Annotated in this window: 55 protein-coding genes, 1 pseudogene and 1 riboswitch (1 of these 57 running past the window's edge); of the genes and pseudogenes, 20 read left to right on the top strand and 36 right to left on the bottom strand. The window is 74.0% G+C overall.

Annotated elements, in window-relative coordinates; translation table 11 throughout:
• Positions 1-976: the 3' portion of a serine hydrolase gene (locus ACWEFJ_RS21010; protein WP_449714752.1), read on the top strand. It extends 65 nt beyond the left edge of the window; the window shows 976 of its 1,041 coding nt (coding positions 66-1,041); the start codon falls outside the window, past its left edge; its stop codon occupies positions 974-976.
• A 52-nt stretch (positions 977-1,028) separates the two neighbouring features.
• Here the strand turns inward: ACWEFJ_RS21010 and ACWEFJ_RS21005 are convergent, their stop codons facing one another.
• The 4 genes from ACWEFJ_RS21005 to ACWEFJ_RS20990 are packed head-to-tail and all read right to left on the bottom strand — an operon-like array spanning position 1,029 to position 2,476.
• Complete coding sequence (locus ACWEFJ_RS21005) at positions 1,029-1,211, bottom strand: DUF397 domain-containing protein (protein ID WP_449714751.1); 183 nt, start codon at positions 1,209-1,211, stop codon at positions 1,029-1,031.
• A 14-nt stretch (positions 1,212-1,225) separates the two neighbouring features.
• The gene (locus ACWEFJ_RS21000; RefSeq protein ID WP_449714750.1) at positions 1,226-1,408 is read right to left on the bottom strand and encodes a DUF397 domain-containing protein; all 183 of its coding nucleotides are present in this window, start codon (positions 1,406-1,408) and stop codon (positions 1,226-1,228) included.
• 14 nt (positions 1,409-1,422) lie between these two features.
• On the bottom strand, positions 1,423-1,605 hold the full coding sequence (locus tag ACWEFJ_RS20995) for a DUF397 domain-containing protein (RefSeq protein WP_378095863.1): 183 nt from the start codon (positions 1,603-1,605) through the stop codon (positions 1,423-1,425).
• Between the two features lie 16 nt (positions 1,606-1,621).
• On the bottom strand, positions 1,622-2,476 hold the full coding sequence (locus tag ACWEFJ_RS20990; RefSeq protein ID WP_378095865.1) for a helix-turn-helix domain-containing protein: 855 nt from the start codon (positions 2,474-2,476) through the stop codon (positions 1,622-1,624).
• A 159-nt stretch (positions 2,477-2,635) separates the two neighbouring features.
• Here ACWEFJ_RS20990 and ACWEFJ_RS20985 point away from each other — a divergent pair, with 159 nt between their 5' ends.
• Positions 2,636-2,902: a hypothetical protein gene (locus ACWEFJ_RS20985; protein WP_449714749.1), complete on the top strand. Its 267-nt coding sequence runs from the start codon at positions 2,636-2,638 to the stop codon at positions 2,900-2,902.
• A 33-nt stretch (positions 2,903-2,935) separates the two neighbouring features.
• On the opposite strand, the gene ACWEFJ_RS20980 is transcribed toward ACWEFJ_RS20985, so the two are convergent.
• Positions 2,936-3,775, bottom strand: coding sequence for a PP2C family protein-serine/threonine phosphatase (locus tag ACWEFJ_RS20980; protein ID WP_449714748.1), 840 nt, complete (start codon positions 3,773-3,775; stop codon positions 2,936-2,938).
• Positions 3,776-3,898: 123 nt separating this feature from the next.
• On the opposite strand from ACWEFJ_RS20980, the gene ACWEFJ_RS20975 reads away from it, so the two are divergent.
• Complete coding sequence (locus ACWEFJ_RS20975; RefSeq protein WP_449714747.1) at positions 3,899-5,218, top strand: Dyp-type peroxidase; 1,320 nt, start codon at positions 3,899-3,901, stop codon at positions 5,216-5,218.
• Positions 5,219-5,227: 9 nt separating this feature from the next.
• Here the strand turns inward: ACWEFJ_RS20975 and ACWEFJ_RS20970 are convergent, their stop codons facing one another.
• From ACWEFJ_RS20970 to ACWEFJ_RS20960, 3 genes are read right to left on the bottom strand one after another with little or no spacing between them, the layout of a single operon-like run.
• Positions 5,228-6,061, bottom strand: coding sequence for a sugar phosphate isomerase/epimerase family protein (locus ACWEFJ_RS20970; RefSeq protein ID WP_449714746.1), 834 nt, complete (start codon positions 6,059-6,061; stop codon positions 5,228-5,230).
• Positions 6,058-7,176, bottom strand: a complete 1,119-nt coding sequence (locus ACWEFJ_RS20965; RefSeq protein WP_449714745.1) for a dihydrodipicolinate synthase family protein — start codon at positions 7,174-7,176, stop codon at positions 6,058-6,060. Before ACWEFJ_RS20965 ends, ACWEFJ_RS20970 begins: the two co-directional genes overlap by 4 nt.
• A complete protein-coding gene (locus ACWEFJ_RS20960) occupies positions 7,173-8,312 on the bottom strand; it encodes a Gfo/Idh/MocA family protein (protein ID WP_378095879.1) in 1,140 nt (379 codons plus the stop codon). The genes ACWEFJ_RS20965 and ACWEFJ_RS20960 overlap by 4 nt, the downstream gene beginning before the upstream one ends.
• A 122-nt stretch (positions 8,313-8,434) precedes the next feature.
• Here ACWEFJ_RS20960 and ACWEFJ_RS20955 point away from each other — a divergent pair, with 122 nt between their 5' ends.
• The 3 genes from ACWEFJ_RS20955 (at position 8,435) to ACWEFJ_RS20945 (ending at position 12,001) form a co-directional block, all read left to right on the top strand.
• On the top strand, positions 8,435-9,475 hold the full coding sequence (locus ACWEFJ_RS20955) for a LacI family DNA-binding transcriptional regulator (RefSeq protein WP_449714744.1): 1,041 nt from the start codon (positions 8,435-8,437) through the stop codon (positions 9,473-9,475).
• 151 nt (positions 9,476-9,626) lie between these two features.
• On the top strand, positions 9,627-10,970 hold the full coding sequence (locus tag ACWEFJ_RS20950; protein ID WP_378095887.1) for a hemolysin family protein: 1,344 nt from the start codon (positions 9,627-9,629) through the stop codon (positions 10,968-10,970).
• Positions 10,967-12,001, top strand: coding sequence for a hemolysin family protein (locus ACWEFJ_RS20945; RefSeq protein WP_378095889.1), 1,035 nt, complete (start codon positions 10,967-10,969; stop codon positions 11,999-12,001). The genes ACWEFJ_RS20950 and ACWEFJ_RS20945 overlap by 4 nt, the downstream gene beginning before the upstream one ends.
• Positions 12,002-12,040: 39 nt before the next feature.
• Here the strand turns inward: ACWEFJ_RS20945 and ACWEFJ_RS20940 are convergent, their stop codons facing one another.
• The gene (locus tag ACWEFJ_RS20940; RefSeq protein ID WP_378094398.1) at positions 12,041-12,712 is read right to left on the bottom strand and encodes an LmbU family transcriptional regulator; all 672 of its coding nucleotides are present in this window, start codon (positions 12,710-12,712) and stop codon (positions 12,041-12,043) included.
• Positions 12,713-12,857: 145 nt separating this feature from the next.
• Here ACWEFJ_RS20940 and ACWEFJ_RS20935 point away from each other — a divergent pair, with 145 nt between their 5' ends.
• The 3 genes from ACWEFJ_RS20935 to ACWEFJ_RS20925 are packed head-to-tail and all read left to right on the top strand — an operon-like array spanning position 12,858 to position 14,694.
• Complete coding sequence (locus ACWEFJ_RS20935) at positions 12,858-13,430, top strand: RNA polymerase sigma factor (protein WP_449714743.1); 573 nt, start codon at positions 12,858-12,860, stop codon at positions 13,428-13,430.
• The gene (locus ACWEFJ_RS20930; RefSeq protein ID WP_449714742.1) at positions 13,423-14,364 is read left to right on the top strand and encodes a CU044_5270 family protein; all 942 of its coding nucleotides are present in this window, start codon (positions 13,423-13,425) and stop codon (positions 14,362-14,364) included. The genes ACWEFJ_RS20935 and ACWEFJ_RS20930 overlap by 8 nt, the downstream gene beginning before the upstream one ends.
• Positions 14,365-14,424: 60 nt before the next feature.
• Complete coding sequence (locus ACWEFJ_RS20925; protein ID WP_378094392.1) at positions 14,425-14,694, top strand: hypothetical protein; 270 nt, start codon at positions 14,425-14,427, stop codon at positions 14,692-14,694.
• Positions 14,695-14,887: 193 nt separating this feature from the next.
• On the opposite strand, the gene ACWEFJ_RS20920 is transcribed toward ACWEFJ_RS20925, so the two are convergent.
• A complete protein-coding gene (locus ACWEFJ_RS20920) occupies positions 14,888-16,093 on the bottom strand; it encodes an MFS transporter (protein ID WP_449714741.1) in 1,206 nt (401 codons plus the stop codon).
• Positions 16,094-16,198: 105 nt separating this feature from the next.
• Between ACWEFJ_RS20920 and ACWEFJ_RS20915 the strand changes: the two genes are divergently transcribed.
• From ACWEFJ_RS20915 to ACWEFJ_RS20905, 3 genes are all read left to right on the top strand, one after another.
• Positions 16,199-17,083, top strand: coding sequence for a 3-methyladenine DNA glycosylase (locus tag ACWEFJ_RS20915; protein WP_378094388.1), 885 nt, complete (start codon positions 16,199-16,201; stop codon positions 17,081-17,083).
• Positions 17,084-17,180: 97 nt separating this feature from the next.
• Complete coding sequence (locus ACWEFJ_RS20910) at positions 17,181-18,962, top strand: substrate-binding domain-containing protein (RefSeq protein ID WP_449714740.1); 1,782 nt, start codon at positions 17,181-17,183, stop codon at positions 18,960-18,962.
• A 468-nt stretch (positions 18,963-19,430) separates the two neighbouring features.
• Positions 19,431-19,967 (top strand): hypothetical protein, encoded by a 537-nt coding sequence (locus ACWEFJ_RS20905; RefSeq protein WP_378094384.1) that lies wholly within the window; start codon positions 19,431-19,433, stop codon positions 19,965-19,967.
• 56 nt (positions 19,968-20,023) lie between these two features.
• Here ACWEFJ_RS20905 and ACWEFJ_RS20900 read toward each other — a convergent pair whose 3' ends face one another.
• Entirely contained in the window at positions 20,024-21,019 is a 996-nt protein-coding gene (locus ACWEFJ_RS20900; protein WP_449714739.1) for a helix-turn-helix transcriptional regulator, read from the bottom strand.
• A gap of 49 nt (positions 21,020-21,068) precedes the next feature.
• Between ACWEFJ_RS20900 and ACWEFJ_RS20895 the strand changes: the two genes are divergently transcribed.
• A complete protein-coding gene (locus ACWEFJ_RS20895; RefSeq protein WP_378094380.1) occupies positions 21,069-21,470 on the top strand; it encodes a DUF3224 domain-containing protein in 402 nt (133 codons plus the stop codon).
• 63 nt (positions 21,471-21,533) lie between these two features.
• Here the strand turns inward: ACWEFJ_RS20895 and gcvP are convergent, their stop codons facing one another.
• The 8 genes from gcvP to ACWEFJ_RS20855 all read right to left on the bottom strand — a co-directional run bounded on the left by gcvP (position 21,534) and on the right by ACWEFJ_RS20855 (position 29,567).
• Positions 21,534-24,422, bottom strand: coding sequence for an aminomethyl-transferring glycine dehydrogenase (gene gcvP, locus ACWEFJ_RS20890; RefSeq protein ID WP_449714738.1), 2,889 nt, complete (start codon positions 24,420-24,422; stop codon positions 21,534-21,536).
• A gap of 152 nt (positions 24,423-24,574) precedes the next feature.
• Positions 24,575-24,665, bottom strand: a riboswitch (glycine riboswitch).
• 88 nt (positions 24,666-24,753) lie between these two features.
• Positions 24,754-25,320: a MerR family transcriptional regulator gene (locus ACWEFJ_RS20885; protein WP_053720859.1), complete on the bottom strand. Its 567-nt coding sequence runs from the start codon at positions 25,318-25,320 to the stop codon at positions 24,754-24,756.
• Positions 25,321-26,255: 935 nt separating this feature from the next.
• Positions 26,256-26,729 (bottom strand): bifunctional nuclease family protein, encoded by a 474-nt coding sequence (locus ACWEFJ_RS20880; RefSeq protein ID WP_053720858.1) that lies wholly within the window; start codon positions 26,727-26,729, stop codon positions 26,256-26,258.
• A 143-nt stretch (positions 26,730-26,872) separates the two neighbouring features.
• Positions 26,873-27,550 carry a transcriptional regulator FtsR gene (ftsR, locus tag ACWEFJ_RS20875; protein WP_449714737.1) on the bottom strand — a complete coding sequence of 226 codons (678 nt, stop codon included), beginning with the start codon at positions 27,548-27,550 and terminating at the stop codon, positions 26,873-26,875.
• A gap of 14 nt (positions 27,551-27,564) precedes the next feature.
• A complete protein-coding gene (gene garA, locus ACWEFJ_RS20870) occupies positions 27,565-28,026 on the bottom strand; it encodes a glycogen accumulation regulator GarA (RefSeq protein WP_033427969.1) in 462 nt (153 codons plus the stop codon).
• Positions 28,027-28,139: 113 nt separating this feature from the next.
• The gene (gene gcvH, locus ACWEFJ_RS20865) at positions 28,140-28,523 is read right to left on the bottom strand and encodes a glycine cleavage system protein GcvH (protein WP_378094372.1); all 384 of its coding nucleotides are present in this window, start codon (positions 28,521-28,523) and stop codon (positions 28,140-28,142) included.
• Positions 28,524-28,582: 59 nt separating this feature from the next.
• A complete protein-coding gene (locus ACWEFJ_RS20860; RefSeq protein WP_378094370.1) occupies positions 28,583-29,170 on the bottom strand; it encodes a CDP-alcohol phosphatidyltransferase family protein in 588 nt (195 codons plus the stop codon).
• A 154-nt stretch (positions 29,171-29,324) separates the two neighbouring features.
• Positions 29,325-29,567 (bottom strand): hypothetical protein, encoded by a 243-nt coding sequence (locus ACWEFJ_RS20855; RefSeq protein ID WP_378094368.1) that lies wholly within the window; start codon positions 29,565-29,567, stop codon positions 29,325-29,327.
• A gap of 438 nt (positions 29,568-30,005) precedes the next feature.
• On the opposite strand from ACWEFJ_RS20855, the gene ACWEFJ_RS20850 reads away from it, so the two are divergent.
• Positions 30,006-30,422 (top strand): anti-sigma factor antagonist, encoded by a 417-nt coding sequence (locus tag ACWEFJ_RS20850; protein ID WP_378094366.1) that lies wholly within the window; start codon positions 30,006-30,008, stop codon positions 30,420-30,422.
• Positions 30,423-30,437: 15 nt separating this feature from the next.
• Here ACWEFJ_RS20850 and ACWEFJ_RS20845 read toward each other — a convergent pair whose 3' ends face one another.
• The gene (locus ACWEFJ_RS20845; protein WP_449714736.1) at positions 30,438-31,193 is read right to left on the bottom strand and encodes an ATP-binding protein; all 756 of its coding nucleotides are present in this window, start codon (positions 31,191-31,193) and stop codon (positions 30,438-30,440) included.
• Between the two features lie 124 nt (positions 31,194-31,317).
• On the opposite strand from ACWEFJ_RS20845, the gene ACWEFJ_RS20840 reads away from it, so the two are divergent.
• Positions 31,318-31,749, top strand: a complete 432-nt coding sequence (locus ACWEFJ_RS20840) for an ATP-binding protein (RefSeq protein WP_378094362.1) — start codon at positions 31,318-31,320, stop codon at positions 31,747-31,749.
• Complete coding sequence (locus tag ACWEFJ_RS20835; protein WP_378094360.1) at positions 31,746-32,537, top strand: SigB/SigF/SigG family RNA polymerase sigma factor; 792 nt, start codon at positions 31,746-31,748, stop codon at positions 32,535-32,537. Before ACWEFJ_RS20840 ends, ACWEFJ_RS20835 begins: the two co-directional genes overlap by 4 nt.
• Before the next feature lie 184 nt (positions 32,538-32,721).
• Here the strand turns inward: ACWEFJ_RS20835 and ACWEFJ_RS20830 are convergent, their stop codons facing one another.
• The 4 genes from ACWEFJ_RS20830 to ACWEFJ_RS20815 all read right to left on the bottom strand — a co-directional run bounded on the left by ACWEFJ_RS20830 (position 32,722) and on the right by ACWEFJ_RS20815 (position 35,188).
• On the bottom strand, positions 32,722-33,012 hold the full coding sequence (locus tag ACWEFJ_RS20830) for a WhiB family transcriptional regulator (protein ID WP_378097927.1): 291 nt from the start codon (positions 33,010-33,012) through the stop codon (positions 32,722-32,724).
• 120 nt (positions 33,013-33,132) lie between these two features.
• On the bottom strand, positions 33,133-33,327 hold the full coding sequence (locus ACWEFJ_RS20825) for a hypothetical protein (protein ID WP_378097924.1): 195 nt from the start codon (positions 33,325-33,327) through the stop codon (positions 33,133-33,135).
• A complete protein-coding gene (locus tag ACWEFJ_RS20820; protein ID WP_449714735.1) occupies positions 33,324-34,307 on the bottom strand; it encodes a TIGR03557 family F420-dependent LLM class oxidoreductase in 984 nt (327 codons plus the stop codon). The genes ACWEFJ_RS20825 and ACWEFJ_RS20820 overlap by 4 nt, the downstream gene beginning before the upstream one ends.
• 224 nt (positions 34,308-34,531) lie before the next feature.
• Positions 34,532-35,188, bottom strand: coding sequence for a M50 family metallopeptidase (locus ACWEFJ_RS20815; protein WP_378097919.1), 657 nt, complete (start codon positions 35,186-35,188; stop codon positions 34,532-34,534).
• A gap of 60 nt (positions 35,189-35,248) precedes the next feature.
• On the opposite strand from ACWEFJ_RS20815, the gene ACWEFJ_RS20810 reads away from it, so the two are divergent.
• Positions 35,249-36,193: an aldo/keto reductase gene (locus tag ACWEFJ_RS20810; RefSeq protein WP_449714734.1), complete on the top strand. Its 945-nt coding sequence runs from the start codon at positions 35,249-35,251 to the stop codon at positions 36,191-36,193.
• A gap of 179 nt (positions 36,194-36,372) precedes the next feature.
• Here the strand turns inward: ACWEFJ_RS20810 and ACWEFJ_RS20805 are convergent, their stop codons facing one another.
• Positions 36,373-37,095 carry a DUF4383 domain-containing protein gene (locus ACWEFJ_RS20805; protein ID WP_378097913.1) on the bottom strand — a complete coding sequence of 241 codons (723 nt, stop codon included), beginning with the start codon at positions 37,093-37,095 and terminating at the stop codon, positions 36,373-36,375.
• Positions 37,096-37,773: 678 nt separating this feature from the next.
• On the opposite strand from ACWEFJ_RS20805, the gene ACWEFJ_RS20800 reads away from it, so the two are divergent.
• Positions 37,774-38,730 (top strand): zinc-binding dehydrogenase, encoded by a 957-nt coding sequence (locus ACWEFJ_RS20800; protein ID WP_449714733.1) that lies wholly within the window; start codon positions 37,774-37,776, stop codon positions 38,728-38,730.
• 91 nt (positions 38,731-38,821) lie between these two features.
• On the opposite strand, the gene ACWEFJ_RS20795 is transcribed toward ACWEFJ_RS20800, so the two are convergent.
• The 6 genes from ACWEFJ_RS20795 to ACWEFJ_RS20770 all read right to left on the bottom strand — a co-directional run bounded on the left by ACWEFJ_RS20795 (position 38,822) and on the right by ACWEFJ_RS20770 (position 43,579).
• Positions 38,822-39,520, bottom strand: a complete 699-nt coding sequence (locus ACWEFJ_RS20795) for an anti-sigma factor family protein (protein ID WP_449714732.1) — start codon at positions 39,518-39,520, stop codon at positions 38,822-38,824.
• Entirely contained in the window at positions 39,517-40,068 is a 552-nt protein-coding gene (locus tag ACWEFJ_RS20790) for a sigma-70 family RNA polymerase sigma factor (RefSeq protein ID WP_449714731.1), read from the bottom strand. Before ACWEFJ_RS20790 ends, ACWEFJ_RS20795 begins: the two co-directional genes overlap by 4 nt.
• A gap of 81 nt (positions 40,069-40,149) precedes the next feature.
• On the bottom strand, positions 40,150-41,058 hold the full coding sequence (locus ACWEFJ_RS20785; protein WP_449714730.1) for a DUF1996 domain-containing protein: 909 nt from the start codon (positions 41,056-41,058) through the stop codon (positions 40,150-40,152).
• A gap of 93 nt (positions 41,059-41,151) precedes the next feature.
• Complete coding sequence (locus ACWEFJ_RS20780; RefSeq protein ID WP_449714729.1) at positions 41,152-41,616, bottom strand: hypothetical protein; 465 nt, start codon at positions 41,614-41,616, stop codon at positions 41,152-41,154.
• A gap of 211 nt (positions 41,617-41,827) precedes the next feature.
• Positions 41,828-42,988: a PQQ-dependent sugar dehydrogenase gene (locus tag ACWEFJ_RS20775; RefSeq protein ID WP_378091627.1), complete on the bottom strand. Its 1,161-nt coding sequence runs from the start codon at positions 42,986-42,988 to the stop codon at positions 41,828-41,830.
• A 204-nt stretch (positions 42,989-43,192) separates the two neighbouring features.
• Positions 43,193-43,579: a DoxX family protein gene (locus tag ACWEFJ_RS20770; protein ID WP_449714728.1), complete on the bottom strand. Its 387-nt coding sequence runs from the start codon at positions 43,577-43,579 to the stop codon at positions 43,193-43,195.
• A 120-nt stretch (positions 43,580-43,699) separates the two neighbouring features.
• Here ACWEFJ_RS20770 and ACWEFJ_RS20765 point away from each other — a divergent pair.
• Positions 43,700-44,588: pseudogene (locus tag ACWEFJ_RS20765) on the top strand (RNA polymerase sigma-70 factor).
• Positions 44,589-44,591: 3 nt separating this feature from the next.
• Here ACWEFJ_RS20765 and ACWEFJ_RS20760 read toward each other — a convergent pair.
• From ACWEFJ_RS20760 to ACWEFJ_RS20740, 5 genes are all read right to left on the bottom strand, one after another.
• A complete protein-coding gene (locus tag ACWEFJ_RS20760) occupies positions 44,592-46,010 on the bottom strand; it encodes an alpha/beta hydrolase family protein (protein WP_449714727.1) in 1,419 nt (472 codons plus the stop codon).
• A 184-nt stretch (positions 46,011-46,194) separates the two neighbouring features.
• The gene (locus tag ACWEFJ_RS20755) at positions 46,195-46,764 is read right to left on the bottom strand and encodes an ArsR/SmtB family transcription factor (protein WP_378091618.1); all 570 of its coding nucleotides are present in this window, start codon (positions 46,762-46,764) and stop codon (positions 46,195-46,197) included.
• Positions 46,765-46,936: 172 nt separating this feature from the next.
• Positions 46,937-48,682: an AMP-dependent synthetase/ligase gene (locus ACWEFJ_RS20750; RefSeq protein WP_449714726.1), complete on the bottom strand. Its 1,746-nt coding sequence runs from the start codon at positions 48,680-48,682 to the stop codon at positions 46,937-46,939.
• Between the two features lie 11 nt (positions 48,683-48,693).
• Entirely contained in the window at positions 48,694-50,808 is a 2,115-nt protein-coding gene (locus ACWEFJ_RS20745; RefSeq protein WP_449714725.1) for a molybdopterin oxidoreductase family protein, read from the bottom strand.
• 104 nt (positions 50,809-50,912) lie between these two features.
• Positions 50,913-53,657: an ATP-binding protein gene (locus tag ACWEFJ_RS20740; RefSeq protein WP_378097318.1), complete on the bottom strand. Its 2,745-nt coding sequence runs from the start codon at positions 53,655-53,657 to the stop codon at positions 50,913-50,915.
• Positions 53,658-53,770: 113 nt separating this feature from the next.
• On the opposite strand from ACWEFJ_RS20740, the gene ACWEFJ_RS20735 reads away from it, so the two are divergent.
• Positions 53,771-54,970 carry a serine hydrolase domain-containing protein gene (locus ACWEFJ_RS20735; protein ID WP_449714724.1) on the top strand — a complete coding sequence of 400 codons (1,200 nt, stop codon included), beginning with the start codon at positions 53,771-53,773 and terminating at the stop codon, positions 54,968-54,970.
• Positions 54,971-55,184: the final 214 nt, after the last annotated feature.

Raw genomic sequence — 55,184 nt, 5'->3', positions numbered from 1 at the left:
CACGACCGCCGGGACCGCGCAGGCGCAGACGACCGAGGCGGAGTGGGACGCGGTGATCCCGACGACGGCCGACCTGGCCCGGCGCAAGATCGCGGCGAAGTACGCGGCGGCGGTGTCGCGGGCCGGTGGCACGTGGTCGAGCTACATCGGCGTGGCGGACCCGGACGGCGTGGTGAAGCCCGCCGTGGAGGTCGAGGCCGACCGCGTGGTCGAGGCGTACAGCGTGAACAAGATCGCGGTCGCGGTGGCCGTGCTGGACAAGGTCGACCGCGGCCTGGTCACGCTCGACCAGCGGGTCGAGGTCACCTCGGACATCGTCATCCGCGACACCGACGGCATCTTCCACCTCGACGGCGGCTACCCCAGCTCGGTCACCGTGGGGCACGCGTTGGCGAACCTGCTCACGGTGTCGGACAACACCGCGGTGCGCCTGTGCGGGCTGGTCGTGCCGGCGCTGGAGCTGAACGAGATCCTGCGCGCCAAGGGGTTCGTGCACACGCAGGTCGTGCCGGTGGCCAACCCGAACCGGTTCTACCTGGGCACCACCACGGCGCGCGAGACGTTCACCATGCTGCGCCGGCTCGCGGCGGGCGAGCTGCTGTCGGCGGCGTCGACCGAGCACCTGTTCACCGTGCTGCGGTCGTTGACGTCGTTCACCGACGGGATCCGGCTCAACCTGACGTCGGCGGAGCGGCTGAACGTGGCCACGAAGGCGGGCTGGGAGGCGGACGGCCGCAACGAGGCGGGCATCGTGTTCGACCCGAACGGCAAGCCGATCGTGACGTACGCGTTGTTCGCGTCGGGCCGGTTCAGCGGCGACCAGGCGGTGAACGCGGACAACTACGGCGCGACCCACCCGGCGCTGCGCGCGCGTGCCGCGCTGGGCCGGGCGCTGTACGACTCGGTCCTGCGGATCACCGCGAACACCCCGCGCACCTACCGCACCCCGCGCTACCAGCCGCGCAACGGCGGCTGATCACGACGCCCGCCCGCCCCCGGGGTGCTCTCGGGGACGGGCGGGGTCGCGGTCACGCTTCCAGGCCGGCCAGGAACTTCCGCCACTGCCGGGCCGGGAACCACAACGTCGGCCCGGACGGGTTCTTCGAGTCCCGCGCGGCCACGCCTTCGTCCACCGGCGCGACCTCGACGCAGGACGCCCCTTCACCGCTGAAACTGCTCTTGCGCCACGCCGCGCCCGACAAATCCCTCATAGCTGCCCTCCTGTTCACGCCTCCAAGTCGGCCAAGAACCTCCGCCACTGCCCGGCCGTGAACCACAACGCCGGCCCCGACGGGTTCTTCGAGTCCCGGGTCGCGATCCCGGGGTCCACCGGCGCGACCTCGACGCAGGACTGACCCTCCCCGCTGAAACTGCTCTTGCGCCACGCCGCGCCCGACAAGTCCTTCACGGCCACCCTCCTGTTCACGCCTCCAAGTCGGCCAAGAACCTCCGCCACTGCCCGGCCGTGAACCACAACGCCGGCCCGGACGGGTTCTTGGAGTCCCGCGTGGCCACGCCTTCGTCCACCGGCGCGACTTCGACGCAGGACGGACCTTCACCGCTGAAGCTGCTCTTGCGCCACGCCGCACTCGACAGATCCCTCATAGCTGCCCTCCTGTGCTCAGCGGTTGGCGATCCCGGAGATCAGTTTTACCGAGTCGTCGGGGCTCTTGGCCACCGCCACGAGGTGGTCGAAGTCGGCGCGGAAGCGCTTGATGTCGGTATCCGCCTCCAAGAAGATCTCACCGGCCTGGCTGTCCACGTGGACCAGATCGTGGTCCAGCGGATCCTCGAACTCCATGACGATGAACTCGCCCGGCATGCCGGGATGAGCGCCCGAGCCGAACGGGACGACCTGGATCGTCACGTGCGGTTCCCGGGCCAGGTCGAGCAGGTGGGCCAACTGCGCCCGCATGACCACCGCGCCGCCGACCTCCCGCCGCAACGCCGCCTCGTCGAGGATCGCCCACAGCGGAAGCCGCTTCTCGCGCACGAGATTCGCCTTTCGTTCCATTCGAACCCGCACCCGGTCCTCGACTCGCGCGGGATCGGCCGCGTACAGGATTCCGCCGACCAGGGCACGCGCGTAGTCCTCGGTCTGGAGCAGGCCGGGGACGAACATCCCCGAGTAATGTCGCAGGCTTTGCGCTTCGCGTTCGAAGCTGATGTAGGTGGTGTACTCGGCGCGCAGGTCCTCGTGCCACGGCTGGATCCAGCCCTCGCCCTCCGACTGCCGGTAGAGCGCCTTGAGCCGCGAGTGCTCCTCCGACCCGACGCCGTACAGCCGGAGCAGCAGGTCGAGCGTCCGGTACTGGGGCCGTGACCGGGCCGTCTCGATGCGGTACAGCGTGGTGGAGTTGAGGCCGGTGCGCTCCTCAACGTCCTCCCGGCGCAGGTCGTTCGCCTCGCGGAGCCGTCTGAGCTGACCGGCCAACCTGCGCAGTCGGATGGTCGGCGTGCTCTTCTTCACGGCCACGGTGTGCGGTCCTCCCTCAACGCTGCACGGCGAACGCAAAGCAGTTCTTTTGCGTTTTTTGCATTCCACGTCGGATGTGGGCAGCCTTTGCGGGCAGTCACGGTAGCGACGACGCGCCGGAATGACCACCGCCGGTACCGGTGGGGCGAAAGGGGAAACGTGACCGAGCAGGAATTCGCCACCCTGGTGCGGGAAGTGGCACGCGAAGAAGCGCCGCGCCTGTTCGCCGTCGTGGAGGAGTACGGCGAACGGGAGGGCGTGCGCGTGGCGGGCTACGGCGTCGCGTTCGAGGACCGGGCCGAGGTCAGCTCCGTGGAACGCGGCTTCCACGTCAGCTCCCGCAGCGCCGAGAGCGCGCGCAACCTGTTCGAACTCAGCTCGCGCTCCGCCGGCACGCGACGGGCGCACGTGGTGTGGCTGGACTGAAGGCCGGGCGGCGCGAGCGCGCCGCCCGGCCCGTCAGGCGACTACTTCGACGGCACCTTGGGAAAAGTCTGCGTCGGGCTCTCGTCCGGCGGCGGGTTCTGCGGGTCCGGCGGGTTCTTCGGGTCGGCGTTCGACATGGTCGTTCCTCTCGTCGGTGAGATGGGCGGTCGCAGGGCGGTCGGGGTGGGGGATGACCAGGACCGTGACGTCGTCACGGCTGCCGTGGGCGCGGGCGGCGGCGAGCAGTTCCTCGGCGCACCGCTGCGGGTCGTGGCCGTGGTCCAGGAGCAGGCCCCGGAACACCTCGTGCGGCACCTTGAGGCCGTCGGACGCGAGGACCAGCAGCCGGGCCACGGCCTCGAAGCCCTCGACGCCGTAGAGCGGGACGCGGCCGACGTTGTGGCGCAGCTTGTGGTCGTGGGCGGCGGCCTCGGCGTCCGGGACGCCCTGCTGCCGCAGCTCCTCGCCGAGCGTGTGCGGTGTCGTGAAGCGGTGCAGGGTGCCGTCGTCCTTGAGCCCGTAGGCGGAGCTGTCGCCGGCGTGGGCGATGCGCCAGTACCCGCCCGCCCGCACCGACGCCACGACGATCGCGCCGTTGGGCTGGAGGTGGTCGGCCTCGAAGTCGGCGTACGGGATCGAGGCCACGACGACGCCGAGCACGGGTGTCTGCCGGGCGGCCGTCCGGGCGGCGACGTCCGCGGCGACGCGCGCGAAGTCGGCGACCTCCGGTGTCGAGCCGGTCCCGTCCACCACCGCCGCCGCGAACGTGCCGCGGAACGTGTGCTGGGCGTGGGCGTCGGCGTTGCGCGGGCGGCTGGGGCCGCGGGAGGTCGCCGCTCCCAGGAGGACGCGGGTCTCGGCCGGATCGGTCATGGTCGGATCCTCCCGCAGGGTCGATCACCTCCGGGGGGCAAACCCGACACCGGTCGGGTGATTCCACCTCAGCGCGACGTATCCGTAGCGGACCGTGACGCTCCTTCCAGTAGGGGTGATCGCATGACCGACCTGCTGCACCACGCCGCGCCGCGGACCGGGGCTCGTCCGCCCCTGCGCGGGTCGCACGAGATCCAGGGCAACGTGCTCGCCGCGTTCAACAAGGACCACCAGGTCTTCCGCTTCGTCCGCTTCACCCACGAAGGGCTCGCCCGGACCTGGCTGGCCGCCATGCTGGGCCACGTCGCCACCACCGCCCAGGTCGAGGACTTCAACGAGGTCTTCTCCCTCGGCCGCGCGCTGTCCGGCCGCGACCCCGCCGGCCTGCGGGCCACCTGGGCGAACGTGTCGCTCACCCCGGAGGCCCTGGTCGAGCTGAGCGTCAACCCGGACGCCACCCGCGACGACCTGCGCGCCCACTTCCCGCACACCGCCGAGCAGGCCGCCCGCGCCAACGGCGACACGGGCGTCTCCGCGCCGTCCCGCTGGGTGTTCGGGCGCGACGACCACCACGTCCACGCCGTCGTCACGGTCGCGTCCGACGACCCGGCCCGCCTGGCCGACCGCGTGCGGGACCTCGACGTGCTCGACACCCTCCTCGGCGTCGCGCTCGTCCACGAGGAGCACGCCGCCACGCTGCCGGGCGAGCGGCGCGGCCACGAGCACTTCGGGTACAAGGACGGCATCTCGCAGCCCGGCGTCCGCGGCTTCCACGCCGAGGACCCCGACCGCCCCGGGCACCGCGCGGGCCGGCCGGGGTCGCTGCTGGTGAACCCGGGCGAGTTCGTCTTCGGCCACCCCGCCGAGTCCGACCGCCCGGACGCCGCCGCGTGGCTCACCGACGGCTCGATCCAGGTGATCCGCCGCCTCGCCCAGGACGTGGACGGCTGGCACCGGGCCGTGGAGGCGCGCGGGCTCGGGCCGGCCGCCGTCGGCAGGCGCCCGGACGGCCGGCCGCTGGCCGCCGCCCGGGGCAACGACTTCGACTACGCCGACGACCCGGCGGGCGTGACGACGCCGTGCCCGGCGCACATCCGCAAGGCCAACCCGAGGGCGTTCACCCACCGGACGCCCCGGCAGCACCGCCTGCTGCGCCGGGGCATCCCGTTCGGCCCGCCCCGCGACGGGTCGGCCGACGACGTCGAGCGCGGCCTGCTGTTCGTGGCCCACTGCACGTCGCTGGAGGACCAGTTCGAGCACGTCCAGCAGGCGTGGGCCCGCAACCCCGACCACGTGCCGGGCGAGCGCGGCGCGCCCTCCGGGGTCGACGCCGTGCTGGGCAGCCGCTTCGTGCGGACGACCGGGGCGCTGTACGCGCTGGTGCCGTCGATCAGCACGCTGCGGCTGCTCGCGGCGGGGCGGGAACTGCCCCGCCGGCCCTGAACGACCCCGCTAAGGGGTGACGGGCAGCCGGTCGTGGCCGCCGTCCACGACCGGCTCCCACCCGTTCGCGTGCCGCCGCACGAGGTCCGCGGCGACCGCGTCGAACGGCCTGGCCCACACCTCCTCGTTGAACACCTCGACCTCGACGTACCCGGCGTACCCGGCGCCGGCGACGAGCGAGGTCAGCCCGACCAGGTCGATGTGCCCGTCGCCGGGCAGCCCTCGGCCCAGCAGCACGTCGGCGGGCAGCGGGGTCACCCAGTCGCACACCTGGTAGGAGTGGATCCGCGGGCCCGCCCGGCGGACGTCGGCGGCCAGCGCCGGGTCCCACCACACGTGCAGCGCGTCCACCACGACCCCGACCACCGAGGCGGGGTACGGCGCGGCCAGCTCCAACGCCTGCGCCAACGTGGACACCACGCCCCGGTCGGCGCAGAACATCGGGTGCATCGGCTCCAGCGCCAACCGCACGCCCGCCTCCGCGGCGTACGGCGCGAGCACCTCCAAGGCCGACGCCACCCGGCGCCGGGCCGCGACGAGGTCCCGGTCCGGCACGCCGCCGGGCACCAGCACCAGGCACTGCGCGCCCAGCGCGGCGGTCTCGTCGATCGCCCGCCGGTTGTCGTCCAGCCGCTGGTCCACGCCGGTGAAGAAGCCGCCGCGGCACAGCGACGACACCTCCAGCCCGGCCGAGGCGACCAGCGCGGCGGTCCGCGCCAGCCCGTGCCCGGCCACCGGGTCCCGCCACAGCCCGACCGCCGGGATGCCGTGCCGCACGCACAGGTCCACCACCTCGGGCACGGACGCGTGCTTCACCGTGGCCTGGTTCAACGACAGCCTCACGTCAGCACCCCCACCAGCCGACGCCACCGGTCCGCCGCCAGGTCCGGGTCGGGCAGCAGCCCGGCCAGGTCCGCCAACCTCAACGCCTCGCCGAGGTGCACCAGGTCGCGGGCCGACTGGAGCCCGCCGACCATGACGAACGCGTCCTGGTGCCCGGCCAGCCAGGCCAGGAACACCACGCCGGTCTTGTAGTAGTAGGTGGGCGCGCCGAACAGGTGCCGCGACAGCGCGACCGTGGGCTCCAGCACCTCGTGGTAGGTGGCGAGGTCGCCCGCGTCCAACGCCCGCAGCGCAGCGGCCGCGGCGGGCGCGATGGCGTCGAAGATGCCCAGCAGCGCGTCGCTGTGCCCGACGGCGTCCCCGGCGATCAGCTCCGGGTAGTGGAAGTCGTCGCCGGTGTAGCAGCGCACGCCCGCCGGCAGCTCCCGCCGCAGGCCCACCTCGTGCGAGGCGTCCAGCAGCGACACCTTCACCCCGTCCACCTTGTCCGGGTAGGCCCTGACCAGGTCGAGGAAGTGGCCGGTGGCGGTCGGGATGTCGGAGGAGCCCCAGTAGCCCTCCAGCGCCGGGTCGAACGCCGTGCCGAGCCAGTGCAGGACGACCGGTCGGTCCACCTCCTCCAGCAGCGCCGCGTACACCTTCTGGTAGTCCTCGGGCCCGCGCGCGGCGGCGGCGAGCTTGCGGCTGCACATCAGGATCGGCTGCGCGCCCGCCTCCACCACGGCCGCCAACTGCTCCCGGTACGCCGTCAGCGGGTCGGCCGTGTCGTGGTCGGTGCCCACGCCGGCCGCCAACCGGCCCGTGGCGACGGCCGCGCTGCGCCGGATCAGCTCCAGCGCGGCGTCCCAGTCCAGGCCCATGCCGCGCTGCGCGGTGTCCATGGCCTCGGCGACCCCGAAACCGTGCTCCCACAACCGGATCCGGTGCGCCAGCGTGGCGTCCCAGTCGAGCGCGGCGGGCGCGCCGGGGACGTTGCCGCCCAACGGGTCCGCGACCACATGCGCCGCCGCGAACGCGACCCGCGAGGAGAACGACCCGGTCCGCCACGCGCGGGGCGGGGACAGCTCGTGCTCGCGGAACGCGCCGTCCCGGCCGGGCAGCGACACGACCGTCATGCCGGCACCTCGATCCGCCGGCCCGTGCGCGAGGACTCCAGGCCCAGGGCGGCCAGCCGCACGCCGCGCACGCCGGAATGGAAGTCGTGCGCGAACGGCGCGCCGACGGCGACGTGCCGCAGGAACTCCTCCCACTGCACCAGGAACCCGTTGTCGAACACCTCGTTGTCCGGCACGTCCTGCCACTGCGCGCGGAAGTCGATGGCGGACGGCACGTCCGGGTCCCACACCGGCTTGGGCGTGATCGCCCTCGGCTGCACCACGCAGTTGCGCAGCCCGGCCACCGCGCTGCCCAGCGTGCCGTCCACTTGGAACTCGACCAGCTCGTCGCGGCGCACCCGCACCGCCCAGGACGAGTTGACCTGCGCCACCACGCCGCCCGCCATCTCGAAGATCGCGTAGGCCGCGTCGTCCGCGGTCGCCTCGTACGGCTCGCCGTTCTCGTCCCACCTCGTCGGGATGTGCGTGACGGCGCGCGCGGTGACCGCCTCCACCGGTCCGAGCAGCCCTTCCAGCAGGTAGCTCCAGTGGCAGAACATGTCCACGACGATCCCGCCGCCGTCCTCGGCGCGGTAGTTCCACGACGGCCGTTGCGCGGCCTGCCAGTCCCCCTCGAACACCCAGTAGCCGAACTCGCCGCGCACCGAGAGCACGCGGCCGAAGAAGCCGCCGTCCAGCAGCCGCTTCAGCTTGCGGATGCCGGGCAGGTACAGCTTGTCGGCCACCACGCCGTGCCGCACGCCCGCCGCGTCGGCGCGCCGGGCCAGCTCCAGCACCTCCTCCGGGGTGGCCGCGACCGGCTTCTCGCTGTAGACGTGCTTGCCCGCGTCGATGGCCGCGGTGAGCGCCGCCACGTGCGCCGACGTCACCTGCGCGTCGAAGTAGACCTGCACGTCCGGGTCGCCGAGCGCCGCGTCGAGGTCGGTGGTCCAGCGGGGCAGGTCGTGCCGCTCGGCGACGTCCTTCAGCTTGGCGGCGTTGCGGCCGACCAGCAACGGCTCGGGGACCAGCACGTCGTCACCGACCCTGACCCCGCCGCGGTCCCGGATGGCCAGGATCGACCGGACGAGGTGCTGCCGGTACCCCATCCGCCCCGTGACCCCGTTCAACGCGACGCCGATCGTGCGCACCGCCATGCGAACACCCCGCTCAAGTGATGTGGAAAGCGCTTTCCAACACGCTACGGTCGGCTCCTCTCGGACGTCAACCTCCCGGACGGCTAGTCTCGGCCGACCAGGAACGCGCGAAGGAGGCGGCGTTGACGTCGCGGCAGGTCACGCTGGCGGAAGTCGCGAAGCACGCGGGCGTGTCGCTCGCGACCGCGTCGCGCGTGCTCAACGGCAGCACCCGACAGGTCAGCGAGGAGCTGCGGGCCCGGGTGATCGGCACCGCGCGGGGGCTCGGCTACCTGCCCAACGCCTCGGCCCAGGCGCTCGCGCGCAACTCGAGCCTGCTGGTCGGCCTGGTGGTGCACGACATCGCCGACCCCTACTTCTCCAGCATCGCCGCCGGTGTGACCAGGATCGCCGAGGACGCCGGGCTGGTCGTGGTGCTCGGCACCACCGGCCGCGACCCGCGCCGCGAGGTGGACCTGGTCAACACGCTGCGCGCGCACCGGGCCCGGGCCGTGGTGATCGCGGGCAGCCGCACCACCGACCGGGCGGCGTCGCGTCGGCTCGCCGACGAGATCACCGCGTTCACCGCGCAGGGCGGCCGGGTGGCGTGCGTCTCCCAGGCCAAGCTCGGCACGGACACCGTGGTGCCCGCGAACCGGTCCGGCGCGCGGGCGCTGGCCCGCCGGCTCGCCGCGCTCGGCCACCGCCGGTTCGCCGTCCTGGCGGGTCCGCCGGACCTTTTGGTGGCGCGCGACCGGCTGGCCGGGTTCAGGGCGGGCCTGGCCGACGAGGGCCTGGCGCTGCCCGACGCGCACGTCATCGCCAGCGACTTCACCCGGGACGGCGGCTACGCGGCGGTGGCCGACCTGGTCGCCGCCCGCACCGGCGCGACCTGCGTGTTCGCCGTGAACGACGTGATGGCGATGGGCGCGATGGCGGCGCTGCGGGAACGCGGCCTGCGGGTGCCGGAGGACGTCTCGGTGGCCGGGTTCGACGACATCCCGACCCTGCGCGACCTGGTGCCGGCGCTGAGCACGGTGCGGCTGCCGCTGGAGGACATGGGCGAGCGCGCGGCCCGGCTGGTGCTGGACGACGTGGACGCCGGACCGCGCACGGTCCGGGTGGCGGGGGAGGTCGTGCTGCGGGCGAGCACTTCCTCGCCCAGCGGTACCGGACTGCGCTGACCGGCGGTTACGCTCTACTCTGGACACCGTTCGACCACCCCTCGCGAGGAGTGATCACTTCCGTGCGCGACGCGCAGTCCCCGGGCGGCAGTACCGAGCCGGGTCCGATACCCGGCTGCCAGCCCCGCCAGTCCCACCCCGGGTGGGCCCCATGACCATCCTGCTCAGCGTCCTCGGCCTCGCCGCCGTGGTGGTGCTCACCATCGGCACGTTCATCGCGGTCGCCGCCGAGTTCTCCCTCACCGCGCTGGAGCGCAGCACCATCGAGTCCCACGTCGCCCAGGTGGGTGACGCGAAGGCCCGGACGGTGGAGAAGGCGCACCGGTCGCTGTCGTTCCAGCTCTCCGGCTCCCAGCTCGCGATCACGATCACCACGCTGATCACCGGCTACATCGCCGAGCCCGCCATCGCCGAGCTGATCTCCCCCGCGCTGACCGGCGTGGGCGTGCCCGCCTCGGCGGCCGGGCCGATCGCGCTGACGTTCGCGTTGGCGCTGGCCACGGCGCTGTCGATGGTGTTCGGCGAGCTGGTGCCGAAGAACCTGGCGATCGCCAGGCCGCTGGAGACCGCCCGCGCGGTCGCGGGCGTGCAGGCCGGGTTCTCCGCCGTGTTCCGGTGGCTGATCACCGCCCTGAACGGCACCGCGAACTGGCTGGTGCGCAGGCTGGGCGTGGAGCCCGCCGAGGAGCTGGCGTCGGCCCGCTCGCCGCAGGAGCTGGGCGCGTTGATCCGCTCCAGCGCCGAGCAGGGCACCATCGACCCCGGCACCGCGACCCTGCTGGACCGCTCGCTGCGGTTCGGCGACCGCACGGCGGAGGAGCTGATGACCCCGCGCGTGCGGGTCGAGTCGCTGCGCGCCGACGCGACCGTGCTGGACCTGGTGGCCAAGGCCCGCGAGACGGGGTTCTCCCGGTTCCCGGTCTACCACGGCGACCTGGACGAGGTGCGCGGCATCGTGCACGTCAAGCAGGCGTTCGGGGTGCCGAGGTCGCAGCGGGCGACCACGCCGCTGTCGGCGCTGACCCGCCCGGTGCAGACGGTGCCCGCGACGTTGGAGGGCGACGCGCTGCTGGACCGGCTGCGCGCCTCCGGCCTGCAGACGGCGCTGGTCGTGGACGAGTACGGCGGCACGGCGGGCCTGGTGACGCTGGAGGACGTGGTCGAGGAGATCGTCGGCGACGTGCGCGACGAGCACGACCGGCGGGAGACCGCGCCGGTGCGCCGGCTCGGTGGCGAGGCGTGGCTCGTGTCCGGGCTGCTGCGCGACGACGAGATCGCCGAGGCGACCGGGTTCCGGATGCCCGAGGGCGACTACGAGACCGTGGCGGGCCTGGTGCTCGCCCGGCTGGGCCGCATCCCCGACGCCGGCGACGAGATCCGGGTGGACGACTGGCGGATCACCGTGGTGCAGATGGACCGGCACCGGGTGGCGGAGCTGCGGGTGGCCCGCGTCGAGGACCCGGCGACGCCCGACCGATTGGGGTCGTCGCGATGAGCGTGCTCGCGATCCTGCTGCTGCTGGCGGGCAACGCGTTCTTCGTCGGCGCGGAGTTCGCGATCATCACCGCCCGCCGGGACCGGCTGGAGGCGTTGGCCGAGCAGGGCAGCAGCCGGGCCCGCACGGTGATCAAGGCGGGCCGGGAGCTGCCGCTGCTGATCGCGGGCGCGCAGCTCGGCATCACGCTGTGCTCGCTGGGCCTGGGCGCGCTGGGCGAGCCCGCGGTGGCGGCGATGCTGGAGGCCCCGTTCCTCGGCGTCGGCATCCCGGACGCGGTGCGGCACGGCGTGGCGTTCGCGCTGGCGCTGATCATCGTCGTGGCGCTGCACACCGTGCTGGGCGAGATGGTGCCGAAGAACCTGGCCATCGCCGGCCCCGAGCGGACCGCGCTGCTGCTGGTGCCCGCGCACCTGTGGTTCTGCCGGCTGGTCGCGCCGCTGCTGCGCGGCTTCACCGTGGTGTCCACGGCGGTGCTGAGGCTGGTGGGCGTGACGCCGAGGGAGGAGCTGGAGTCCGCGTACACGCGGGACGAACTGGCCTTGCTGATCGGGCAGTCGCGGCAGGAGGGGCTGCTGGAGGACTCCGAGCACCGGCGGCTCACGCAGACCCTGTCCTCGGCGGAGCGGACCGTGGCCGACGTGCTCGTGCCGCTGGACCGGATCACGTCGGTGTCGGCGCGGCCCACCATGGAGGAGGTCGAGGCGGCGGTGTCGACCACCGGCTTCTCCCGCTTCCCGGTCCGCGAGGGCGACCGGCTGATCGGGTACCTGCACGTCAAGGACGTGCTGGACCTCGCCGACGCGGACCCGTCCACGCGAGTGCCGCCGGGTCGGGTGCGCGGCCTGCCGCGGGTGCCGGCCGAGGCGAGCCTGGACGACGCGGTGGCGACGCTGCGGCGGTCGCAGAGCCACCTGGCACAGGCCGTGTCGGCCGACGGCGTGGTGCGGGGCGTGGTGGCGTTGGAGGATCTGGTCGAGGAGTACGTCGGCACCGTCCGCGACGGCACGCACGTGCGCCGCGAGCTGTGACGGGCGGTGGTGCGGACGTCCGCACCACCGCCCGACCGGTCAGGACGCGGGCCGCACCGCGGGCAGCTCCAGGACCTCCCGCGCCGCCGGCGGCTCCTCCAGCGGGGGCACGCTGACCAGCTCCAGGTCGCGGTCCGCGGCGCGGTCGAGGGCGGCCACGACCCACGCCTCGAAGTCGGTGTCGGCGGCCATCGCGGCCCGCCGCCACCGGTCCACCGCCTCGCCGGCCGCGCTGACCCGCGGCATCACCGCGCGCAGCGGCTTCGAGCCGGGGTGGCGGCTGTCCCGCAGGGCCCGCCGCAGCACAGTGCGGGACCAGCCCTCGCGCTCGGCCCGGTCGAGCCACCGGTCCTGCTCGGCCGGCGGCAGCGCGGCGACCTCGGCGTGGTGCTGGAACGGCAGGCCGCGGCGGCGGCGGGAGGGGTCGAACTTGCGCGCGATCCACGCGTAGTTGCGCAGCGTCTGGTAGTCGAGCCCCACCGCCTCGACCGCCCGACGGTAGCGGTCGGTGTACTTGTCCTGGCCGAAGACCAGCCAGTCGCCGAGGTACCACGCCGACGAGCTGGCGATGCGCGCGATCCGCTGCCCCGCCTGCTCCCAGGTCTCGAACGTGACGTCCCGCGGGAACGCCAGCCCCACCGGCGTGGTGAGGATCCGGCTCTCGACCGCGCCGACGGGACGCCGGCGCGGCACCGCGTTCACCTTGTCCACTTGTTCCCCCTGATGCTGTGTGGATCTCCTTGCTATCGGGGGCCTCTCACACACCGGTCAACTTCCGCTCACACCGTGAACCCGATCCGGCCCGGCGGCGGAGAACAGGTGACCGCCCGCCACGGGACCAGCCCGAAAGGCCACCATGACACCACCCACCGACGCCGAGATCATCGAACGGTCGCGCCGCCGGCCGGACGAGTTCGCGGCGCTCTTCGACCGGCACGCGCCGCACATCCGGCGCTACCTCGCGCGCAGGCTCGGCGACCAGGTCGCGGACGACCTCGTCGCCGAGACGTTCCTCACCGCGTTCGACAAGCGGGAGCGCTACGACCGGACCCGGCCGGGGGCGCGGCCGTGGCTGTACGGCATCGCGACCAACCTCGTCGGGCAGCACCGCAGGCAGGAGGCCCGCCGCTACCGCGCGACCGGCGGCGACCCGGTCGAGCAGGACCACGCGGACCGCGTCGCCGCCGAGGTGACCGCGGGCGCGCTGCGGTCGTCGCTGACCGGCGCGCTGGGCGCGCTGTCCGCCGGGGACCGCGACGTGCTGCTGCTGGTCGCGTGGGAGGACCTGAGCTACGAGGAGGTCGCCGCCGCGTTGGCGATCCCGGTCGGCACGGTGCGGTCCCGGCTGCACCGGGCCCGTCGCCAGGTCAGGCAGGCGCTGGGCGGGCAGAACCCCACCGAGGTCGAGGAGTTGCTGAACCATGGATGAGCTGCGGTTGGTGCGCGAACTGGGTGACGGGACGCCGTTGCCGGACGAGGCGGCGCTGGCCCCCGCGCGGGCGGCGTTCCTCGCCGGGGTCGCGGCGCGGGGCGCGGGGCGACCGCGCCGGGGCCGGTCCCGGCACGTGCCGGCCGGCGCGGCGGCGATCGGCCTGGCGGCGGCCGTGGCCGCGGCGGTCACGCTGTTCCCGTCCGGTGAAACGACACCGGGCGGCCAGGCCGCGGCCACGTCCGCCGGCCCGTCGGAGGACAACGTCCGGCCGGTGACGGACTCGGTGCGGCTGCTGGCCTTCGCCGCCGAGGCGGCCCGCGCGGACCCGGCCGCCGCGCCCCGGCCCGACCAGTTCGTCTACACCCGCAGCACCGGGGACGGCACGGCGGAGCGGGAGATCTGGCTGTCGGTCGACGGCACCCGGGACGGGCTGCTGAACCACGGCGACGGCACGACCACGCCGATGCCCGGCTGCCGGGACGGGCGGATGGCCGTCCACAAGGGCCCCGACCCGCTGCCCGGCGTCACCGAGCCGTGCGAGCCGAGGCCCGCCTACCGCTCCGACCTCCCCACCGACGTGGACGGCATGCTGGCCTACCTCGACGCGAACGCCGGCGGCGAGCCGGGCAGCGTCAACGCGCGCGGCAAGGACGTGCTGGCGCTGATCAACGAGGACCTCCTGCCGCCGGCGTCGAGGGCCGCGCTGTACGAGGCGGCGGCCCGGGTGCCCGGGTTGTCCGTGGTGCCGGACGCGCGGGACGCGGCGGGCCGGGCCGGGGTGGGCATCACGTGGCCGGTGCCGGCGGGGTCGTCGCCCGAGGCGAAGCCGGTGGTGATCGTGTTCGACGCGGAGACCTACGAGCTGCTCGGCACGAACTTCCACGCGATCGTCGAGCAGGCCGTGGTGGACCAGGCGGGGCAGCAGCCCTGAGGCGGGGGGTGGGACCGGCCGGCGACGCGCCGCCGGTCCCACCCGACTACGGTTGGTCACGTGGAGCCGCGCGAGGATGACGACGAGGACGACTTCGACCCGGACGAGGACGAGGACGGCTTCGACGACGATGACGAAGAGGACGAGGACGACCTGTTCGGCGTGACCTCCGAGCCGCGCACCATCTGCCACCTGTGCGGCGGCGCGGGGTTCATCGCCAACCCGACCTCGGCCGTGATCGGCGGCACGCCGCGCACCGTCGACAACGGCCGCGAGTGCCCGCACTGCGCGGGCGCCCGCAAGTTCCCCGGCCTGATCCCCCCGCTCTGAGGGCGTCCGGCGGGCCGGCCCCGGTTCGGCACGAACCGGACCGGTCACCGGCTCGGGCCGGCACCCGTCGGCGGCTCGACAGCCCGCGGCCCGAACCGCACGCCCGTCAGCGGCCCGCCGGCCCGGGTCCGGCACGAACCGGTGTCCGCCCGCCCCACCCGTGCGCCCGCCGAGCACCCACCCTCGCCCCTCGTCAGCGGCCCGCCGCGACCAGTTCCGCCTCGCGGAACGCGCGCGGCGAGAGGTAGCGCCACGACGTGACCAGCGCCCCGACCTGCACGAGCGCGCCCATCACCCACACCGCCCGCAGCCCGAACCCGGCGGCCACGAAGCCGCCGGCCAGCGCGCCCAGCGGCGTCAGGCCCCAGGCCAGCGCCCGGTGGCTCGTCAGCACCCGGCCGAGCAGCGCGGGCGGGGTGAAGCGCTGGCGGCTCGACTGCGAGCACACGTTCCACACCATCACGATCGCGGACTCGGCGAACATCACCACCCCGATCGCCCACGCCCACGGCGGCAGCACGGCGATCAGCGCGAGCCCGACCACCATCCCGACCTGCGCCAGCCGCATCGACCACGCGTAGCCGAGCCGGTCCACCACCCGCCCGACGAACAGCGACGACACCACCCACCCGGCCGCCATCACCGCGAGCATCACGCCGTACCCGACCGAGCCCAGCCCCAGCAGCTCCTTCGCGTACAGCACGAACATCGCCATCGTGGCGCTCGCCGCGAACGACCCGAGCGCCACCGAGACCGTGATCGCCAGCAGCAGCCGCGTCCCGACCAGGAACCGCAGCCCTTCGCCGATGTCGCGCAGCGGGTGCTTGGCCGACGGCGTCGCCGGAGCCGACCGCAGCCCCCGCACCAGCACGAGCGCCACCACCGCGGCCCCGAACGCCACCCACGCGGGCGTGCCGAGGCCGAACGCGACCAGGAACCCGGCCGCCGGCGGCACCGCGAACTGCACCACCCCGCGGTCGATCACCATCAGCCGCGTGTTCGCCGTCGCCAACCGGGCCGGCTCCACCACCTCCGGCACGAGCGCGCCGCTCGCCCCGTCCCCGAGCACCTGCGCCGACGTCACGACGAACGCCACCACCAGCAGCAACGGCAGGCTCAGCGCGTCCGCCACGCCCGCCACGGCGAGCGCCAGCGCCGCGCACGCCTGCACCGCGTAGGCCGACGCGAGCACCGCGCTGCGCCGCACCCGGTCGATCAGCACGCCCGCGAACAGCGAGAACAACAGCCACGGCGCCTGGCCCACCACGTTGACCAGCGACAGCTGCCTCGGGTCCGAGGTGATCGCCGCCGCGATCCACGGCAACACCGCCAACATCAGCCCCTCGGCCACCGAACCCGACACCGCGACGGCCTGCAGCCGCACCCACCCCCTGGACATGACCGCCACCCTGCCAAGAAGACCCGGCACGGCCACACGATTTAGCGAGGGCTCAACCCGCGGACCTCGCGCGGGTCGCCGGCCGGCCCGAAGTACCCTGGTGACGTGGGGGTCGTGCTGTCCGAAGCGGAGTGGACCGCGCGCCGGGACGCGCACGCCGAGCGGGTGCGGCGGTGGACCGGCCCGCACCACGAGCGCAAGGCCGCGGGCCGCAAGCACCCGGTGATGGACTTCCTGTTCTCGTACTACTCGCACCGCCCGTCGCGGCTGGAGCGCTGGCACCCCGGTCCGGGCGTGGTCCTGGAGGGCGACGCGGCGGACGCCTACCTGCGGTGGCCGCTGTACCGGCGCACCCCGGACGGCGTGACGCTGGACGTCGAGGCGTTCGCCCGGGAACGCGCCAACACGATCGCGTTCGCGGGCCGGCTGCTCACCGCGACCGCCGGCCGGGCTCCCCGCCTGGGCTGCTTCGGCCTGCACGAGTGGGCGATGGTCTACCGGCAGCGGCCGGACCAGGTGCGGCACAACGCGTGGCCGCTGCGGCTGGGCAGCGAGGGCACCGACCGGGTGGTGGAGTCGCAGCGGGTGCAGTGCGGGCACTTCGACGCGTTCCGCTTCTTCACCCCCGACGCCCGGCCGCGCAACGCGCTCCAGCCGACCCGGGAGACGCAGGTCGAGCTGGAGCAGCCCGGCTGCCTGCACGCGAACATGGACCTGTTCAAGTGGGCCTACAAGCTCGACCCGGCCACGCCGTCGGAGCTGGTCGCGGACTGCTTCGAGCTGACCGTGCGCATCCGCGAGCTGGACATGCGGGCCAGCCCGTACGACCTGGCCGGGCTCGGCTACGGGCCGGTGCCGATCGAGACCCCCGAAGGCCGGGCCGAGTACGTGCGGCAGCAGAGCGCGTTCGCCGAGGCCGCCGCGCCGCTGAGGGCGCGGCTGATCGACCTGCTCCGCGTGCTCTCGGCGGTTCCCGTCACCACTCGATGACCTGGCGTGACTTCACCCCCGCACCAGGTGTCACCTGTTAGTTTGACGCCGGTCGGGATTCGCCAGCCGTGTTCGGTCGGACGCTGAGAGGAAGACGATGTCTCGACACCGCGCGCTGCGGACGAAGGTGCGGCGCGGCATCGCCAAATGGCCGGTGGCCATCGTCGGCCTGGTGGTCCTCGTGGCGCTCGGGTGGGTCGGCTGGACCTGGGTCGGCGGGATCGTGGAACGCCGCGCGGCCGCCCAGGCGGGCGACTGCAACGAGGGCGACGCGCTGCTGCGGATCGCGTCGACGCCCAGTGTCGCCGAGGCGGTCAAGCAGGTCGCCGAGGCGTGGAGCGAGCAGCGGCCCGTGGTCTACGACCACTGCATCCAGGTCGAGGTCCAGTCCATCGACTCCGAGGTCGTGCTGCAGGGCCTGACCCAGGGCTGGGACGCCGGGAAGCTCGGCGAGCGCCCGCACGCGTGGGTCACCGACTCGATGCTGTGGGCCAACCGGCTGACCGCGCAGAACGCCACCCTGCTCGGGGCCGCGCCGGAGTCGATCGCGGCGAGCCCCGTGCTGCTCGCGCTGCCCCGGGAGCCGGCGCAGGCGGTGCAGTCCGGCTCCGGGTTCCGGTGGACCGACCTGCCCGAACTGACCGGCGCGGCGGACGGCTGGGGCCGGTTCGGGCACCCCGAGTGGGGCCGGTTCACCGTCGCCATGCCGGACCCGGCGACGAACACGGCCACCGCGATGGCCGTGCAGTCCGCGCTGGCGGGCGCGAGCCCCGAGGGCAAGGGCCCGGTCACGACCGAGATGCTGGCGCTCGACCCGGTCAAGAGCACGATGAGCGCGCTGGCGGCGTCCCGGCCCGAGCAGACCCCCGCGAGCACGTGGGAGGCGATGAAGCTGCTCGGCGACGACACCGCGGTGAACGCGGCCGGGTTCAGCGCGGTGCCGGTGTTCGAGGTGGACCTGTACCGGCACAACACCGGCAAGGACACCGGCACGCCGCCGTCGCAGCCGCTGTACGGGGTGGCGGCGGGCGGGCCGACGCCGATCGCCGACTTCCCGTTCGTGCCGCTGGCGGGCGACTGGGTCGGCGAGGCGCAGGTGCGCGCGGCGCAGGCGTTCCGGGAGTTCCTGCGCGAGCCCGACCAGCAGAAGATCCTGGCCGCCGCGGGCCTGCGCGTCGAGGCCACGACCGAGCGTCCGAAGCCGTCGCCGGGCATCCGCTGGGCCGCCGTCACCGACACCCTCACGCCCGCCGACGCCAACACCGCCCAGCAGATCTCCGCCGCGTGGGCCACCGCGGACGGCGGCCAGGTCGTCACCGTGCTGGTGGACACGTCCAAGTCGATGGAGGAAGCCGGCGGCGACGGCCGCAGCCGGATGGACTGGGTCAAGCAGGCGCTGTCCGGGCAGGTCAACCGGTCGGTGTCCGGGTCGCTGGGGCTGTGGGAGTTCTCCCGGCAGCTCGACGGGGACAAGCCGTACCGGCAGCTCGTGGCCACCGGCCCGGTCGCGACCCAGCGGCAGGCGCTGCTGGACGGCGTGGCGCGGTTGGAACCGCGCAGCGCGACCCAGCTCTACACCAGCGTGCTCGCGCTGTACGAGCGGATGCTGGCCGACTACCAGGAGGGCAAGCGCAACCGGATCGTGGTGCTGACCGACGGCGTGAACGACGGCGGCCTCACGTTCGGGGAGCTGACCGCGGCGCTGGCCTCGGCCAGGCAGCCGGGCAAGGACATCGCGATCAGCGTGATCGCGCTCGGCCCGGACCCGGAACGCGAGCCGCTGTCCGAACTGGCCCGCTCGACCGGCGGCACGCTGTCGGTGGTCGCGGACGGTCGCGGCGTGGACGCCGCCCTCGGCCAACTCCTGTCGGCCGACTAGCCGCTCCGCCCCGGCCGCCGCCGTCGGCGCGCCGACCGCACCGCTCGGCCGGATCCCGGTGTCCCGCCGGCCGCCGCTCGCCCGCCCCGACCGGCGCACCGGCCGGATCCGAGGTTCCCTCGGCTGCCCACCGCGACCGGTCCGCCCCGACCCGGCACCCGAACGGCGGCAGGCCGCCCGGCGGCGGCCCGCGCCCCGGTCGTGACGGCTGCGGCGCGTGGCGGCGGCGCGCCGAAACGCGCCGAACGAAGGACACCACCGCGTCCATTCGACCTGTTAAATTCACACCCGATTTATTTCCGATCTTCCGGGAGTCCGGTTTTTCCTGGCCTCTGCCGCAACACTGATCGTTCCGCGCCGGTCAATTGCCTTTCGAACCGGTTGATCGGGGTCCGACGGGCTCGTAACTTCGGGTGCTTCGACGTCCCTGCACACGTCGAGTTCCCTGCCCACGAAAGGACGAACACCGTGAGGAAAGTGTTCCTGGCGCCTGCCCTGCTGGCGCTCGTGCTCGCCGTCCTGGTCGCGCCGAATTCGCAGAGCGCGTTCGCCGGCGACGGGCACGCCACCAGTGTCGTGGAATTGGCCGCGGCGCCCGCGGCGCTGGCCTCGCCGCCCACGGCGGCGGCCTGGCCCGTGCCCAACGCCCGGACCTACCGGATCCTCAGCTCCTGCTCGCCGTACGCGTCGGCCATCCGCGCCGGCGCGCGGGCGTGGAGCGGTCTGACCGAGAGCAGCTCCAGCGGCACCCCGGTCGAGTGCCGCAACGGCTACATCACCGACTGCGGCGGCGGCAGCCGGGTGGTGGGCTGCAACTGGGGCGCGGGCCAGCGGATCGCGCTCTACATGGGCGGCGTGAACGACGACGCCCTGCTGGCCGCGCACGAGTTCGGCCACAACTGGTACGGCCACTCCTCGTACCAGTGCGCGGGCTGGGGCAGCCCGGCCGAGGTGATGGCCCCGTCCATCTGCAACTACAGCGGCGCGACCGCGTTCGAGCGGTAGCGGTCCGCGGCACGGGGAGGCGCTCGCGGGCCACCGGGGCGTCTCCCCCCGCCCGGTCACCGGCCGTAGACGGCGGCCATCGCGGCGATCCGGGCGATCACGCGTTCGCGCAGCTCCGGCGGCTCGACCACGTCCACCTCGGGACCGAGGCGGAGCAGGTCCACGGCGGCGTGCTCCAGCGACTCGACCGGCACCCGCACGGTCGTCCACTCCCCCTCCGGCTCGACGTCCCGCAGCTCGCGGGCGGCGGCCAGGCCGAGCAGCACCCGGGCGCCGCGCAGCCCGTCCGGCGTCATCCGGACCGTCACCCGCATCGGGTAGAGCCGCCGCTCGAACCGCTCCGACCAGCCCGCCCAGAACTCCGCCAGGTCGAACCCCCCGGGCCGCTCGAACGACTCGTCCAGCGCGGTCAGCTCCAGCACCCGGGAGATCCGGTACGTGCGCAGGTCGTCCGCGCGCCCGCCGTCGGCGGGTCCGGGTCCGGTCCCCGTGCGGGCCACGAGGTACCAGGTGCCGGCCTTGAGCACGAGCCCGAGCGGGTCCACCGTCCGCTCCACCTCGACCTGCGCCCACCGCACGTACCGGATCCGCAGCCGGCGCTGCTGCCACACCGCGTCCGCGATCGCGGCCACGTGCGGCGTGCCCTCGCCGCCCCGGAACCAGCCGGGCGCGTCGAGGTGGAACCTCTCCCGCACGCGCGCGGCCCGCGACCGCAGTTCCGGCGGCAACGCCGCGAGCACCTTGAGCTGCGCCGCGGCCACCACCGCGCCGAGCCCCAGCTCGGCCGCCGGTCCCGGCATGCCCGCCAGGAACAGCGAGTCGGCCTCCTCGGTGGTCAGCCCGGTCAGCCGGGTGCGGTAGCCGTCGACCAGCCGGTAGCCGCCCGCCGGGCCCCGGTCGGCGTAGACGGGGACGCCGGCCGAGCCGAGGGCCTCGACGTCGCGGTACACCGTGCGGACGGAGACCTCCAGCTCGTCGGCCAGCTCCTGCGCGGTCATCCGGCCCCGCGACTGGAGCAGGAGCAGCAGGGACAGCAATCGGCCGGCGCGCATGCCACCATCCTGACAGCAGGTGTCAGGTATGCCCGGCAGGCTGGCCGCCATGAGCACCGCACGCGCCAACGCGACCATGAACAGCTGGGACGAGCACACCTGGGACGGCAAGCGCTACGACGAGGTCACCGGCCCGAAGCAGACGGTGGGCGGCATGACCACCACGTACACCGGCGACCTGGAAGGCGTGGGGGACCTGCGCTTCGTCATGTCCTACGCGGACGACGACTCCTGCTCCACCACGGGCTACGAGGTCGTCACGGGCGCCCTGAACGGCCGGGCGGGCAGCTTCGTCCTGCACCACGTGGGCGGCTTCCGCGGCGGCGTGGCGGATTCCACCGTCACCGTGGTCTCCGCGTCCGGCGATCTCGCGGGCCTCACCGGCACGGGCCGCGTCACGTGGCCGCAGGGCGAGCCGGGCCGGTTCGAGCTGGACCACCGGATCGGCTGAAGGCCCGCCGGACGCGCGGAACCCCGGCCGCCCGAGGGCGACCGGGGTTCGCGGGTCGATCGGTCAGCCGCCGTAGGCCGAGACCGGCGGGCAGGAGCAGACCAGGTTCCGGTCGCCCTTCGCGCCGTCGATGCGGCGCACGGGCGGCCAGATCTTCGGCGCGGACGTGCCCGCCGGGAACACCGCCACCTCGCGGCTGTACGGGTGGTCCCACTCGGCCGCGATCGACGCCGCCGTGTGCGGCGCGTTGCGCAGCGGGTTGTCGTCCACCGGCCACTCGCCCGAGCCGACGCGGTCGATCTCGTGCCGGATCGCGATCATGGCGTCGATGAACCGGTCGATCTCGCCCAGGTCCTCGCTCTCCGTGGGCTCCACCATGAGCGTGCCCGCCACCGGGAACGACATGGTCGGCGCGTGCAGCCCGTAGTCGGCCAGCCGCTTCGCCACGTCGTCCACGGTCACGCCGGTCGCCTTGGTGATCGGCCGCAGGTCGAGGATGCACTCGTGGGCCACGAACCCGCCCTCGCCGGTGTAGAGCACCGGGAAGTGCTCGTCCAGCCGCCGGGCCACGTAGTTCGCCGCCGCCACCGCGGTCAGCGTCGCCCGCCGCAGGCCGTCCGCGCCCATCATCCGCACGTAGGCCCACGAGATCGGCAGGATCGACGCCGAGCCCCACGGCGCGGCGCTGATCGGGCCGACACCGGTCGCCGGACCGGCCGCCGGCTGCAACGGGTGGTTCGGCAGGAACGGGGCCAGGTGCGACCGCACGCCGATCGGCCCGACGCCCGGACCGCCGCCGCCGTGCGGGATGCAGAACGTCTTGTGCAGGTTCAGGTGCGACACGTCCGACCCGAACTTGCCGTACCGCGCCAGCCCGATCAGCGCGTTGAGGTTCGCGCCGTCCACGTACACCTGGCCGCCCGCGTCGTGCACCAGCCCGCACACCTCGCGCACGGTGTCCTCGTACACGCCGTGCGTGGACGGGTAGGTGATCATGATCGCGGCGAGGTCGTCGCGGTGCGCCTCGACCGTCTCGCGCAGGTGCCCGACGTCCACGTTGCCGCGGTCGTCGCACTTGACGACCACGACCCGCATCCCGGCCATCACGGCGGACGCGGCGTTGGTGCCGTGGGCGCTGGACGGGATCAGGCACACGTCGCGGTGGTCGTCGCCGTTGGCGCGGTGGTAGGCGCGGATCGCCAGCAGGCCCGCGAACTCGCCCTGGCTGCCCGCGTTGGGCTGCAACGACACCGCGTCGTACCCGGTGACCTCGGCCAGCCACCGCTCCAGGTCGCCGACGATGCCCAGGAGGCCCTCGGCGTCCGACGCGGGCGCGAACGGGTGCAGGTCGGCGAACTCCGGCCAGGTGATCGCCTCCATCTCGGCCGTGGCGTTGAGCTTCATCGTGCACGAGCCCAGCGGGATCATGCTGCGGTCCAGCGCGACGTCCTTGTCCGACAACGCCCGCAGGTAGCGCAGCAGCGCGGTCTCGGAGCGGTGCGCGTGGAACACCGGGTGCGTCAGGTAGTCGCTGGTGCGGCGCAGGTCGGCGGGGATGCCGTCGGCGGTGTCGGCGTCCAGGCCGTCCACGTCGGCGACGGTCACGCCGAACGCCTTCCACACGAGCCCCAGGTGCTCGCGCGTGGTCGTCTCGTCGCACGCGATCGACACCACGTCCGCGTCCACCTGCCACAGGTTCACGCCCAGGTCCCGCGCGGCGGCGACGACCTCGGCCGCGCGGCCCTCCACGCGCGCCCGCACGGTGTCGAAGAACTCGCCGTGCACGACCTCGACGCCGCCCTCCAGCAGGCCGGCGGCCAGCACGGTCGCCATCCGGTGCGCGCGGGTCGCGATGTCCTTCAGCCCTTCCGGGCCGTGGTACACCGCGTACATCGACGCGATCACGGCGAGCAGCACCTGGGCGGTGCAGATGTTGCTGGTGGCCTTCTCCCGGCGGATGTGCTGCTCGCGCGTCTGGAGGGCGAGGCGGTAGGCGACGGAGCCGTCCGCGTCGACGGACACGCCGACGAGCCGGCCCGGGAGCTGCCGCTCCAGGCCCTGCCGCACGGCCATGTACCCGGCGTGCGGCCCGCCGAAGCCCATCGGCACGCCGAACCGCTGGGTGGTGCCCACGACCACGTCCGCGCCGATCTCGCCGGGCGGGCGCAGCAGCGCCAGCGACAGCAGGTCGGCCGCCACCACGACCTGCGCGCCGGCCCGGTGCACCTCCTCGATGACGCCCGCGTGGTCGCGGACCACGCCGGACGCGCCGGGGTAGGACAGCAGCACGCCGAAGAAGTCGCCGCCCAGGCCGAGCCCTTCGAGGCCCTGCGACAGGTCGGCGGTCACCACCTCGATGCCCAGCGGCTCGGCGCGGGTCTCGATCACGGCCAGCGTCTGCGGCAGCGTGTCGGCGTCCACCACGAACCTGGCCGACTTCGACCGGCCGGCGCGGCGGACCAGCGTCATCGCCTCGGCCGCGGCGGTGGACTCGTCCAGCATCGAGGCGTTGGCCAGCGGCAGGCCGGTCAGGTCGGCGACCATGGTCTGGAAGTTCAGCAGCGCTTCGAGGCGGCCCTGGGAGATCTCCGGCTGGTACGGCGTGTACGCGGTGTACCAGGCGGGGTTCTCCAGCACGTTGCGGAGGATGACCGGCGGCGTCGTGGTGTTGTAGTAGCCCAGGCCGATCATCTGCGTCATCGGGCGGTTCCGCGCGGCGAGGGCGCGCAGCTCGGCCAGCGCCTCGGTCTCCGTGGCGGGCTCGGGCAGGTCGAGCGCCAGGTCGCGCTCGCGGATCGACTCGGGGACGGCGCGCTGCGCCAGCTCCTCCAGCGACCCGACCCCGATGACGTCGAGGATGCGGGCCAGCTCGGCGGGCCGCGGGCCCACGTGCCGGTCGGCGAACGGGGTGCCGTGCTCGAGTGCGGCGAGGGGGATGCGGTCCTGCGTCATCGGTGCTGGCCTCCAGGGCTCCGGACAGACTCCTGCCGTTGCCCTCCCCCTCTGTCTTCTGCCCGACGTCGGGCGCCTGAGAGCTTCACCCGGAGGCCGGGCTTGCACCGTCGGCGGGGTCGGCGTGCTGCCGACCCGCTTTCCAGAGGCGTCTCACCCGCACGGTCCTTGCGCCTGAGAGGTTCCGGGGAGGATTTGCTCCTTCGGCGCCGAGACTGGCTCGGACTCTCCCGCGCGGGATAAAGCGACTACGCGCGAATGGTACCCGGCGGGGACGCCCTCGGAACCGCCGGCGCGACGTGGATCTCAGTTGCCGCCGGGCCTCGCCGGGTCAGCCGATGGCCCGGGTGCGACGGCGGCGGGACAGCTCGTCGTCGGCCGCCTCCACGATCTCCGCGCCGTCCGCGCGTTCGGCGGGGAAGTCGTGGATCGTGCCGCTGATCTCCCGCATCGCGCCGCTGACCGCGATGCCGAACACCCCCTGGCCGCCCTGGAGCAGGTCGACCACCTCCTCCGGGGAGGTGCACTCGTAGACCGTGGTGCCGTCGCTGAACAACGTGATCCGGGCCAGGTCCTGCACGCCGCGGCGGCGCAGGTGGTCGACCGCGACCCGGATGTTCTGCAACGAGACGCCGGTGTCCAGGAGCCGTTTGACGACCTTGAGGACCAGGATGTCCTTGAACGAGTAGAGCCGCTGGCTGCCGGAGCCGTGAGCGCTCCTTATCGTCGGGTTGACCAGGCCCGTGCGCGCCCAGTAGTCCAGCTGGCGGTAGGTGATGCCCGCGATCTGGCACGCGGCGGGGCCGCGGTACCCGACCAGTTCGTCCGGCAGCGAGGAGTCCGGGAACAGCTCACCCTGTTCGCCGGATCCGGCCCGGATGGGCGCTTCCTCGACCACGCCTGCCTCCCCTCGGTCCGGCCACGACGACCGGCGACCAACGTGAAGCCGCCGCGGTGTCGGGAAACAACACCGTGGCAATTCACCTGAGTTCGACGGTAAGACCGCCTAGGGGGCAGGTCAACGCGACGCGCGGGGCGTGTCTGACCTCAACGTGAGGTAGAGGTTGAGAGAGTCGCTTGGCGTAAGCCATTCGGATGACGTTTAGTGATCGTTTAGCCGAGCAAGGTTGACGTTGTGTAACCCGGACACGTGACACCCGTAGGTGGCACGCGGGGTTGATCCACAACTCACCGCACACGCTTGCGGAGGGCCGTCCACGGCGCGCGGCCGACGTTCCGGCCCTTCGCAGGTGTCGTGCCGGGTCAGGCACCCGACCCGCTCGTCCGCGCCCGGTCGGCCGGAATTGTCGGTGTGTGCCGGCAGGATCGAAAACGGGGTTCCCCCGGGCGGGTACCCCTGCGCGAGCACGACCGGCGGCCCGGTCAGGCGACGACCCGGTGACGCGGCGACCCGGTCAGGCGGGGTGGTGGAACGCGGCGAGGGCTACGCGGCAAGGCGCGGTGAAGCGGCCGGGCAAGGCGAGGCAGCGCGGCGAGGTGGTGGGAGCGGCGCGACGGGAGCGGCCGAGCGAACAGTCGGCTCCCTCGACCCGGGTCGGGCCGGCGGCCGACGTGATCCGGCGGAGACCTGGCGGGCGGATCGATCCTGGTTCAGCCGCCGCAGCAAGCCCGGCGGGAGCCGAGCCGGGTTCAGCCGCCGCGCCGAGCCGCACGCGGGATCCGAGCCGAGCACGCAGCGCGCCAGAGGTGCCAAGCGGTGCCGTCGGAGCGGCCGAACCACGCCGGTCCGGCCCGGCCGTGCCGCCGAGCCGGAACCCACGACCTCCGTGTCCGCCCCGCAGAAGACTCCCGCGGAAGACCCTCGAGGAAGACCTACGTGTCCGCCCCGCGGAAGTCCTCGGGCGAAACGGAGTCGAGGAACTCGCGGAACTTCTCGACCTCGTCCTCCTGCTCGTCCGGGATGATCAACCCGGCCTCCGCGAGCACCGACTCCTCCGCGTGGATCGGCACGCCGATCCGCAGCGCCAGCGCCACCGAGTCGCTCGGCCTCGCCGACACCCGGATGTCGCCGTCGAACACCAGCTCCGCGAAGTACGTGCCCTCCTGCAAGTCCGTGATCCGCACCTGCTCCAACTGCCGGCCGAGGGCTCCGATGACGTCCTTGAGCAGGTCGTGCGTCAACGGCCGGGCAGGACGGACACCTTGCTGCTCCAACGCGATCGCCGTGGCCTCGACCGATCCGATCCAGATCGGCAGGTACCGTTCGCCCTCGGTTTCGCGCAGCAGCAGGATCGGCTGGTTGGCGGGCAGTTCCACCCGCACGCCGACGACGCGCATTTCGCTCATCGGGTCTCGCCTCCCTCAGCGCGCTGAAATTCTGGCGTCCCCGCTACCAACGAGGATCCCCCACGTACTCTTTCGACGCTACCCGCCAAGCGGGCCCTCTGCGCAACCGCCCGCCCCTCGCGCATCACGATGCGGACACGCCTTCACCTCGGCGAAACCGGTTTACCCGCCACATCACGCAAGCCCACCTTCACCAAGAGTGTGTGCAGCGTTACGGACAGCGCCGCCAATTCGCGGACGACCTCGGCCCGGTCGCGCTGCCGGGACGCCGCGCCGGCCGCCTGTTCCACCAACCCGACCTCGCGGTCGGCGGCGACCCGGAACGGCCGCAGGTGACGCGCTTCCAACCCGTGCTCTGCCATGGCCCGCGCGGTCGCGGCGATCTGCACCGCGTCGTGGTCGTAGAACCCGCCCGCGCCGGCCCTGACCAGGCCGTGCTGCTCCAGGTCCGCCAGCGCGCCCGGCTCGATGCCGGCCCGCGCCAGCAACTCCTCGCGGGTGACCCGGTGCCCGGCCGCCGGACCGGGGTCGGTCACCCTCGTCGCCTTCACGCCGCCGCCCTGGTCGGCGGCGTCCAACTGCTCCCTGATGACCTTCAGCGGCAGGTACCGGTCCCGCTGGGCGGCCAGGATGTACCGCAGGCGGTCCACGTCCGCGGTCGTGAACTGCCGGTAGCCCGACGCCGTGCGCGCCGGGCGGACCAACCCCTCCGACTCCAGGAACCGGATCTTGGAGATGGTGACGTCGGGGAAGTCGGGACGCAACAGCGCCAGCACCGCCCCGATGCTCGACCCGCCGCGTGGCCGCCCGGCCGCCGTCACCGGAGCCCCATCGCTCAGGCCCCCTGGCCCCCGGCGCCCGGACCGGTCAGGAACACCAGGCGGAACTTGCCGATCTGCACCTCGTCGCCGTTGGCCAGCACCGCCTGGTCGACGGGCTCGCGGTTGACGTAGGTGCCGTTGAGGCTGCCCACGTCGATGACCACGAACTCGCCGCCTTCGCGGCGGAACTCCGCGTGGCGACGGGAGACCGTCACGTCGTCGAGGAAGATGTCGCTGTCCGGGTGCCGCCCCGCGCTGGTGGTGTCGCGGTCCAGCAGGAACCTCGAACCCGCGTTGGGGCCCCGCTTGACCACGAGCAGCGCCGAGCCGGCGGGCAGGGCGTCGACGCCCGCGACGGCCGGCTCCTGGGCGGGCGCTTCCGCGCCCTCGACCTCGGCGAGGAAGTCGGCCCGGAAAACGGAGGTCCGCTCCGGGGACTGCTCGGGCGGAACGCCTGGCCCGTCGTTCGTGCTCACCTGAGCTCTCCTCCTGCTGCTGGAACCTTCGTGACCGCTAGAACTTATCGTGCCCGAACCCTTGTCCGAGGGGCGGCTCCCCCACCGACCGAAGAGCCGCTTGAAGATCGACGTCACCCCTGTGCCACCAGCTCCTGGTACGCGGCGGCGTCGAGCAGGTCCTCGACCGCGGTCGGGTCCTCCAGCCGCAGCTCCACCATCCAGCCCTCGCCGTACGGGTCGCTGTTCACCAGGTCGGGCTGCTGGTCCAGCGAGTCGTTGCGCGCGACGACCTCACCGGCGAGCGGCGCGTAGATGTCCGAGACGCTCTTGGTCGACTCCACCTCGCCCAGCGTCTGACCGGCCGCGACCTGCTCGCCCAGCTCGGGGAGCTGGACGAAGACGACGTCGCCGAGCTGCTCCTGGGCGTAGTCGGTGATGCCCACGCGCACGGTGTCCTCACCTGTGCGCAGCACCCACTCATGTTCCTCGGTGTACTTGAGCTCCTCGGGAATCACCGCGGTGTGCTCCTTCAGTGACGGTGGATCTTCGCTGCCGGATCTTCCCACGTCGGCGTTCAGGCCGGCGCGACACCCGGCCGTCGCCGCATCGCGAGGGTGAACTGGTAGACGTACAGCACGCCCGACCACAGGTACAAGGCCCCGCCCCACACCATGAACCCGTAGGCCACGGGGCGCGCGATCTGCGCGGCGGTGGAGGAGCCCTGGGCGAGCAGGAGCATGGGGAACGCGTAGAGCAGGTTGAAGGTGGCCGCTTTGCCGAGGTAGTTCACTTCGAAGGGGCCGTAGCCGCGGGCCCGGAGCACGGGCAGGCAGGCCCCGACGGCCAGCTCGCGGGCGACCAGCACCGCCGCCACCCACCAGGGCACGATGTCGCGCACGACGAACGCCACCAGGGTGGCCAGGATGTAGAGCCGGTCGGCGGCCGGGTCGAGCAGCGCGCCGAGCCTGCTGGCCTGGTCGAGCCACCGGGCGATCTTGCCGTCGAGCCAGTCGGAGAGGCCGGCCGCGACCAGCACGACCAGCGCCCAGCCGTCCGCGTGGGGGCCGAGCAGCAGGTACAGGAACAGGGGCACGCCGAGCAGCCGCAACACGCTCAGCGCGTTCGGGATCGTCAGCAGCCGGTCGGCCGGATCGTGCGACACGTCCGCACTGTAGAGGTCCGCCCGGCGTGCCCCGGTGGCCGACTCGCGCGGTGGCCTGACCGGCGGGTTCACCGCCCCCGGTCGGTTGACGCGCGGTGACGGTCCGATCCGCGTGCGTCACGCGGGCGGGTGCCGTCCGTCGTCGGCGGGGTGATCAGTTGCTCGAACGGGTGCGGCTCCAGCCGCGGCGTTGCAGTTCTGCGCCGCTGAGCGCCTGCGGACGACCCCGGTCGTCGACGCCGACCCAGCGGGCCCGGAAACCTTCGAGCACGTACGCGTGGCCCTTGCTCCAGACCACGCTGCAGGGGGCTGTGGGCAGCGGCGCGGCTCCCGCGGCGCCGGCACGCGCTGCCCTCGGCTTCGCCGGCTCGGACTCGGTTTCCGTTCTGGTGCTCATGTGAAATCCCTCCACCGGGTTGGTCGCCCGCGACCCTCGCGGCGTTATCCCCGTCACCCGATTCTGCGCGACTGTGGTCGAGACCACCTCCGCGTGCGGGCACCCCGGCGGTCGGCGGGCCGATGCGTCGCCGAGCTGCGGACGACCGCCGGGAACGCTTCCCCCGAGGTGTAACCGGCCCGGGCGGGGCGAAACCGTTCACCGTCCGTCATCCGCCGCACGCCGAACGGCGCACTACACTGGTACTGATCACGCACCACCATGAGCTTGTGGTGCCGCCCAGCGCTACGTACGGTGGGTGGTGCAGCGGTTGAGCCAACAGCCGCGCCGGGAAGTCCGGCTAGCGGGCACGTTCCGCCACGCTGCAGTCAGTGTTGCGCACCCTTCCGTGCGTCCGGGCTTCCCGTCCAGCAGTTCCAGCTGAAAGAGGAGTGCCTCGTGACGGTTCAGGATCCGAACGTCGTGGCGACGAGCGGAGCCGAGTCCGCCGACAGCACCCGTGCCGGGCAGCTCGGGCTGACGACCCGCGCCGCGGTGGAGGGTGTCACCGTGCTGGCGGTCAGCGGTGAGGTGGACATGCTCACCGCGCCGCAGCTGCGCGCCGCCGCGCTGCCCCACCTCGACGCGGACGGCACGCTGGTGCTGGACCTGTCCGGGGTGAGCTTCCTCGGCTCGGCCGGCCTGGCCGTGCTGGTGGAGGCGTCGCAGCAGGCCAAGCGGCGCGGCGCGGAGTTCCGCGTGGTGGCCGTGGAGCGCGCCGTGACCCGTCCGCTGGCCGCGACCGGCCTGGGCGAGGTGTTCAGCGTGTTCACGTCGGTGGAGCAGGCCGTGGCGGCCGACAGGACCACCCGTTGAGGTGACGCCGTGCCCCTAGACGTGCGGTACGAGGTCGACGACCTGGTCCACGCCCGCCGCGACGAGTGCGCGGCGGGCGTGGCCGTCTTCGGGCGCGCGCACGACGACCCGGTTGCCCGCCGCGGCGGCGGCCTCGGCCACCGCGCGCAGGCTGCGGACCAGCCCTTCGTTGTGCTCGCCGAGGGCGCGCAGGTCGACCACGACCGGCACGGTGCCGCCGCGGGCGGCGGTGAGGATGCGACGGCGGACGGAGGGCGCGGCGTGCGCCGGGACGTCGCCGCGGACGTGCACCTCGACCCAGCCCTCGCGGGTGGTGACGTCCACTGGATCGGGTGGTTGGGCGGGGGTCAGGTAGGTGCCGCGGGGCGTGTGCCGGGGGGCCATGACGAGGGTCACGGTGGTGCCGTCCGGCCTCCGGTCGACCAGCACCTCGTCGACGTTCTCTCGCATCAGCAGCAGCCCGCGGCCGCGGGCGGAAAGCACGGGCGGTGGCACGCGCCATCCCCCGTAGTCGGTGATGACGACGCGCACGCCGCCGTCGGGTCCGGCCTCGGCGTGGATGTGCACGACCCCCTGCTGGTCGGGGCCGTAGGCGTGCTCCACGGCGTTGCTCGCCGCCTCGTTGACCGCGAGCAGGAGGTCGTACCGGTCGTCCTCGGACAGCCCTTCGGCGGACAGCCAGGCGTCGAGCTGGGCACGGACGGCCGAGAGCTGCCCGGCGTGTGCCGGGAACTCCGTTCGCCAGTGGTGGTCCGCGAGTTGATCGGTCAAGGGCCCTCCCGTCGCACCAGTCAGTCTTCCCAGCCCGCGCGTCGGCTACACGTGTGAGCGACGATCAATTCGGGTACGGATAGCGTCAGCAGCACAACGAGAGAGAACGGACGACGAGGTGAGCGTGTCGCACACTGAGCCGCAGAGCGGCGAGTCGGAGAACGCCCTGGCCGGGGTCGAGTTGCGGATGGCGGCCGACCCCACGCAGCTGTCGGTCGTCCGGGCCGTCGCGGCGGACATCGCCATGAGGCAGGACTTCGACCTTGACTCCATCGAGGACCTGAAGTTGGCGGTGGACGAGGCGTGCTCGACCCTCATCTCGCTGGCCGACCAGGGCGCGGTGCTGAGCGCCCAGTTCGTGGTGGTGGACGGATCGGTGCAGGTGTTCACGAAGGTGGACTCCCAGCGGTCGGCGCCTCCGGACCGGGACAGCTTCGGGTGGCGCGTGCTGAGCGCGCTGGTCGACTCGGTCACGACGTGGGTCGCGCCGCAGGCGGACGCGTTCGAGGTGCACATCGACCTGGTCAAGCGGTCGTTGGGGACGGTGGATGCGTGACGGCGGCGGACGGGGGCACGACGCGGACCGGCACGCAGGGTGACTACGACCACCTGGCGCCGCTGTTCGTGAGGCTCGCCGCGACCGCGAAGGACGACCCGGAGCGGGAGCGGCTGCGTGACGAGCTGGTGACCGAGCACCTGCCGGTGGCCAAGCACATCGCCCGGCGGTTCGGCCACCGCGGCGAGCCGCACGACGACCTGGTGCAGGTCGCCACGGTGGGGCTCATCAACGCGGTGGACCGGTTCGACCCGGAGCGGGGCAGCGACTTCCTGTCGTTCGCGGTGCCGACGATCATGGGCGAGGTCCGGAAGTACTTCCGGGACTCCAGCTGGTCGGTGCGGATGCCGCGGCGGCTCAAGGAGCTGCACCTGGCGATCAACGCCGGGTCGGCGCGGCTGTCGCAGGAGCTGGGTCGCGCGCCGACGCCGAGCGAGCTGGCGCAGCACCTGGGGCTGAGCCGGGAGGAGATCCACGAGGGGCTGGCGGCGGGCAACGCCTACCACAGCGCGTCGCTGGACGACCTGCTGGTGGCCGACGACAGCTCCATCTCGCTGGGCAGCACGCTCGGCGAGGAGGACCCGGAGCTGGAGGCGATCGAGCAGCGGGAGGCGCTGCACCCGCTGCTGGAGAAGCTGCCGGAGCGGGAGCGCAAGATCGTCGTGATGCGGTTCTTCGGGAACATGACGCAGACGCAGATCGCGCAGAAGGTCGGGATCTCGCAGATGCACGTGTCGCGGCTGCTGGCCAAGACGCTGCGGCAGCTCCGCGAGGGGCTGACCGAGTAGGCGCGTGCCGGAACGCACCGGGGCCGCCCGACCGGATGAGTGGTCGGGCGGCCCCGGTGCGTTGCGGCGCTCGTTCGGGTCCCGCGTCGGGGGTGGGTTCGGGCGGGGCGGCGCTGCCCCGGTCCGATCCGCGTCAAGGGGATGGGCGAGCGGGTGACCGGGTGTCCCCGGCCGGGGTGGTTCGTCAGGCGGCGGAGCGGCGGCGGTTGGCGATGATCCGGCGGCGCTCGTCCTCGCCCATGCCGCCCCAGACGCCGTACGGCTCCTGGACCGCGAGCGCGTGCTCGCGGCACGGGTCGATGACAGGGCAGCGTGCGCAGAGCTGCTTCGCCTTGTCCTCGCGGGCGGCCCGGGCGGAGCCGCGCTCGTTGTCCGGGTGGAAGAAGACCGCGCTGTCACGTCCTCGGCACAGCCCTTCCTTCTGCCAGTCCCAGACGTCGGTCACGGGCTTGGGCAGGCGCGCGGTGCTGGTCATCGGAGGAACCCCCTTGCGGTGTCACAGGTGCTTGATCACGGCTTACCCGCCGGCACCCCGGCGGCAAACGTGACGGCGCCACATCGGGTGGATTACCGGGTGGTCGGGTTTGCGTCGGGACTACTCCGGCTGCTCCTGGGCCAGCCGTTGGTCGAGCGTTTCGCCCTCGCGCAGCTCGCGCGGCGTGGTGCCGTGGCGGTCGGCGCCGCTCCAGTGCTCGGGCGGGTCGACGCCCTCCTCCAGCGGGTCGACGTCCAGCTCGTCCTCGTCGAACTGCTCGATCTCGTCCAGGGGGCGCTCGTCCGGGTCGGTCATCGCGCGCCTCCCGCCGCGGTGGTGGCGTGGCTCAGCGACGGCGCCACCCGGTCGGCCCAGAACGCGAAGAACCGCTCCTGGTCGGGTCCGATCTGGCTCACGTACACCTCGTCGTAGCCCGCGTCGGCGTACTCCCGAACGGCCTTCACGTACGGCTCGGGGTCGGGGCCGACGGGCAGGGCCGAGGCCACCATCTCCTCGGTGACCAGCGTCGACGCCTGCTCGAAGTGCCGGGGCGTGGGCAGCACCTGGGCCAGCTCGCCGGGCAGCTGCTCGTTCGCCCAGAGCCGGTGCGCGGTCTTGACGCCCTCCTCGGCGGTGGGGGCGTGGCAGACCTTGAAGCCGGCCTGGGTGGGTTTGCCCTCGCCGCCCGCGGCCCGGAACTTCTCCAGCAGCGACGGGTCGGGCATGGTGGAGCACAGGCCGTCGCCGATCCGGCCGGCGACCTCCGCCGCCTTCGGCCCGAACGCCGACACGTACACCGGCACGGGTGCGGGCGGGAGGGTGTAGAGGCGGGCGTTCTCGACCGCGTAGTGCTCGCCGCGGTGGCTGACCTCCTCGCCCGTCCACAGGGCGCGCATGATCTCGACGGCCTCTTCGAGCATGTCGAGCCGTTCGGGCGCGGACGGCCACGGGTCGCCGAAGATGTGCTCGTTCAGCGCCTCGCCGCTGCCCACGCCGAGCGTGAAGCCGCCGCGGCACTGGACGGCGGCCGTCGCGGCGGCCTGGGCCACCACGGCGGGGTGAATCCGGACCGTCGGACAGGTGACGGCGGTCGTGATGGGCAGGGACGTGACCTCCGACAACGCCCCGATGACCGACCACACGAACGTGCTGTTCCCCTGCTCGCGGTTCCACGGGTGGTAGTGGTCGGAGATCCACAGCCGCTCGAAACCGGCCTCCTCCGCCCAGCGCGCCTGCCTCACCAGCTCGCGCGGTCCGTGCTCCTCGCTGGAGAGGAAGTATCCGATGCTGACCATGGGCACCGGTTACCCGCGCAGCGATCCCTGAACCGCCGCGCTCGCGCCCGTGCCGGGTCGGCGTCCACACGGGACGGTGGGCGCGGGTGCCCGAGCGTTGAACTCAGGGGTCCTGAACGTAGGACTCACGCGTTCCCAACGTAGGACACACGCGTTCCGAACGTAGGACACACGCGTTCTGGACGTAGGACACACGCGTTCTGGAGGTAGGACGCGCGCGGGGGTCAGAGGGGGAGGAGGAGGCGGCCGCCGGCGAGCAGGGTGCCCACGGTCACGGCGGCGAACAGGACCACCCAGACGAAGCCGGGCACGCGGGTGAGCCGGGCCAGCTGGTCGGCGTCGGACTGCCGCGCCAGGCCGCGCATCCGCCGCCGCTGCAACTCCCCCACCGGCCGCACGCCGCCCAGCAGCAGGAACCACGCCACGAACAGCGCGAACGCCGCCTGCCACGCCGCCGTCGCGTACCAGGACACGGCGAACATCACCGCGCCCGTCACCACCACCGACAGCACGCCGAACGCGTTGCGGATCATGACGAGCATCCCGACCAGCAGCACCACGGTCGCCCACAGCAACGGCCGCACCTGGTCGGCCGTCACCAGCGCCGCCGCGCCCAGCCCCAGCAGCGACGGCGTCACGTACCCGGCGAAGTACATCAGCACCACGGCCACCCCGGTGGGCCGCCCGCGCGACACGGTGACCCCGGAGGTGTCCGAGTTGAGCTTGATGCCCTCCAGCCGGCGGCCGGTGAGCAGAGCCACCAGGGCGTGCCCCGCCTCGTGCGCGATGGTGATCACGTGCCGGCTGTAACGCCACACCCCGGGACTGGCCACCAGCACGAGCGCCAGCACGGCGGGGGCCCACTTCGTCAGTGTCGACATCGCCGTCCAGCATGCCAGGGGCTTGACCCGGAGTGCGCTCCAGCACCCAGGCTGACCGCCATGAGACGACAGCGCATCGGTTCCCTGGAGGTCAGCGCCCTGGCGCTGGGCACGCTGCCGTTCGGCAAGTGGGTGGACGACCGGACCGCGTTCGCGATCCTGGACCGCTTCGCCGAGGCCGGCGGGACGTTCCTGGACACGGCGAACAACTACGTGTTCTGGGACGGCGGCACGGGCGACGAGAGCGAGGAGGCGGTCGGCCGCTGGCTGGCCGCGCGGGGCAACCGCGACGACCTGGTGGTGGCCACGAAGGTGGGCGCCCGGCCGTTGACGCCGGGTACCGGCCTGGAGAACGCCGAGGGCCTGTCCGGCGCGACGATCCGCGGTGCGGTGGAGGGCAGCCTCAAGCGGTTGGGCGTCGACCACGTCGACCTCTACTACAGCCACATCGAGGACCGCGGGGTCGAACCGGAGGACACGCTCGGCGCGTTCGCGTCCCTGGTCGAGGCGGGCGTGGTGCGCGAGATCGGGGCGAGCAACCACGCCACGTGGCGACTGGAGCGGGCGCGGGCGGTGTCGCGGGCGAACGGGTGGCCGCTCTACACCGCCGTGCAGCAGCGCTACAGCTACCTGCGCCCGCGGCCGGGGGTGAAGCTGCCGGAGGGCGGTCACGTGCACATGACCGACGAGCTGTTCGACTACGCGGCGGCCGAGGGCGACGTGGCGCTGGTGGCGTACTCGGCGCTGCTGTCGGGGCAGTACCGGGACAAGCCGCTGGGCGAGCACTACGACCACCCCGGCACCACCCGCCGGCTGGCCGCGCTGCACGCGGTCGCGGCGGAGGTCGGCGCCACGGTCAACCAGGTCGTGCTGGCCTGGCTGATGGCCCAGGACATCATCCCGCTGGTGGGCGCCACGACGGTGGCCCAGGTGGAGGAGACGCTGGGCTCGCTGGAGGTCGTGCTGGACGACGACCACCTCCGGACGCTGGACTCCGCCGTCTGACCACACCTCCACGCGCGGCTCGGCAGAGTGCACGGCCCAGCCGCGAAAGCGGACACGGACCGTGCCGGGCGGCGGCCACGGGTCGCCGCGGCGATCGGAGCGCGCGAAGCGGCGGCGGCGCGGGGGTCGCGTGGACCCTTGCGCCGCCGCCTTGGCGGGTCGCGCTCAGCGCGGTGGCGTCACCGGCCGAAACGCGACTTGTGCTGCTCGGCGATGGCCGGGTCGATCGGCTGGACCGGCCGCGTGCTCACGGTCGGGTCCATGGACTCGATCCGCTCGTCGCGGTGCGCGCCGGCACGACGCGGCTCGACCTGCTCCGGGCCGCCGTGACGGGAGTCGACCCGCTGGGTCGGCATCCCGTGCTCCGCCGGGTCGGTGCGCGGGTCGCGGATGCTCGCGTCCCGCTCCAGGTCGGTGCGGTCGTACCGCCGGTCCTCGACCGGCTCCTCCGTCACCAGCTTGCGCCGCGCGGGCAGCACGGCGATCAGCAGGCCGACGGCGGCCAGCCCGAGGTGCAGCCAGTTGTCGTTGATGTTGAGCGCCAAGGGGTTGCCCAGGCGTTCGACCGGGTTGGTGGCGAACACACCGGCGAGCGCCAGGCCCCACAGCAGCACCGCGCCGTAGCCCAGGAACAGGAGCCAGCCGTACAACCGGGCCAGGCCCGACGTGCTCGCCATGAGCAGGCCGAGCACACCGAACGCCAGGTGCACCACGTTGTGCAACGGGTTCAGGGTGAACCCGAGCAGGGCCGCGTGGTGCTCGCCCGCGAAGTCGCCGAACCCCGTGCGCACGAAGCCCAGCACACCCAACGCGAGGAAGACCAGGCCGACGAGCCCGGCCAGCACCTGGGCGGGTTGCAGGCCCGCGACCTTGACGCGACCGACGGTCGAGTGGTGGGTCATCTCGCCCTCCAACTACACGGACCACGAGCCCGTTACCCGGACTCCGGACGCCCACCGACTACCCGTGGGCCGCGAGCGGCAAACAGGGCGGTCCGAGGGGTTGGGCCGAATGGAGGCGGAGGACGGGCGCACGAACCCGTCCCCCCTTTCCGACAGGAGTCACGCGCCCCGTCGTGCCGGGGTTCCACCCATCCCGACCCACCCCATGAAGGCCGGGACGCCGAGCCGCGCCGAATGCGCGCCGATCATCACGACGAATAGGTCGATATGATTTCCCAATAATGGGATCCGCGTCGCCGCATTTGCCGGACGGGCAGGTCAGGAGAGCTGGTCCAGATCACCGGACGCGTACGTCGCGGAGCCGTTCCACTCGGTCTCCCTGCTGTTCACGAAGGTCCCCTTTGTGATCGTCGGGCACCACCGCGGTGCCGGATGAACTATCTCCGAAGAGACCGCTCTTCGTCAAAGTGATTACGTCGTTCGCCAATTGTCGGCATCGCGTGAGCAGATGACCGGGAACCGCGCGCGGGCAGTGCGGAGTTCGCTTCGGCGCTATTTCACGCAGCGGGTGCGCGCGGTCACGGAGAGGCACGGCGCGATCGGGGGCAAGATCGCTTGACTTCGAGCTAACTCGAACTCCTAGCGTGGCGCGGCAGGAACTCCAGAGGGGACAACGCCATGCACGCCATCCGCCAGCACGAGTTCGGCCCGGCCGGGAACCTCCGGTACGAGCGGGTGCCCGACCCGGAGCCGGGGCCCGGCCGGGTCCGGATCACGGTGTCGGCGGCGGGGGTGCACCTGCTCGACACGACGATCCGCAAGGGCGAGAGCGGTGGGCCGTTCCCGCTGCCCGAGCTGCCCATGACGCCGGGCCGGGAGGTCGCGGGGGTCGTCACGAAGCTCGGCGACGGCGTCGAGCCGCACTGGCTGGGCAAGCGGGTCGTCGCCCACCTCGGGCAGGCGAGCGGCGGGTACGCCGAGCTGGCCGTGGCCGACGCCGCGTCCCTGCACGCGCTGCCCGACCACGTGTCCGACGACCACGCCGTGGCCATGATCGGCACCGGGCGCACCGCCGCGGGCGTGCTGCGCATCGCCGAGCTGACCGCCGAGGACGTGGTGCTGGTGACGTCCGCCGCGGGCGGTCTGGGCGCGTTGTTCGTGCAGGAGGCCAAGGCGGTCGGCGCGCGGGTCGTCGGCGTGGCGAGCACCGCCAAGCTGGACCTGGTCCGGCAGCTGGGCGCGGACGTGGTGGCCGACTACACCCGGCCGGACTGGTCGGCCGGGATCGGCGAGGTCACCGTCGTGCTCGACGGCGTCGGCGGCGACGCGGGGCGCGCGGCGCTGGAGCTGCTCGGCGTCGGCGGCCGGATCCTGCTGTACGGCTGGACGGCGGGCGAGCCGACCCGCATCGACACCGGCGACCTCTACCGGCTCGGCATCACCGCGTCGGTCGTGGTCGGGCCGCGGATGATGAAGGGCACGAACCTGCGCGGGCTGGAGGAGAGCGCGATGGCCGCCCTCGCCGAAGGCCGCCTGACCCCGCTGACCACCACGTTCCCGCTCGCCGAGGCCGCCGCGGCGCACACCGCGCTGGAGAGCCGCGCCACGGTCGGCAAGGTCGTGCTCAAGCCCTGACCGGCCGGGCGGCCCTCCTGCGCCATCGCCGCGGAGGGCGCCGGGCCGGGAGCCCCCGTGCGCCGCCATCGCGCACGGGGGTTCCCGCGCCTCACACCGGCACGGTGACGATCCGCTCGTCGTCGAAGTTGCGCACCTCGATCGCCGCGACGTCCTCGGGCGCGATCAGCGCCGAGCCGTCGAGGTTCGTGCCGTCCCGCTCCCCCGCCGGCGAGACCAGCCAGCTCCCCGCCTCCTGCCTGCTGCCGTCCTTGGCCACGACGAACAGCCGGCACTTCTCGTCCCGCGCGATGCCCGAGACGGACGCGTTCACCCTGACCCACCCGGCGGCGGGCCGGAGCTGCACCGTCATCCGCGCACCGGTCACGGGGTCCACGGCCGAGCCCACCCTGGTCCCGGCCGGCGGCGCGGGCGGGTTCGACGTCTGCGTGGCCACCACGTCCGGCGCGGTGCCCCGGCCGACCGCGAACCCGCCGCCGAGCACGATCGCGGCCACCGCGGCGGCGGCCAGCCCCAGGCCGACCCGGCGGCGGCGCATGCGCACCTCGCGCTCGGACCGCACCTGCCGCAACGTCCGCTGCAACAGCAGGTCCCCGTCCTCGGGCGGGCCGTCGAGCAGCGCCTCGGGCGGCACGTCGCCCAGGGCCTCCTCCACCGCCCGCAGCCCGTCCAGCTCGGCGCGGCACACCGGGCAGGACGACAAGTGGTCCTCCACCACGCGCGCCTCCCGCTCGTCGAGGACGCCCAGCACGTACGCGCCGAGCAGCTGTGGATCGTGGTTGGCGGTCATCCGGCCACCCCCTTCAGCGCGGCCCGCTGCCCGGCGAACGTCTCCCGCAGCGCCCGCAGCGCGTAGTGCGACCTGGACTTGACCGTGCCCGGCGGCACCCCGAGCGCCGCAGCCGCCTCGGTCACGCTGCGTCCCCGGAAGTAGATCTCCAGCAGCACGTCGCGGTGGTCCGACGACAGCCGGTCGAGGGCTTCGAGCACGACCACCGAGTCCACCACGGAATCGGCGTGGTCGCGCTGCACCGGCGGGGTCGCCTGGGTCTCGGCGACCTCCTGCGGCCGGGCGGCCCTGGCCCGCGCCCGGTCCGTGACGATGTTGCGCGCCACCGTGAGCAGCCACCCGCGCACCGAGCCCTTGCCGTTGACCAGGGCGTCCGGGTGTCGCCAAGCGCGCACGAGGGTTTCCTGGACGACGTCCTCGGCCGCCGCCCGGTCCCCGGTCAGCCGCGTCGCGTAGGCGAGCAGCGCCCGACCGTGCTCCTCGTAGAGGGACCGGATCAAGGCCTCGTCGGCCGCGGCCTCCCGTCTCCGGGACCACAGAGCCGCCATCCACCCACTCCTCTCGTCACCCTCCCGCCACGGACACGGATGCCGGGCGGTTCCGGTTCACCGCGGCGCGGGAGGAGTTCGTCAGGAGCAGGTCCGGCCGGTGTTCACGCAGGCCGTGACGCGGTCCATCAGCTCGTCCGGCATGACGTTGACGAACATGGCGTGGTCGGTGCGCGGGTCGTGCCGCTGCTCGGGGAAGCTGTCGACGGCGTACGGGCGGCCGGCGGGCACGTCGTAGGCGACCCGCACGCGCAGCTTCGGCACCGGGAACGTGCCCGGCGGGCACACCCCGTTCGAGCCGGGGAACCCGGCGTGCGCCCGGTGGCTCGGGCTGTCGGTGTTGCGGCCGTCCCAGCAGCTCGGGAAGTCGAACGTGCGCAGCACCATGCCGCCGGGACCGCAGCGCGGGTAGCGGTCGGTGTGCCGGTCCTCGAACCCCGTGCAGCTCCACCGCACCCGGCCGCGCCCGGTGGTCAGCGCCGCCGGGTCGCCGGTGATCATGCGCAGGAACCGCGGCATGGGCACGACCTGGCTGACCGGGTTGCCGGTGAACGTGATCTCCACCCGCGCCGGGGGCAGCACCTCGCCGGTGTTGCCGTGCACGCCGCCGCCGGGCGCGTGCTCGTCGTGCCCGGTCCGGTCGGTCAGCCGCAGCACCGGCCAGTAGTAGGTGGACGGGTCGCCGGCGACGCACGTGGTCGTCGCGGCGGCCAGCGACTCGTCGGTGGAGCCGGCGTCGGTGCTGCGGTTGCCGACGTACTCGTGGGTGTGGTGCGCGCCGAACGGCCGGCCCGGCGCGATGACCACGTTGTCGGCGTTGAGGTGGCGGTCCTCGTTGCGGCCGCAGTCGACGCGGAACGTGCCGGTCGAGGCGTCCCCGGTGGTGGTGACCGACTCGGCCGCCACCGGCACCTCGTCGATGGCCACGGTGCGGGCGTCCGAGCAGCCGACGGCGAGCACCAGCACCAGCAGCGGCGGCCACCACCTCACGCGCCCAGCTTATTCGGCCGGGGCGGGCCGATCGACCGGCTGGGACGGCGGAGGGTGCGGGCGCACGGCCCGGCGGGCCCGTGCGGGCGAGCGCTACGGCGCGCGTGTGGCGGAACCGGCGACGAGCACCCGGCCGTCCACCGTGACGACGCTGACCGCGGCCACCTCCCCGGGGTCCACGAGCACGGCTCCGGCCAGGGCCGTGCCCTCGGGCGGGCGCGCGGCGACCCAGCCGCCGGCCGGGTGCGTGCGGCCGTGCGCGTCGGTGACCACGAGCCGGCACCGCTCCCCCGCGGCGACGCCCTCCACCACCGCGCTCAGCCGCACCCAGCCGTCGGCGGGCGTGACCGAGGTGGTCATCCGCACGCCGTCGGCCGTCGTGGCGGTCACGACCCGGACCTCGGGCGCGCTGTGCCGGCCGAGGTGGACGCCCCCGGCCAGCACCGCGGCGGTGAGCACGGCGCCCACCGCCGTGACGGCCCCGCCGCGCCGCCTGCGGTCGCGCGCCCTCTCGGCGCGGACCCGGCGCAGCGCGCGGTCGAGGATCGGATCGGGCATGTGCTCTCGTTCAGCCGGTGCTCGGTCGTGCCCCGAGCGGTGACGGGTTGCGGCGGTCGTGGCGCATGGGCGGTGCCTCCCTCGGCGGCGGCGGACACCTCTGACACGGCCCCGCCGGTCGTTCGGTTCACCCGGCCCGCCCGACCACCCGAACGGGCGAGGCGGCCCCGGGTCGCCCGGGACCGCCTCGCCCCTCGACCACGACCCCCGGTCAGGTCAACTGCACCCGCAGGACCCGGCTGGTGGAGTTGTTCGGCACGGAGTCCCGGTCGTCGCTGGTGGTCAGCCACAGGCTGCCGTCCGGCGCGGGCTCGACCGTGCGCAGCCGGCCGTACGTGCCCTGGAAGTGGACCGTCTCCGAACCGACCGACGTGCCGCTGATGACGAGCCGGTAGAGCCGGCTGCCGCGCAGCGTCGCCACGTAGACGGCGTTGTTCACGACGGCGATGCCGCTGGGCGAGGCGGTGGCGGTGCTCCACGTGCGCTTGGGCGCGACGTAGCCCGCGCAGGAGCCGGACGTGCCCTCGCAGGCGGGCCAGCCGTAGTTGCCGCCCCGCTCGGAGAGGTTCAGCTCGTCCATGACCGTGTTGCCCAGCTCGGCCTGCCACAGCCTGCCCTGGCCGTCGAACGCCAGGCCCTGCACGTTGCGGTGGCCGTAGGTCCACACGTAACGCGCGTTGCCGCCGTTGCGGTAGAACGGGTTGTCGGTCGGCGCGGAGCCGTCCGCGTTGAGCCGCAACACCTTGCCGCCCAGGTTGGACAGGTCCTGCGCCCAGTTGCCGTTCTGGGCGTCGCCGGTGCCCGCGTACAGCTTGCCGTCCGGGCCGAACCGCAGCCGGCCGCCGTTGTGGTAGCGGTTGCGCGGGATGCCGGTGAGCAGCACCTGCAGCGAACCCTGCACCAGCGCGTTGTTCTGCACCTTCATCCGCACGATCCGGTTGTCGTTCGCGGCCGTGTGGTAGATGTACAGGTAGTTGTCGGTCACGAAGGTCGGTGACACCTCCAGGCCGAGCAGACCGCCCTCGCCGTTGGTGGTCACCACGTTCGGCACCGTGCCGAGCGTGGTCCTCTGGCCCGACGGCGACAGCTTCACGATGTCGAACGCGTCGCGCCGGGTGTAGACGCCCGAGCCGTCGGGCAGGAAGTCCAGGCCCCAGGGCACGTCCGTGTCGGTGGCGAGCTGCGTCACCGGGCCGACCCCCGCAGCCGCAGGGCCGCCGGCCGAGGACGCCGCCGCGGGTTCCCCCCGGGACGGCGGGACGGGCGCCGCGCTCGCGGGCGCGGCGGACACCAGGGCGGACGCGGCCACGGCCAGCGCGGTGGCGAGCGCGCCGAGCGGGGTCGGCCGGGCGCGTCGGGTTCGGGGTGCCACGGAAGCCTCCACGGTCGTTGGCGTTCCCCCCTGCGGTGCAGGGGAGCGGTGCGGCGGAGTGGGTGCGGCGGAGTGGCGGCGGGGACGGGTCCGGCCGACGTCGGGGTCCGCGGTCGCGCGACCGCCGACCCCCGCGCCGGTCTCGTGCGGGCGACGTCCTGCCTTCGCACGGTAAAGGCTTTCCCCCGCACCGTCCAGTGGCGGTCAGCCGGTGAAGGGCTCGACGAAGAGGCGGCCCCATGCCACGAAGGCGAGCAGCACCAGGTAGGCGAGGTCGAGCACCGCCAGGCCGAATTCGCCCCGCCGGACCCGGACGACCGTCGCGCCGGCCATGACGCCCATCAGGCCGACCGCCGCGATCGGGACCAGGACCGGCGCGACGCCCAGCACGGCGGGCAGCACCAGGCCGACCGCCCCGAGGACCTCCAGCACCCCGATGGCCTTCACCGCGCCGGCGCCCCAGTCCTCGACCCACTGCCCGCTGCGGCCCGCGGCGGCGATCTTCCCCTTGGGCACGACCACCTTGCCGACGCCGCCCGCGAGGTAGGCGGTGGCGAGCAGGGCGGTGACGATCCACAGTGCGACGTTCACGGCGTTCTCCCCCGGGATCCGGTGTGGGAATGGCTTTGCGACCATGGGATGCCGGGGTCGCGGGCCCTGTGACAGACCGGCCGCGTGACCCGCGTCACACCGAGGGGACGGGAACCACCCATGGCCGCCGACGATCCCGCCACCGAGGCGTTCGCGACGCACCGCAGCCTGCTGTTCACGGTCGCCTACCAGGTGCTGGGCTCGGCCGTCGACGCCGAGGACGTCGTCCAGGAGACCTGGCTGCGGTGGTCGCGGGGTGGACCTCGACGCCGTGCGGGACCGGCGCGCGTACCTGGTGCGGATCGCCACCCGCGAGGCGCTGGGCCGGTTGCGGGCGCTCGGCCGGCGCAAGGAGTCCTACGTCGGCCCGTGGCTGCCCGAGCCGCTGCTGACCGCGCCCGACGTGGCCGAGGACGTGGAACTGGCCGACAGCCTGTCCCTGGCGATGCTGCTCGTGCTGGAGACGTTGGGGCCGATCGAGCGGGCGGTGTTCGTGCTGCGCGACGTGTTCGCCCTCGACTACGCGGAGATCGCCGAGGCGGTCGACCGGACACCGGCCGCGGTGCGCCAGATCGCCCACCGGGCCCGGGCCCACGTCGCCGAACGCCGGCCGCGCGGCACCGCGTCCCCGGACGAGACGCGGGCCGCGCTGGCGGCGTTCCAACGGGCGGTGGAGACCGGCGACCTGCGGGACCTGCTGGACGTGCTCGCGCCGGACGTCGTCATCCTGAGCGACGCGGGCGGGTTCAAGCAGGCCGTGCGCAAGCCGGTCGTCGGCGCGGAGAAGGCGGCCCGGCTGCTGGCCGCCCGGTGGGACGTCCTCGGCGCCCGGACGTCGACCGAGCCGGTGCGGCTCAACGGCGGTCCGGCGCTGCTGCTGCGGGTCGACGGGGTGCTGGACGGCATCGTCGCGATGCGCGTCGAGGACGGCCTGGTCACCGGCATCTACCTGCTGCGCAACCCGGAGAAGCTGTCGCGCGTGGACCGCGAGACCGCGGTGGGCCGCTGACGGCTACGGCAGCAGCAGGCCCCAGTGCGCGGCCCACGGCACGAACACCACCCCGCCCGCGACCAGCGACCCGAGCCGCAGCCGGTGGCCGGGTTCGGACCTGGCCCGCCACAGGCCCCACGCCGTGATCATCGCGGCGACCACCACCGCCACCGCGAGGAGTTGCAGCCCGAGCCACGGCAGCGGCCGGCCGAGCAGGACCGCGCCGGGGTTGCGCGCGTTGGTGGCGGACAGTTGGCCGAGGTACGCGAACAGCCCCAGCACGGCGAGCACGCCGGTGGTCGCGAGCACGCGGGCCGCGCGCCGGGCGGGTGGCGCGCCACGCCGGCCGCGCAGCCGCCGGACCGCCGCGCCTGCCCCGTACCCGCCGAACGCCACCAGCAGCACCGCGACCGCGACCAGGTGCGCCGCGGGTGACCCCGGCTCGACCGGCGCGCTGTCCCGCTCCTGCCGCGCGGGCGTCCCGACCTCGACGGCCGCGGTGGTCCCGGCGAGCCCGTGCACCCAGGACGAGACGCGTTCGAGGTAGGCGGGCGCCACCTCGTCGCCGCGCCGGAAGCCGTCCGGGGACAGGCGCATGGTGTGGTCGGCGCCGGGCACGGAACCGAGGGCGTACCGCCGGTTCCCGGCCGCGTCCAGCGACTCCCGGAAGAGCCGCAGGCTCTCCGCGCCGGGCACCACGCGGTCGAGTTCGCCCCACAGCCCCAGCACCGGCCGGGTGACGCGGGCCAGCACCGGCGCGGGGTCGTACCCGGCCTCCGGGAACAGGCCCGCGCCGACGACCAGGCCCAGCGCGGTGCGCGAGACCGTGTCCACCAGCGAGCCCGACACCCCGGCCGCGGCGAGCCGGTTCACGAGGTTCCACGACTGCTGGCGCTCCGGCGCCACGCCCGCCGCGCCGACCGTGACGACGAACGCCACCTCGGCCGTGCGGGACGCGGCCAGCGGCGCCACCCAGCCGCCCTCGCTGACACCCCACAGGCCGACCCGGTCCGGGTCCACGTCGGCACGGGACCGCAACGCCCGCAACCCGGCCAGCGCGTCGTCCGCGAGCAGCCCGAAGTCCACATCGGACCGTGACGCCTTCGGCCGCTTGTCGTAGATCAACGTCACGATGCCGGACCGGGCGAACGCCTCCGCCTCCGCCCGGTACCCGTCCCGCGACACCCGGCCGGAGCCGTGCACCATGACCATGGCGGGCCGCCGGGCGGCGGCGGGTTCGGCGGGGGCGAGGACCGTGCCGTGCAGGGTCGGCCCGCCGCTGCCGGAGAAGGTGACGTCCTGCTCGACCACCGCGGGTCCGGCCTGGGCCGGCCCGGCCGCGAGCGCGGTCGGCGTCACGACGGGCGTCACGGTGAGCGCCACGGTCGCGAGCAGCGTGCGGAGGGCACGCCGGAGCGACGGGTTGCGTGGGGGGAGCACAGGTGCTCTCCTTCCGGAGGAGGTTTCGCGCGTACGAGGAACACGCCGGTTCCCGGCGTGGTGCGGCGACTTCCGTGCCCGGGCCGTCGAGTGCCAGCTCGACGGCCCGGGGTGTCGGGCCCGGGTCCCGGACTTGTCCGATCAAGCCCGGGGTCTGGGGCGCTGGGTGTCGGTGCCCGCCCGATCAGGCCCGGTCCGCCGGGGGCGGTACCGGGAAGGCGAGGAAGCGGACGGCGACGTGCCGCGCGTCCGCGGGCGTCTCCCCCGCCGGTCGTTGGTAGCGCTTGAGCAGCGCCAGGTACTCGTCGAAGAACTCCCCCAGCTCCGGCAGCGTGACCCGGACCGACCCGCGCGAGTACGGCACCGCGTCCCCCCACTCGCCCAGCTCGGACCGCCGGGCCAGGAAGTCGGCGAACAACTCCTGGTCGGCCGCCAGCTTGAGCCGGTTGAGCTGTTCGAGGAGGGTGCGCACCTCCGGGTCCTCCGGGGCGCGGTCGAACCGCAGGTCCTGCGCCGGCGCCCGCCACCACCTCTCCCGGCCGTGCGCGCGTTCGGGCACCTCCTCCACGAAGGCGTGCCTGGCGAGCATCCGGAGGTGGTAACTCGTCGCGCCGCTGCTCTCGCCGAGCGCCTTGGCGAGCGTGCTGGCCGTGGCCGGCCCGTGCTGCCCGAGGTGCCGCAGTATCCGCTGGCGCAACGGGTGCGCGAGCGTGCGCAGTTCTTCGACGTCGGCGATGTCCCGGGGTGCCACCATGACGCAAAGCTACCGTTGCAAAGGCAGCTTTGCAACGTCACCTTTGCAACCGTGGGTGGCCTGCCCCCGCGGAGGGAGCAGGCCACCTGTCACGCCGACGCTTCGGGGCGCGGGCCGGCTGAGCGCCGACCGTCCCCGGCCCGCGCTCGGGGCGCGGGCCGGGGACGGTCGATCAGCGGTAGAGCGAGTCGTACAGCTCGGCGTGCGCCCGGTGCACGGTCTTGCGCTTCACCTTCAACGTCGGCGTCAGCTCGCCGTCGTCCTGGCTCAGGTCGCGGTCCAGCAGGGTGAAGCGCTTGACCTGCGAGACGGTGGCGAAGTGGGAGTTCGCCTCGTCCACCACGCCCTGCACGAGCGCCCGCACCTCGTCCGTCCGGACCAGGGACGGCAGGTCCGTCGGCAGGCCCCGGGCCTGCGCCCACGGCACGATCTCGTCCCGGTCCAGGGTGATCAACGCGACGAGGTACGGCTTGAGGTCGCCGTACACGACCGCGTGCGAGATCCACCGGGACTGGCGGAGCTGGTTCTCGACGTTGGCCGGGGCGATGTTCTTGCCGCCGGCGGTGATGATGATGTCCTTCTTGCGCCCGGTGATGGTGACGAAGCCGTCCTCGTCGATCTCGCCCAGGTCGCCGGTGCGCAGCCAGCCGTCGGTCAGCACCTCGGCGGTGGCGGCGGGGTTGTTCCAGTAGCCCGCGAACACGTGCGGCCCGCTCATCAGGATCTCGCCGTCGTCGGCGAGCTTCACCTGGAGCCCCGCCATGCCGAACGTGCCGACCGAGCCGAGCTTGTGCCGCGCCACCGTGTTGACCGTGCCGACCCCGGTCGACTCGCTCATGCCGTAGCCCTCCAGCACCGGCACGCCGGCCGCCGAGAAGAACTCCAGCACCTCGACCGAGATGGGCGCGGCGCCGGACAACGCCTGCCGCAGCCGCCCGCCGAAGATCGCCCGCACCTTGGCGAACACCGGCTCCACCTGCTCGAACGCGGCGGCCAGGTCGGGCGGCACCGGTCGGCCCCCGGCCCGCAGCCCGCGCACCGCCAGCCCGACCCGCACGGCCTGCCGCAACCGCTCCTCCGGCACGCCGGCCGTGGCGGCGGTGTAGATCTTCTCGAAGATCCGGGGCACGGACGGCAGGAACGTCGGCCGCACCTCCGCCAGCTCCGCCACGACCCGCGACGTGTCGCCGCCGTAGAACGCGAGCGCGTGCCCGGTGTTGAGCGCGGACAGCAGCACGATCTGCGCGAACACGTGCGCCAGCGGCAGGAACAGGTACGCCACGTCGTCCGGCAGCACGTAGTCCAGCTCCTCGCTGAGCCGGCACATGGTCAACCAGTTCCGGTTGGTCAGCACGCAGCCCTTGGGCGGCCCCGTGGTGCCCGAGGTGTAGATGATCACGGTCGGGTCGTCCGGGTCGATCGCGGCGCGGCGGTCGTCCAGCTCGCCCGGCGCCGGCGACGTCCGGCCGCGCGACCGCAGCTCGTCCAGCCCGCCGTCGTCGATGACCACGACGTCCCGCAGCCCCGGCACCTGGTCGCGGACGGAGTCGACCTTGGCCCGCTGCCGTTCGTCCTCCGCGACGAGCAGCACCGCGCCGGAGTCGCCGATGATCCACGCGCACTCCTCCGGCGCGCTGGACGGGTAGATCGGCACCACGATGCCGCCCGCCGCGAGCACGGCCAGCTCCACCGCCGACCACTCCACCCGGGTGTCCGCCAGCACGCACACCCGGTCGCCGGGCCGCACGCCGAGGTGCACCAGGCCGGACGCCAGCTCCATGACCCACTCGGCGACCTCGGTGAACGTCAGGTCCTGCCACCGCCCGTCCCGCCGGTGGCGCCAGGCCACCCGGTCGTCGTGCGCCTGGGCGGCCACGAAGGGCAGGTCGGCGATGACGCGCGCCGCGGTCACGGGCATGGTGGTGCTCCTCATTCGGCTGGGGACACGTGCACGTGGACCCCGTTCAGCACGGCGGTGCCGGACAGCGGGTCCACGGCCAGGTCGTCGGTGAGCAGGTTGGCGTTGACGCCGGGGTGCGCCCGCGCGGTGGCGAGGCGGGTGCCGGGCCGGTCGTGGCCCCAGCCGTGCGGCAGGCTGACCACCCCGGCGGCCACGTCGGCGCTGACCTCCACGGTGGCCACGACCTCGCCGACGCGGGACGTCACCCGGGCCGCGCCGCCGTCGGCCAGGCCGAGCCGCGCGGCGTCGGCCGGGTGCACCAGCAGCGTGCACACCGGCCTGCCCTTCACCAGGGCGGGCACGTTGTGCAGCCACGAGTTGTTCGACCGCAGGTGCCGCCGGCCGATCAGCACCAGGCCCTCGACCGGCGCGCGCAGGGCCGCCAGCACGCGGGGCACGTCGGCCGCGATCGGCCCGGGGCACAGCTCGACCCGGCCCGACGGCGTGCGCAGGACCTCCGGCAGGCGGCCGGTCAGCGGGCCGAGGTCGACGCCGTGCGGCCGGTCGAGCAGGTCGTCCAGCGTCAGCCCGTACGGCCCGGACCGCAGCCGGGCGTCCAGCAGCCGCTCCTCGCGGGTGCGCCCCGACTCGCCGGTCAGGCCGACGAGCGCGTCGAGGTCGGCGTCCGGGCCGAGGCCGGCGAGGATCGCGGTCAGCCGGAGCAGGATCTCGCCCTCGTCGACCTCGTCGGGGCCGAGCGGCACGGCGGGGCGGGAGAACTTGGCCACGTTGCGCACCGACAGCGACAGGAACGCCAGGTCGTAGTGCGCGCGGCGGCTGGGCGGAGGTGGCGGCAGGATCACGTCGGCGTGCCGGGTGGTCTCGTTCAGGTAGGGGTCGACCGACACCATGAAGCCCAGCGTGGCCAGCGCCGCGTCGAGCCGGGCCGAGTTGGGCACGGACAGCGCCGGGTTGCCGGCCACCGTGACCAGCGCCCGCACCTGTCCGTCCCCCGGTGTGGTGATCTCGTCGGCCAGCGTGACGGCGGGCAGCTCGCCCGCCACCTCGGGCAGCCCGCGCACCCGGCTGCGCCACCGCCCGGTGCTGAAGCCCTTCCCCGTCCCGACGCCCCGCCGCGCGTGCGCGGGCAGCGGGAACATCGCGCCGCCGGGCCGGTCCAGGTTGCCGGTGAGGACGTTGAGCACGTCGACCAGCCAGCTCGTGACCGTGCCGAACCCGACCGCCGTGGTGCCGATCCGCCCGTACACGGCCGCGCGGGGCGCCTCGGCGAGCCGCCGGGTCAGCGCCCGGATCTCCGCCGCCGCGATCCCGCACCGCGACGCCACCGCCTCGGGCGTGAACGGCTCGCTGAGCCGCCGCACCTCCGCCACGCCCGCCACGTGCGGCGCGAGCGCCCCGAGGTCCACCAGCGACGCCGCGAACAGCTCGTTGACCATGGCGAACAGCAGGAACACGTCGGTGCCCGGCACGATCGGCAGGTGCGCGTCGGCGGCCGCCGCGGTGCGGGTGCGCCGCGGGTCCACCACGACGAACGCGCCGCCGCGGGCGCGCAGCGCCTTCAACCGGCCCGGCGCGTCGGGCACGGTCCACAGGCTGCCGTTGGAGGTGAACGGGTCCGCGCCGAGCACCAGGAGGAAGTCGGTGCGGTCCACGTCCGGCACCGGGATGGTGAAGATGCCCCCGTACATCAGCCCGCACGCCACGTGCTTGGGCATCTGGTCGACGGTCGCGGCGGTGAACACGTTGCGCGAGCCCAGCGCCTTGCGCAGCCCGGCCGCGTACAGGCCGCCGGCCAGCGAGTGCACCGTCGGGTTGCCCAGGTACAGCGCGACCGCGTCCCGGCCGTGCTCGGCGATCACCGCCCGGAGGCGCGCGTCGACCAGCTCGAACGCCTCGCGCCAGCCCACCGCCTCCCAGTCGCCGCCCCGCCGGGCGACGGGCGTGCGCAGCCGGTCCGGGTCGGCGTCCAGCGCGCCCAGCGACGCGCCCTTCGGGCACAGGAACCCGCCGCTCAACGGGTCCTCCCGGTCGCCGCGCACCCCGACGACGCGGTCGCCCGACACGGTCAGCTCCAGACCGCAGGTGGCCTCGCACAGCGGGCACGTCGTGTACGCCTTACGCATCGGGCCCCGCAACCCCACCGCACCTCGACCGCCGCACGCCGGAACTCACGCGCCCCAGGCAACACCGCCGCCCCGCGGCCCGGTTAGTGCGGACTCCACAACAACTAAGCGCGCCCGTCCAGCACCCGCGCCAGCTCCAGCCGCGACGACACCCGCAGCTTGGCGTAGATCCGGGACAGGTAGACCTCGATCGTGCGCGGGCTGTAGTGCAGCGCGGCCGCGATGTCCCGGTTCCGCATGCCCTGCTGCACGAGCCGGGCGACGTTCTCCTCCGCCGCCGTCAGCACGCCGCGGGCCTTGGCCCGCGCCCGCGGCACCTTCGCGCCCAGCTCCCGCAACCGCCCGCCCGCCTGCCGCCGCAGCCCGTGCGCCCCCAACCGCTGGAACACCGCGTAGGCGTCCAGCAGCTCCGCCACGGCGGACCGGTCCACCAGGCCCAGCGCCAACTGCGCCCGGGCGCGCTCGAACACCAGCCCGCCCGCCTCGGCCTCCCGGACCGCCTCCCGCAGCGCACCGGCGTCGGCCTCGCAGAGCCCGACCGCCCGCCGCGCGGTCACCTCGGTCCACGGCGCGACCCGGTCCGCGGGCAGCGACCGCAGCCACCTCACGGTCCGCCGGGCGTCCTCCGTGCGGTCGTGCGCCAGGTCCAGGTCGACCAGGCGGCCCAGCAGCAGGCCGCCGTAGGCGTTCAGCCCGTCGCCCGCGGCCTGGAGGAGCGTGCGCCGAGCGCCCTCCACGTCACCGCGCGCGGCCAGGTAGCCGGCCAGCGCCAGCGCGTGCAGCCCGGACATGTTCGGGCTGGTCGGGGCGGGCAGCGCGGCCAGCCGGGCGGCCACGTCCAGCTCGCCGCGCCACGTCCGCACCTCCAGCTCGATCGCGCGCAGCCCGTCGAGCATCATCAGCTCCTGCCGCGACTCCAGCTCCGCCGCCGCGCGGCCGACCCGCTCCAGGCACGCGTCCCACGCCCCGCCGAACCACTCCGACGCCGCCCGCGCCAGCTCCAGCTCGCCGCGGAACGCGTGCTCACCGGCCCGTTCCCGCAGCTCCTCGGCCCGCCGCAGCCGCCACGACGCGTCGTGCACCAGCCCGGCCAGCGCGCCGGTCGACGCGCCGACCGCCAGTGCCTGCAACTCCAGCGCGGGCGACCCCGCCGCCGAGGCCAGCGCGCGGTTCGCGTACTCGACCGTCCGGTCGTGCCGCAGCAGCATCGACGTGATCACGACCAGCCGGCCGAACACCACCACGCCCTCCGCGCCGGAGCCGAGCGGCATGGCCTCGATCCGGTCCACCGCCTCCAGCGCCTCCGCGTGCCGCCCGGTGAACACCAGCAGCAAGGCGCGCTGCGCGTGCAACGCGGCCGGCGCGTCGCCCGCCCGCACCTCGGCGTCGGCCAGCCGCACCGCCTCGTCCAGCCGGCCGACCAGGAACAGGCTGCTCAGCACCACCAGCGCGCACCGCGACCGCTCCGGTCCCGGCGGCAGCTCCGCCAGGGCGGCGAGGCCCGGCGCGACGGCGGCGGCCGGGCGGGACGCGTGCGCCAGCGCCCGGCACTGCGAGGCCAGCAGCGCGGCGCGTTCCGGCGCGGCCACCGGCAGCAGCTCCAGCGCCCGCGCGCACAACGCCGCGGCCGCCTCCGGCGCGGTGGCCCGGTTCGCCGCCGCGGCCTGCGCCATCACCCGCACCGCGCGCAGGTCGCCGGGCGGCGCGGACTCGGCCAGGTGCCAGGCCAGCTCCATCTCGTCGACCGCCAGCCCGCGCGCCCGGTCGTCCAGCAGCCGGGCGCTGATCAGGCTGTGCAGGTGGCGGCGTTGGGCCGGCCCGATCTCCTGGTAGAGCGCTTCGCCGACCAGCGCGTGCGAGAACCGGTACCCGCGGTCGTCGTCCCGCACCACGATGTGCGCCCGCAGCAACCCGTCGAACGCGTCCACCACGACGTCCTCGGGCAGCGACGACACGCGCGCGAGCAAACCGATCTGGTCCAGCCGCACCCGCCGGAAGATCGACACCGCGCGGGCGACCGCCCGGGTGTCCCGGTCCAGCGGCGCGACCCGCCGCAGCACGGCGTCGCGCCGGGTCAGCCGGATCGCCGAGGGCGACACGGCGAGCCTGGCCCGGTCGCCGTCCACCGCCACCAGGTCCAGCTCGCGCAGCGACCGGGCGATCTCCACCGCGAAGAACGGGTTGCCGTCCGCGCGCCGGCACACCTCGTGCGCCAGGCCGTCGTCCACCGGCGTGCCGAGCACGGTCTCCACGATCCGGGCCACCTCGTCGCCGCCCAGCGGCGCCAGCCGCACGCGCACCACCTCGGCGTGCCGTTCGAGCCGGTCCAGCAGCTCCTCGACGCCGGGGTTGCGGTGGTGCTCGCGCACCGCCGTGACCAGCACCAGCGGCGCGGCGGTGACGCGGCGCAGCACCACGGCGAGCATGGCCAGCGAGTCGTCGTCCACCTGGTCGAAGTTGTCCAGCAGCAGCGCGGCGGGCCGGTCGGCGGCGAGCCCGGTCAGCGCGCGGGCGACCAGCTCGCAGGACCGGCCGAACCAGGTCGCGTCGGGGGTGGAGGTGAGGTCGAGCGCGGCCACCGCGGCCCGCACGTCGTCGGTGGCCGGCACCGAGCGCAGCGCCGTCGCCACGGCCGCGTACGGGATGCGCCTGCTCACGTCGTCCGACTCGGCGGCGGCCACCGCGCGGCCCCGGTCCCGCAGCCGGCGGCCCGTCTCGGCCAGCAGGCTGGACTTGCCGATGCCCGGCTCGCCGGACACCACCACGGCCACCAACCCGGCGGCGGGCACGCGCCCGACCGCGTCGAACACGGCCGCCAGCTCGCTCTCCCGGCCGAAGAAAGGCGACAAGGGCGACCTCCCGGCGTTGGGCCCACCACCCTACCGACTGAGGTTTCCCTACTCACGTGTCGTGGCTCACGGTGCTGACATGGCGGCACACGACTGCCGCACCGGGAGGGCCGATGACGGTCGAGGGCACCTGCGCCGACGAGTTCGCCGAAGTCCGCGCCGAGTTCGAACGCAACTTCGCCGAGCGGGGCGAGGTGGGCGCGGGCGTGCACGTGACGGTCGACGGCGAGACCGTGGTGGACCTGTGGGGCGGTGACGCGGGCGGGCGGCCGTGGACCGAGGACACCGTCACGCACGTCTGGTCGTGCACCAAGGGCGCGACGGCGTTGTGCGCGCACGTGCTGGCGTCGCGGGGAGAGCTGGACCTCGACGCGCCGGTGGTGCGGTACTGGCCGGAGTTCGGGCGGCACGGCAAGGACGGCACGCTGGTGCGGCACCTGCTGGCGCACCAGGCGGGGCTGGCCGCGGTGCGCGCGCCGGTGCCGCCGGGCGGGATGCTCGACTGGGAGCTGATGACGGGGCTGCTGGCCCGGCAGGAGCCGTTCTGGGCTCCGGGCACGGCGCACGGCTACCACGCGTTGACGTTCGGCCACCTGGTCGGCGAGGTGGTCCGCCGGGTGTCCGGCCTGTGGCCGGCGGAGTTCTTCGAGAAGGAGGTCTCCGGCCCGCTGGGGCTCGACTTCTGGCTGACCCTGCCCGAGGACCTGGAGCCGCTGGTCGCGCCGACCATCCCGGCGGACCGCGGCGGGGAGCCGCCGGCCATGTCGGCGGCGGCGGCCGACCCGACGTCGATGCAGGCGCTGCTGGTGACCAACACCGGCGGGTACCTGGCGGCGTCGGACAGCCGTGCGGCGCACGCGGCGCAGTTCGGCTCGGTCGGCGGGATGAGCAACGCGCGCGGCCTGGCGCAGATGTACCGGCCGTTGGCGCTGGGCGGCGAGTACAACGGCGTGCGGCTGGTGGACGAGGCCCACGTGCCGGTCATGTCCGGGGTGGTGTCGGCAGGGGCCGACCGGGTGCTGCTCGCGCCGACCCGGTTCTCGCTCGGGTTCGCCAAGTCGGTCGGGAACCGGCACCTGCCCGCGGTGGAGCGCGGGGTGCTGATGTCGGAGGACGCGTTCGGGCACTCGGGGATGGGCGGGTCGCTCGGCTTCGCCGACCCCGGCGCGCGGATGTCGTTCGGGTACGCGATGACGAAGATGGGGCCGGGCGTGGGCGTCAACGACCGCGGTCAGTCCCTTGTGGACGCCGTCTACCGGGCCCTGGGCCACCGCCCGGCGACGGACGGCACCTGGTTCCGCCCGACCCGGTGAACCCCGGTGGCGCCGGGGCGGGAGTGGTCGGGGGTCCGACCGCCGCCGCCCGCTCCGGCGCGATGACCCGGCCGCCGCCCACCCGGGCGCGGGCGACCGGCCACTGCCGGCCCACTGCCCGGCCGCCGGGGGCGCCCGGCCGGGGGGGGGGCGGGGGGGGGGGCGGCGGCTGGGCGGGGAACACCACAGAAATACACAAACCAAAAAAAAGAAA

The organism is Actinosynnema sp. NPDC004786, assembly GCF_053601135.1.
This window is presented reverse-complemented; position numbering and strand designations above follow the sequence as displayed.

Bases quoted from the DNA above. Each gene is read 5' to 3' on its own strand.
- gcvP (WP_449714738.1), bottom strand. From the start codon at position 24,422: ATGACGCAGGACCGCATCCCCCTCGCCGCACTCGAGCACGGCACCCCG.
- ACWEFJ_RS20930 (WP_449714742.1), top strand. From the start codon at position 13,423: ATGGATGAGCTGCGGTTGGTGCGCGAACTGGGTGACGGGACGCCGTTG.
- ACWEFJ_RS20945 (WP_378095889.1), top strand. From the start codon at position 10,967: ATGAGCGTGCTCGCGATCCTGCTGCTGCTGGCGGGCAACGCGTTCTTC.
- ACWEFJ_RS20910 (WP_449714740.1), top strand. From the start codon at position 17,181: ATGTCTCGACACCGCGCGCTGCGGACGAAGGTGCGGCGCGGCATCGCC.
- ACWEFJ_RS20795 (WP_449714732.1), bottom strand. From the start codon at position 39,520: ATGACCGCCAACCACGATCCACAGCTGCTCGGCGCGTACGTGCTGGGC.
- ACWEFJ_RS20815 (WP_378097919.1), bottom strand. From the start codon at position 35,188: ATGTCGACACTGACGAAGTGGGCCCCCGCCGTGCTGGCGCTCGTGCTG.
- ACWEFJ_RS20975 (WP_449714747.1), top strand. From the start codon at position 3,899: ATGACCGACCTGCTGCACCACGCCGCGCCGCGGACCGGGGCTCGTCCG.
- ACWEFJ_RS20855 (WP_378094368.1), bottom strand. From the start codon at position 29,567: ATGAGCACCAGAACGGAAACCGAGTCCGAGCCGGCGAAGCCGAGGGCA.
- ACWEFJ_RS20895 (WP_378094380.1), top strand. From the start codon at position 21,069: ATGAGCACCGCACGCGCCAACGCGACCATGAACAGCTGGGACGAGCAC.
- ACWEFJ_RS20750 (WP_449714726.1), bottom strand. From the start codon at position 48,682: ATGCCCGTGACCGCGGCGCGCGTCATCGCCGACCTGCCCTTCGTGGCC.
- ACWEFJ_RS20900 (WP_449714739.1), bottom strand. From the start codon at position 21,019: ATGCGCGCCGGCCGATTGCTGTCCCTGCTGCTCCTGCTCCAGTCGCGG.
- ACWEFJ_RS20960 (WP_378095879.1), bottom strand. From the start codon at position 8,312: ATGGCGGTGCGCACGATCGGCGTCGCGTTGAACGGGGTCACGGGGCGG.
- ACWEFJ_RS20735 (WP_449714724.1), top strand. From the start codon at position 53,771: ATGACGGTCGAGGGCACCTGCGCCGACGAGTTCGCCGAAGTCCGCGCC.
- ACWEFJ_RS20825 (WP_378097924.1), bottom strand. From the start codon at position 33,327: ATGACCGACCCGGACGAGCGCCCCCTGGACGAGATCGAGCAGTTCGAC.
- ACWEFJ_RS20755 (WP_378091618.1), bottom strand. From the start codon at position 46,764: ATGGTGGCACCCCGGGACATCGCCGACGTCGAAGAACTGCGCACGCTC.
- ACWEFJ_RS20745 (WP_449714725.1), bottom strand. From the start codon at position 50,808: ATGCGTAAGGCGTACACGACGTGCCCGCTGTGCGAGGCCACCTGCGGT.
- ACWEFJ_RS21005 (WP_449714751.1), bottom strand. From the start codon at position 1,211: ATGAGGGATTTGTCGGGCGCGGCGTGGCGCAAGAGCAGTTTCAGCGGT.
- ACWEFJ_RS20790 (WP_449714731.1), bottom strand. From the start codon at position 40,068: ATGGCGGCTCTGTGGTCCCGGAGACGGGAGGCCGCGGCCGACGAGGCC.
- ACWEFJ_RS20780 (WP_449714729.1), bottom strand. From the start codon at position 41,616: ATGCCCGATCCGATCCTCGACCGCGCGCTGCGCCGGGTCCGCGCCGAG.
- ACWEFJ_RS20950 (WP_378095887.1), top strand. From the start codon at position 9,627: ATGACCATCCTGCTCAGCGTCCTCGGCCTCGCCGCCGTGGTGGTGCTC.
- ACWEFJ_RS20920 (WP_449714741.1), bottom strand. From the start codon at position 16,093: ATGTCCAGGGGGTGGGTGCGGCTGCAGGCCGTCGCGGTGTCGGGTTCG.
- ACWEFJ_RS20830 (WP_378097927.1), bottom strand. From the start codon at position 33,012: ATGACCAGCACCGCGCGCCTGCCCAAGCCCGTGACCGACGTCTGGGAC.
- ACWEFJ_RS20965 (WP_449714745.1), bottom strand. From the start codon at position 7,176: ATGACGGTCGTGTCGCTGCCCGGCCGGGACGGCGCGTTCCGCGAGCAC.
- ACWEFJ_RS20935 (WP_449714743.1), top strand. From the start codon at position 12,858: ATGACACCACCCACCGACGCCGAGATCATCGAACGGTCGCGCCGCCGG.
- ACWEFJ_RS20980 (WP_449714748.1), bottom strand. From the start codon at position 3,775: ATGACCGATCCGGCCGAGACCCGCGTCCTCCTGGGAGCGGCGACCTCC.
- ACWEFJ_RS20800 (WP_449714733.1), top strand. From the start codon at position 37,774: ATGCACGCCATCCGCCAGCACGAGTTCGGCCCGGCCGGGAACCTCCGG.
- ACWEFJ_RS20810 (WP_449714734.1), top strand. From the start codon at position 35,249: ATGAGACGACAGCGCATCGGTTCCCTGGAGGTCAGCGCCCTGGCGCTG.
- ACWEFJ_RS20805 (WP_378097913.1), bottom strand. From the start codon at position 37,095: ATGACCCACCACTCGACCGTCGGTCGCGTCAAGGTCGCGGGCCTGCAA.
- ACWEFJ_RS20820 (WP_449714735.1), bottom strand. From the start codon at position 34,307: ATGGTCAGCATCGGATACTTCCTCTCCAGCGAGGAGCACGGACCGCGC.
- ACWEFJ_RS20880 (WP_053720858.1), bottom strand. From the start codon at position 26,729: ATGAGCGAAATGCGCGTCGTCGGCGTGCGGGTGGAACTGCCCGCCAAC.
- ACWEFJ_RS20995 (WP_378095863.1), bottom strand. From the start codon at position 1,605: ATGAGGGATCTGTCGAGTGCGGCGTGGCGCAAGAGCAGCTTCAGCGGT.